General features: G+C 61.5%; 49 protein-coding genes and 1 pseudogene (1 of these 50 running past the window's edge). 18 read left to right on the top strand and 32 right to left on the bottom strand.

Annotated features, from left to right (window positions below; genetic code table 11):
* Positions 1 to 235 precede the first annotated feature (235 nt).
* The 3 genes from AC07XZ_RS13615 to AC07XZ_RS13625 form a co-directional block, all read right to left on the bottom strand.
* Complete coding sequence (locus tag AC07XZ_RS13615; RefSeq protein WP_102687893.1) at positions 236 to 1,114, bottom strand: phasin family protein; 879 nt, start codon at positions 1,112 to 1,114, stop codon at positions 236 to 238.
* 10 nt (positions 1,115 to 1,124) lie between these two features.
* Positions 1,125 to 1,547: a phasin family protein gene (locus AC07XZ_RS13620; protein ID WP_007952416.1), complete on the bottom strand. Its 423-nt coding sequence runs from the start codon at positions 1,545 to 1,547 to the stop codon at positions 1,125 to 1,127.
* Between the two features lie 161 nt (positions 1,548 to 1,708).
* Entirely contained in the window at positions 1,709 to 1,984 is a 276-nt protein-coding gene (locus AC07XZ_RS13625) for a polyhydroxyalkanoic acid system family protein (RefSeq protein ID WP_007952417.1), read from the bottom strand.
* A gap of 165 nt (positions 1,985 to 2,149) precedes the next feature.
* Between AC07XZ_RS13625 and ubiE the strand changes: the two genes are divergently transcribed.
* From ubiE to AC07XZ_RS13680, 11 genes and pseudogenes are all read left to right on the top strand, one after another.
* The gene (gene ubiE, locus AC07XZ_RS13630; RefSeq protein ID WP_102687892.1) at positions 2,150 to 2,920 is read left to right on the top strand and encodes a bifunctional demethylmenaquinone methyltransferase/2-methoxy-6-polyprenyl-1,4-benzoquinol methylase UbiE; all 771 of its coding nucleotides are present in this window, start codon (positions 2,150 to 2,152) and stop codon (positions 2,918 to 2,920) included.
* On the top strand, positions 2,920 to 3,543 hold the full coding sequence (locus tag AC07XZ_RS13635; RefSeq protein WP_007952419.1) for a ubiquinone biosynthesis accessory factor UbiJ: 624 nt from the start codon (positions 2,920 to 2,922) through the stop codon (positions 3,541 to 3,543). The genes ubiE and AC07XZ_RS13635 overlap by 1 nt, the downstream gene beginning before the upstream one ends.
* Positions 3,540 to 5,144: a ubiquinone biosynthesis regulatory protein kinase UbiB gene (gene ubiB / locus AC07XZ_RS13640; protein WP_007952420.1), complete on the top strand. Its 1,605-nt coding sequence runs from the start codon at positions 3,540 to 3,542 to the stop codon at positions 5,142 to 5,144. The genes AC07XZ_RS13635 and ubiB overlap by 4 nt, the downstream gene beginning before the upstream one ends.
* 80 nt (positions 5,145 to 5,224) lie before the next feature.
* Positions 5,225 to 5,626, top strand: coding sequence for a phosphoribosyl-AMP cyclohydrolase (hisI, locus tag AC07XZ_RS13645; protein WP_007909357.1), 402 nt, complete (start codon positions 5,225 to 5,227; stop codon positions 5,624 to 5,626).
* Positions 5,619 to 5,951, top strand: a complete 333-nt coding sequence (locus AC07XZ_RS13650; RefSeq protein WP_007952422.1) for a phosphoribosyl-ATP diphosphatase — start codon at positions 5,619 to 5,621, stop codon at positions 5,949 to 5,951. The genes hisI and AC07XZ_RS13650 overlap by 8 nt, the downstream gene beginning before the upstream one ends.
* A 25-nt stretch (positions 5,952 to 5,976) precedes the next feature.
* Positions 5,977 to 6,255, top strand: coding sequence for a twin-arginine translocase TatA/TatE family subunit (locus tag AC07XZ_RS13655; protein WP_102687891.1), 279 nt, complete (start codon positions 5,977 to 5,979; stop codon positions 6,253 to 6,255).
* A gap of 10 nt (positions 6,256 to 6,265) precedes the next feature.
* Entirely contained in the window at positions 6,266 to 6,712 is a 447-nt protein-coding gene (gene tatB / locus AC07XZ_RS13660; RefSeq protein WP_102687890.1) for a Sec-independent protein translocase protein TatB, read from the top strand.
* On the top strand, positions 6,709 to 7,497 hold the full coding sequence (gene tatC, locus AC07XZ_RS13665) for a twin-arginine translocase subunit TatC (protein WP_085608402.1): 789 nt from the start codon (positions 6,709 to 6,711) through the stop codon (positions 7,495 to 7,497). The genes tatB and tatC overlap by 4 nt, the downstream gene beginning before the upstream one ends.
* Positions 7,494 to 8,201: a 16S rRNA (uracil(1498)-N(3))-methyltransferase gene (locus AC07XZ_RS13670; protein ID WP_102687889.1), complete on the top strand. Its 708-nt coding sequence runs from the start codon at positions 7,494 to 7,496 to the stop codon at positions 8,199 to 8,201. The genes tatC and AC07XZ_RS13670 overlap by 4 nt, the downstream gene beginning before the upstream one ends.
* 223 nt (positions 8,202 to 8,424) lie before the next feature.
* Positions 8,425 to 9,369 (top strand): annotated as a pseudogene (locus AC07XZ_RS13675) (methyl-accepting chemotaxis protein); the annotation flags it as partial.
* A 141-nt stretch (positions 9,370 to 9,510) separates the two neighbouring features.
* The gene (locus tag AC07XZ_RS13680; RefSeq protein ID WP_371857706.1) at positions 9,511 to 10,224 is read left to right on the top strand and encodes a methyl-accepting chemotaxis protein; all 714 of its coding nucleotides are present in this window, start codon (positions 9,511 to 9,513) and stop codon (positions 10,222 to 10,224) included.
* A gap of 156 nt (positions 10,225 to 10,380) precedes the next feature.
* On the opposite strand, the gene AC07XZ_RS13685 is transcribed toward AC07XZ_RS13680, so the two are convergent.
* The 20 genes from AC07XZ_RS13685 to hutC all read right to left on the bottom strand — a co-directional run bounded on the left by AC07XZ_RS13685 (position 10,381) and on the right by hutC (position 34,971).
* The gene (locus AC07XZ_RS13685) at positions 10,381 to 11,115 is read right to left on the bottom strand and encodes an amino acid ABC transporter ATP-binding protein (protein WP_064592877.1); all 735 of its coding nucleotides are present in this window, start codon (positions 11,113 to 11,115) and stop codon (positions 10,381 to 10,383) included.
* Complete coding sequence (locus tag AC07XZ_RS13690) at positions 11,108 to 12,067, bottom strand: amino acid ABC transporter permease (protein WP_007952431.1); 960 nt, start codon at positions 12,065 to 12,067, stop codon at positions 11,108 to 11,110. Before AC07XZ_RS13690 ends, AC07XZ_RS13685 begins: the two co-directional genes overlap by 8 nt.
* 141 nt (positions 12,068 to 12,208) lie before the next feature.
* On the bottom strand, positions 12,209 to 13,006 hold the full coding sequence (locus tag AC07XZ_RS13695; protein ID WP_039772466.1) for a transporter substrate-binding domain-containing protein: 798 nt from the start codon (positions 13,004 to 13,006) through the stop codon (positions 12,209 to 12,211).
* A 358-nt stretch (positions 13,007 to 13,364) separates the two neighbouring features.
* Positions 13,365 to 15,935, bottom strand: a complete 2,571-nt coding sequence (mdoH, locus tag AC07XZ_RS13700; protein WP_102687887.1) for a glucans biosynthesis glucosyltransferase MdoH — start codon at positions 15,933 to 15,935, stop codon at positions 13,365 to 13,367.
* Positions 15,928 to 17,742, bottom strand: a complete 1,815-nt coding sequence (locus AC07XZ_RS13705; RefSeq protein ID WP_102687895.1) for a glucan biosynthesis protein G — start codon at positions 17,740 to 17,742, stop codon at positions 15,928 to 15,930. Before AC07XZ_RS13705 ends, mdoH begins: the two co-directional genes overlap by 8 nt.
* A gap of 321 nt (positions 17,743 to 18,063) precedes the next feature.
* Positions 18,064 to 18,501, bottom strand: a complete 438-nt coding sequence (gene dtd / locus AC07XZ_RS13710; protein ID WP_102687886.1) for a D-aminoacyl-tRNA deacylase — start codon at positions 18,499 to 18,501, stop codon at positions 18,064 to 18,066.
* Complete coding sequence (pip, locus tag AC07XZ_RS13715) at positions 18,498 to 19,469, bottom strand: prolyl aminopeptidase (RefSeq protein WP_007952436.1); 972 nt, start codon at positions 19,467 to 19,469, stop codon at positions 18,498 to 18,500. Before pip ends, dtd begins: the two co-directional genes overlap by 4 nt.
* A 104-nt stretch (positions 19,470 to 19,573) precedes the next feature.
* Positions 19,574 to 20,491 carry an alpha/beta hydrolase gene (locus AC07XZ_RS13720; RefSeq protein ID WP_102687885.1) on the bottom strand — a complete coding sequence of 306 codons (918 nt, stop codon included), beginning with the start codon at positions 20,489 to 20,491 and terminating at the stop codon, positions 19,574 to 19,576.
* Positions 20,491 to 21,438, bottom strand: a complete 948-nt coding sequence (locus AC07XZ_RS13725; protein WP_102687884.1) for a choline ABC transporter substrate-binding protein — start codon at positions 21,436 to 21,438, stop codon at positions 20,491 to 20,493. The genes AC07XZ_RS13720 and AC07XZ_RS13725 overlap by 1 nt, the downstream gene beginning before the upstream one ends.
* A gap of 191 nt (positions 21,439 to 21,629) precedes the next feature.
* Complete coding sequence (gene hutG, locus AC07XZ_RS13730; protein WP_102687883.1) at positions 21,630 to 22,430, bottom strand: N-formylglutamate deformylase; 801 nt, start codon at positions 22,428 to 22,430, stop codon at positions 21,630 to 21,632.
* Between the two features lie 10 nt (positions 22,431 to 22,440).
* Entirely contained in the window at positions 22,441 to 23,646 is a 1,206-nt protein-coding gene (gene hutI / locus AC07XZ_RS13735) for an imidazolonepropionase (RefSeq protein WP_102687882.1), read from the bottom strand.
* Positions 23,647 to 23,894: 248 nt separating this feature from the next.
* On the bottom strand, positions 23,895 to 25,427 hold the full coding sequence (hutH, locus tag AC07XZ_RS13740; protein ID WP_102687881.1) for a histidine ammonia-lyase: 1,533 nt from the start codon (positions 25,425 to 25,427) through the stop codon (positions 23,895 to 23,897).
* A 116-nt stretch (positions 25,428 to 25,543) separates the two neighbouring features.
* The gene (gene hutH, locus AC07XZ_RS13745) at positions 25,544 to 27,067 is read right to left on the bottom strand and encodes a histidine ammonia-lyase (protein ID WP_102687880.1); all 1,524 of its coding nucleotides are present in this window, start codon (positions 27,065 to 27,067) and stop codon (positions 25,544 to 25,546) included.
* A 145-nt stretch (positions 27,068 to 27,212) separates the two neighbouring features.
* On the bottom strand, positions 27,213 to 28,043 hold the full coding sequence (locus AC07XZ_RS13750; protein WP_102687879.1) for a quaternary amine ABC transporter ATP-binding protein: 831 nt from the start codon (positions 28,041 to 28,043) through the stop codon (positions 27,213 to 27,215).
* Positions 28,040 to 28,891 (bottom strand): ABC transporter permease, encoded by an 852-nt coding sequence (locus AC07XZ_RS13755; RefSeq protein ID WP_007952475.1) that lies wholly within the window; start codon positions 28,889 to 28,891, stop codon positions 28,040 to 28,042. The genes AC07XZ_RS13750 and AC07XZ_RS13755 overlap by 4 nt, the downstream gene beginning before the upstream one ends.
* Before the next feature lie 84 nt (positions 28,892 to 28,975).
* Positions 28,976 to 29,944 (bottom strand): ABC transporter substrate-binding protein, encoded by a 969-nt coding sequence (locus AC07XZ_RS13760; protein WP_085746394.1) that lies wholly within the window; start codon positions 29,942 to 29,944, stop codon positions 28,976 to 28,978.
* Positions 29,945 to 30,014: 70 nt separating this feature from the next.
* A complete protein-coding gene (locus AC07XZ_RS13765) occupies positions 30,015 to 31,487 on the bottom strand; it encodes a purine-cytosine permease family protein (protein WP_102687878.1) in 1,473 nt (490 codons plus the stop codon).
* A 77-nt stretch (positions 31,488 to 31,564) separates the two neighbouring features.
* The gene (hutU, locus tag AC07XZ_RS13770; RefSeq protein WP_039764719.1) at positions 31,565 to 33,247 is read right to left on the bottom strand and encodes a urocanate hydratase; all 1,683 of its coding nucleotides are present in this window, start codon (positions 33,245 to 33,247) and stop codon (positions 31,565 to 31,567) included.
* 447 nt (positions 33,248 to 33,694) lie between these two features.
* A complete protein-coding gene (locus AC07XZ_RS13775; RefSeq protein ID WP_102687877.1) occupies positions 33,695 to 34,264 on the bottom strand; it encodes a HutD/Ves family protein in 570 nt (189 codons plus the stop codon).
* Positions 34,261 to 34,971, bottom strand: coding sequence for a histidine utilization transcriptional repressor HutC (hutC, locus tag AC07XZ_RS13780; RefSeq protein ID WP_170844914.1), 711 nt, complete (start codon positions 34,969 to 34,971; stop codon positions 34,261 to 34,263). The genes AC07XZ_RS13775 and hutC overlap by 4 nt, the downstream gene beginning before the upstream one ends.
* A gap of 146 nt (positions 34,972 to 35,117) precedes the next feature.
* Between hutC and AC07XZ_RS13785 the strand changes: the two genes are divergently transcribed.
* Positions 35,118 to 36,482 (top strand): formimidoylglutamate deiminase, encoded by a 1,365-nt coding sequence (locus AC07XZ_RS13785; protein WP_102687876.1) that lies wholly within the window; start codon positions 35,118 to 35,120, stop codon positions 36,480 to 36,482.
* Between the two features lie 137 nt (positions 36,483 to 36,619).
* Here the strand turns inward: AC07XZ_RS13785 and AC07XZ_RS13790 are convergent, their stop codons facing one another.
* Positions 36,620 to 37,189 carry a lipocalin family protein gene (locus tag AC07XZ_RS13790; RefSeq protein WP_102687875.1) on the bottom strand — a complete coding sequence of 190 codons (570 nt, stop codon included), beginning with the start codon at positions 37,187 to 37,189 and terminating at the stop codon, positions 36,620 to 36,622.
* Between the two features lie 31 nt (positions 37,190 to 37,220).
* Complete coding sequence (locus AC07XZ_RS13795; protein ID WP_007952486.1) at positions 37,221 to 37,475, bottom strand: hypothetical protein; 255 nt, start codon at positions 37,473 to 37,475, stop codon at positions 37,221 to 37,223.
* A gap of 282 nt (positions 37,476 to 37,757) precedes the next feature.
* Between AC07XZ_RS13795 and AC07XZ_RS13800 the strand changes: the two genes are divergently transcribed.
* A complete protein-coding gene (locus tag AC07XZ_RS13800) occupies positions 37,758 to 39,650 on the top strand; it encodes a methyl-accepting chemotaxis protein (protein WP_207252705.1) in 1,893 nt (630 codons plus the stop codon).
* A 180-nt stretch (positions 39,651 to 39,830) separates the two neighbouring features.
* On the opposite strand, the gene AC07XZ_RS13805 is transcribed toward AC07XZ_RS13800, so the two are convergent.
* The 5 genes from AC07XZ_RS13805 to AC07XZ_RS13825 all read right to left on the bottom strand — a co-directional run bounded on the left by AC07XZ_RS13805 (position 39,831) and on the right by AC07XZ_RS13825 (position 49,147).
* Entirely contained in the window at positions 39,831 to 40,433 is a 603-nt protein-coding gene (locus AC07XZ_RS13805) for a DUF924 family protein (RefSeq protein ID WP_102687874.1), read from the bottom strand.
* 3 nt (positions 40,434 to 40,436) lie between these two features.
* Positions 40,437 to 41,447: a class 1 fructose-bisphosphatase gene (locus tag AC07XZ_RS13810; protein ID WP_007952492.1), complete on the bottom strand. Its 1,011-nt coding sequence runs from the start codon at positions 41,445 to 41,447 to the stop codon at positions 40,437 to 40,439.
* A gap of 195 nt (positions 41,448 to 41,642) precedes the next feature.
* On the bottom strand, positions 41,643 to 43,007 hold the full coding sequence (locus AC07XZ_RS13815) for a DUF3999 domain-containing protein (RefSeq protein WP_102687873.1): 1,365 nt from the start codon (positions 43,005 to 43,007) through the stop codon (positions 41,643 to 41,645).
* Positions 43,004 to 46,594, bottom strand: coding sequence for a DUF2339 domain-containing protein (locus AC07XZ_RS13820; protein WP_102687872.1), 3,591 nt, complete (start codon positions 46,592 to 46,594; stop codon positions 43,004 to 43,006). Before AC07XZ_RS13820 ends, AC07XZ_RS13815 begins: the two co-directional genes overlap by 4 nt.
* 102 nt (positions 46,595 to 46,696) lie before the next feature.
* Positions 46,697 to 49,147 carry a glycogen/starch/alpha-glucan phosphorylase gene (locus AC07XZ_RS13825; RefSeq protein WP_102687871.1) on the bottom strand — a complete coding sequence of 817 codons (2,451 nt, stop codon included), beginning with the start codon at positions 49,145 to 49,147 and terminating at the stop codon, positions 46,697 to 46,699.
* Between the two features lie 258 nt (positions 49,148 to 49,405).
* Between AC07XZ_RS13825 and AC07XZ_RS13830 the strand changes: the two genes are divergently transcribed.
* Positions 49,406 to 49,843, top strand: a complete 438-nt coding sequence (locus AC07XZ_RS13830; RefSeq protein ID WP_007952500.1) for a YkgJ family cysteine cluster protein — start codon at positions 49,406 to 49,408, stop codon at positions 49,841 to 49,843.
* A gap of 298 nt (positions 49,844 to 50,141) precedes the next feature.
* Here the strand turns inward: AC07XZ_RS13830 and typA are convergent, their stop codons facing one another.
* Entirely contained in the window at positions 50,142 to 51,962 is a 1,821-nt protein-coding gene (gene typA / locus AC07XZ_RS13835) for a translational GTPase TypA (protein ID WP_007952502.1), read from the bottom strand.
* A 139-nt stretch (positions 51,963 to 52,101) separates the two neighbouring features.
* Positions 52,102 to 53,556: a tRNA uracil 4-sulfurtransferase ThiI gene (gene thiI / locus AC07XZ_RS13840; protein ID WP_085746385.1), complete on the bottom strand. Its 1,455-nt coding sequence runs from the start codon at positions 53,554 to 53,556 to the stop codon at positions 52,102 to 52,104.
* 327 nt (positions 53,557 to 53,883) lie between these two features.
* Here thiI and glnA point away from each other — a divergent pair, with 327 nt between their 5' ends.
* The 4 genes from glnA to glnL all read left to right on the top strand — a co-directional run.
* Positions 53,884 to 55,290: a glutamate--ammonia ligase gene (glnA, locus tag AC07XZ_RS13845; protein ID WP_011332032.1), complete on the top strand. Its 1,407-nt coding sequence runs from the start codon at positions 53,884 to 53,886 to the stop codon at positions 55,288 to 55,290.
* A 142-nt stretch (positions 55,291 to 55,432) separates the two neighbouring features.
* The gene (locus AC07XZ_RS13850) at positions 55,433 to 55,942 is read left to right on the top strand and encodes a DUF4124 domain-containing protein (protein ID WP_102687869.1); all 510 of its coding nucleotides are present in this window, start codon (positions 55,433 to 55,435) and stop codon (positions 55,940 to 55,942) included.
* Complete coding sequence (locus AC07XZ_RS13855) at positions 55,939 to 56,562, top strand: DUF4124 domain-containing protein (RefSeq protein WP_102687868.1); 624 nt, start codon at positions 55,939 to 55,941, stop codon at positions 56,560 to 56,562. The genes AC07XZ_RS13850 and AC07XZ_RS13855 overlap by 4 nt, the downstream gene beginning before the upstream one ends.
* A gap of 230 nt (positions 56,563 to 56,792) precedes the next feature.
* Positions 56,793 to 57,671, top strand: the 5' portion of a protein-coding gene (glnL, locus tag AC07XZ_RS13860; protein ID WP_007952516.1) for a nitrogen regulation protein NR(II). 207 nt of this gene lie beyond the right edge of the window; 879 of the gene's 1,086 nt are visible here — the first part of the coding sequence; it begins with the start codon at positions 56,793 to 56,795; its stop codon lies off the right edge, out of view.

Raw genomic sequence — 57,671 nt, forward strand, 5'->3', positions numbered from 1 at the left:
AGGACATCGCGCTGAAGGAAGTGGCTGATGACGTGTGGGAGCTGTACCTTTGCAACTTCTGTTTAGGCAGGCTTGAGCGCGGTGCCAACCGCGTATCAAGCCTGTAAAAGGTGTAAACGATGTCCCCGGTCTAATGTGTAAAGGATGTACCGGTCTCTACAGTGAGGGGCTCTTGGATCAGACATAAAAAACGCCCGACCTTCACAGGCCGGGCGTTTTTTTGAGCCCTGAAAAATCAGGACTGACTGGTTGGCGTCGACGGCGTCGATGCAGCAGTCGGAGCAGGCGCCGGGGTTGGAGCCGAGGCGGAGTTCGACGTGCTTGCCAGTGCTTGCGGTGTGGTTACCGGTTTTGGTGCTGCAGCTTTCGGTGCAGCGGCTTTCGGCGCGGCCGGTTTTTTCACTGCAGGCTTTTTCGCCGCAGCCGGTTTGGCGGCAGGCTTGGCAGCGGGTTTGGCGGCAGCCGTTTTCGCTGCAGGCTTGGCCGCCGGTTTGGCAGCTGGTTTTGCTGCCGTTTTTGCAGCCGGCTTGGCGGCGGCCTTGGCGGCAACCGGTTTGGCCGCGGCTTTCGCTGCAGGCTTGGCGGCAGCAGTTTTGGCTGCTGGTTTTGCGGCCGGTTTGGCGGCGGCTTTAGCCAGTGGCTTGGCAGCGGTTTTGGCCGCAGGCTTGGCTGCTGCGGTTTTCGCCGCGACAGGCTGAGCTTTCAGGCCGGTGAGTTTTTCGATCTGCTTGGTCAGGGTATCGACCTTCTTGTGCAGATCCTTCACCTCGTTGCGGCTCGGTACGCCCAGGCGCGAAATCGCACTGTTCAGGCGCTTGTCGAAAGCCCCTTCCAGCTGATCCCAGGTGCCCAGTGCGCGATCTTTCACGCCGCTGATGCGCGATTTTGCCGAGCTTGCAGAATCCTTGGCAGCATCGACTTTCTTGCCGACTGCAGCCTTGGTGAGCTTCTCGGCTTTCTCGCCGTCTTTGACCAATGTATCGAAGAGCTTGCTGCCGTCAGTGTCGATCTTCGAGTACACGCCTAAACCAGCCAGCCAGATCTTGCGGGAATAGTCTTCGACTTTTCCGATCCACGAGCTGCCTTCTTTATCGGTGTTCTTTTTACCAGCCATCCCGTTCTCCTTAAGATTTACGCGCGACGCGTTCGAGCAATGCCGTCAGCTCATCGAGCTTAGCAGAGAGTGCCTCAACGTCATGTTTAGACGGAATGCCGATACGATTCAAGGCACTGGCGACACGCGTGTCGAACGCCTTCTCGACCTTGTCGAGCTGAACTTCGACCCGGCCTTTGAAAGAGCTGACTTCGCTCTTGGCTTCATCGATCTCGGCGTTGGCCGCTTCGAGTTTTTCGGTGACGGCTTTTTTGCCTTTCTTTTCAACAGTTTGACCAGCCTTGATCAACTCCTGAAAGTACTCGCTGCCCTCCTGACCGACCTTGGTGTAGGCACCCAGGCCTGCCAGCCAGATCTTGCGGGCATAGGATTTGACGTCGCTCAGAGCGGAAGTCGAAGCGTCGATTTTTTTCTTCAAAATGACTTTGGCCATGGTGCACCTCACGCGCAGAAGGTTTGAGGAACTGCCCTGACGAGTGTCGGGCTCAGGCACAAAGTAGGGAGAAAAATTAGAAACGGCACCCTAACAACTGACATAAAAGGCAGGTGCTCAGGAAAAAAACGGGGAGCCCGAAGCTCCCCGTTTTGTCCTGATCAGACCAGCGCTTTATCCAGCGCCTTTTCGATCTCGGCTTTGATCATGCCGCTCATGGCCGACATCATCAGGCCCAGTTCCACGTCGACCCGGATCGAATCCTCGGCCACATGCACCGCGCCCTTCACGCCCGAACGCTTGAGGTTCAGGACATCGCCCGACCACTGCGGCTCCAGGCCATATTGATCGGAGAGTTTTTGCGCCAGTTTGTCGGCTTTCTCGCGGGCCGCTTCCTTGCCCAGGCTGTGGGCACGCTCAACACTGATATGGGCCATTGAATGACTCCTGCTTTTTGAATGGGGCTATGAATGCCTGCAACGAATCTTGACCGCCACTGCGGCAAATCGTCCCGAAGGTTGCCCATCTTACCTTTAGCCATTCCAAGACAAAGCATGGCTTGGGGATTAGAATGTCGCGCATTCTCTTTTGGTGACAGCGATATGACTGATCAGCACAAAGGCAGCGATGCCGAACCCACCACTCACTTCGGCTTCAAAAACGTTCCGGAAAGCCAGAAAGCGGAAAAAGTCGCTGAGGTGTTCCACTCCGTGGCCGCCAAGTACGACCTGATGAACGACCTTCTGTCGGGCGGCATGCACCGTCTGTGGAAGCGCTTCGCGATCGAACTGTCGGGCGTGCGCTCCGGCAACCGCGTACTGGACATCGCCGGCGGCACGGGCGACCTGACCAAAAAATTCTCGCACCTGGTCGGCCCGACCGGTCAGGTGGTGCTGGCCGATATCAACGAATCCATGCTCAAGGTCGGTCGTGACCGCCTGCTGGATGTCGGCGTGTCGGGCAACGTCGAGTTCGTCCAGGCCGACGCTGAAAAGCTGCCGTTCCCGGACAACCATTTCGACTGCGTGACCATCGCCTTCGGCCTGCGCAACGTGACGCACAAGGAAGACGCCCTGCGTTCGATGCTGCGCGTACTCAAGCCGGGCGGCCGCCTGCTGGTGCTGGAATTCTCCAAGCCGACCAACGCGCTGATGTCCAAGGCCTACGACGCCTACTCGTTCGCCTTCATGCCGCTGATGGGCAAGCTGATCACCAACGACTCGGAAAGCTATCGCTACCTGGCCGAATCGATCCGCATGCACCCGAATCAGGAAACTTTGAAGTCGATGATGGTCGACGCCGGTTTCGACCGCGTGACCTATCACAACATGACCGCAGGCATCGTCGCCCTGCACCGCGGCATCAAACCCTGATGCTGCTGACCGGGCTGCTCGCCAGCGTCGAACTCGGCCTGAACCGCGTGCTGCGTCTCGACAGCACGGCGCTGCCGCGACTGGCGCATCTGACCGGCAAAGTGATTGCCGTGGATTGCCGCAGCCCGGCGCTGCAACTGTTCATCCTGCCGAGCGACGAAGGCCTGATGCTGGCGTCCCACTGGGAAACCGGCGTCGACTGCACCCTGCGTGCCCCCGCTTCGAGTCTGGTGAAACTGGCCCTGAGCAAGGACAAGACCGCGGTGCTGCACGCACCGGAAGTCGAACTCGACGGTGACAGCGGCGTGCTGCTGGAACTGGCGGGCGTGCTGCAGGATCTGGAGCTGGACTGGGAGTACGAACTCTCGCGCTGGCTGGGACCTGTCGCCACGCAACTGGTCGGCGGTCACCTGCGCAGCCGCGCCCGCTGGTATCAACAAGGATTTGCCAGCCTCAACCAGAACCTCGCCGAATACCTGGCCGAAGAATCGCGCACCCTCGTCGGGCAGCGCGAAGCCGAAGCCCGCTTCAGCGAACTGGACCGGATCAAACTCGATCTGGAACGTCTCGAGGCGCGCTTCGAGCGCCTTTCCCGATCCCTCGACCCAAGCGATAACGCATGAAGCTGCTCGCCGTCCGCCGTCTGTTGCGCATCCAGCGCGTCGTGATCCGCTACCGCCTCGATGACCTGCTGTTCGATCTGCCTTTGCCGTGGTTCCTGCTGGCGCTGCGCTACGTCTTGCCGTGGCGCTGGTTCCCGCGCAAGCCGCTGGACCTGAGCCGTGGCGCACGCCTGCGCCTGGCCTTGCAGGACCTGGGGCCGATCTTCATCAAGTTCGGGCAGATCCTTTCGACCCGCCGCGACCTGCTGCCAGAAGACATCGCCGATGAGCTGATGCGGTTGCAGGACCGCGTGCCGCCGTTCGATTCGCAGCTGTCGGTCAAGCTGATCGAAGAGCAACTGGGCAAGAAGATCAGCGAAGTGTTCAGCCGTTTCGACGTCGAACCGCTGGCCTCGGCCTCGGTGGCGCAGGTGCATGCCGCGCAGTTGAAGACCGGTGAAGAAGTAGTGGTCAAGGTGATCCGCCCGGGCCTGAAACCGATCATTGCCCAGGATCTGGCGTGGCTGTTCATCCTCGCCCGCGCCGCCGAAAAGGTCTCCGCCGACGCTCGTCTGCTGCACCCGGTGGACGTGGTCAGCGACTATGAAAAAACCATCTACGACGAACTCGACCTGTTGCGCGAGGCAGCCAACGCCAGCCAGTTGAAACGCAACTTCGAAGGCTCGCCGCTGCTGTACGTGCCGCAAGTCTATTGGGACTGGTGCCGGCCGAAAGTGCTGGTGATGGAGCGCATCTACGGGATTCAGGTGACGGATCTGGCGACCCTCGCCGACCAGCGCACCGACATGAAAATGCTCGCCGAGCGCGGCGTGGAGATCTTCTTCACCCAGGTATTCCGCGACAGTTTCTTCCACGCCGACATGCACCCGGGCAACATCTTCGTCAGCACCGTCAACCCGTGGAGCCCGCAGTACATCGCTATCGACTGCGGCATCGTCGGCAGCCTGACCCCGGAAGACCAGGACTATCTGGCGCGCAACCTGTTCGCCTTCTTCAAACGCGACTACCGCCGCGTGGCGCAATTGCACATCGATTCGGGCTGGGTGCCGGCGGAAACCAAGCTCAACGAATTCGAAGCGGCGATCCGTACCGTGTGCGAGCCGATCTTCGAAAAACCATTAAAAGATATTTCATTTGGCCAGGTGCTGATGCGCCTGTTCCAGACCGCGCGCCGCTTCAACATGGAAGTGCAGCCGCAACTCGTATTGCTGCAAAAGACCCTGCTGAACATCGAAGGCCTGGGCCGTCAGCTGTATCCGGATCTGGATCTGTGGAACACCGCGCAGCCGTTCCTCGAACGCTGGATGCGCGAGCGCGTCAGCCCGAAAGCCTTGATCGGCAACGTCCAGAGCCAGTTCGAACAACTGCCGCACCTGGCCAACATGGCCCGTGACCTGCTCGAACGCATGTCCCAACCTCACGCCAACGACCCGCCACCGCCGTGGAAAAAGCGCAAGGACGACTGGTTCCTGCGCCTGCTCGGCAGCGCCCATCTGGCGGGCGGTACGATCCTCGCCGCCGGTGGCCCGATGCACGAACTGGGGCATTGGCCCGCCGGGATCATGGTGGCCGTCGGCTTGTATCTGGTCGTTCGCCGATAGCCAGTTCCGTGATCGGCTGGCACACTGTTTCAACGCCTGAGCCCGACTATTGAAGTGTGGGTTCGCTGTCGGAGTCGAAGATGAAAAACTGGCTGGACGAGATCAAGTGGGACGCCGATGGCCTGGTGCCGGCGATTGCCCAGGATCACAAGACCGGACGCGTATTGATGATGGCCTGGATGAACCGCGAAGCCCTGGAGCTGACCGCGGCGGAAAACCGTGCCATCTATTGGTCACGTTCCCGTGGCAAGCTGTGGCGCAAGGGCGAAGAGTCCGGCCACGTACAGACGCTGCATGAAATGCGTCTGGACTGCGACGCCGACGTCATCATCCTGATGGTCGAACAGATCGGCGACATCGCTTGCCATACCGGCCGTCAAAGCTGCTTCTACCGCGTCTTCGAAAACGGCGACTGGAAAACGGTCGACCCGGTCCTGAAAGACCCGCACGCCATCTATTCCGCAGGACACAAACATGAGTGACACTCTGACCCGCCTTGCTCAGGTGCTGGAAGAGCGCAAAGGCGCAGCCGCCGACAGCTCGTATGTCGCCAGTCTGTACCACAAGGGTCTGAACAAGATTCTGGAGAAGGTCGGCGAAGAGTCGGTTGAAACGATCATTGCCGCCAAGGACGCCGCCGTCAGCGGCGACTGCAGCGACGTGATCTACGAGACCGCCGACCTGTGGTTCCACAGCATGGTCATGCTTGCCCAGCTGGGGCAGCATCCGCAGGCGGTGCTGGATGAACTGGATCGCCGTTTCGGCCTGTCCGGACACGTCGAGAAAGCCTCGCGCCCGTCCGCCTGAACAACTATTAGAGAGGAACAGCAACATGGGCATTTTTGACTGGAAACACTGGATCGTCATCCTGGTGGTCGTGGTACTGGTGTTCGGTACCAAGAAACTGAAAAACCTCGGCACCGACGTCGGCGAGTCGATCAAGGGCTTCCGTAAAGCCATGAACGACGACGAGAAACCGGCCGATCCGACCGTCACGCCTGCGCAACCGGTACCGCCGGTCCAGCCGCAACCCACCGCTCAGGCCAACCCGCCGCACACCATCGACGTGCAGGCGCAGAAAGTCGAAGAGCCGATCCGCAAAGACGTGTGAGCACTGACTAATGTTTGGTATCAGCTTCTCTGAACTGCTGCTCGTCGGCCTCGTCGCCCTGCTGGTGCTGGGCCCCGAGCGTCTGCCGGGCGCTGCACGCACCGCCGGCCTGTGGGTCGGACGGCTGAAGCGCAGCTTCAACGCGATCAAACAGGAAGTTGAGCGTGAAATCGGTGCCGACGAAATCCGTCGGCAACTGCACAACGAGCACATCCTGTCGCTGGAACAGGAGGCGCGGAAGATTTTCACGCCGGTTCAGCAGGAGCCGACGCCGGTCGAGCACGTGGGTGAGCAGACGATTCACAGCCCTGCCGCTCCAACGCCAGCGGCACCTGCTGTAGCGCCAACCGAACCAGCGCCTGTCGTCGCGCCAGCCTCGGTTGAACACGTAGCCCCAACCGCCGCGCCGACCACACCAGCGCCTCACGACACCACTCTGCCGCCGCGAGCCCCATGAGCGATCTCCCCGAAAACGACCAGCACATGCCGCTGGTTTCGCACCTCACCGAGTTGCGCACCCGCCTGCTGCGTTGCGTGGCGGCGATCTTCATCATCTTCGCCGGGTTGTTTGCCTTCACCCAGCAGATCTACACCTTCGTCTCGACGCCGCTGCGCGAATACCTGCCGGCCGGCGCGACGATGATCGCCACCGACGTGTCGTCGCCGTTCCTGACGCCGCTGAAACTGACGATGATGGTCTCGCTGTTCCTGGCGATCCCGGTGATCCTGCATCAGATCTGGGGCTTCATCGCGCCGGGCCTGTACAAGCACGAGAAGCGCGTCGCAGTGCCGTTGCTGATCTCCAGCATCCTGCTGTTCTACACCGGCATGGCGTTCGCCTACTTCTTCGTGTTCCCGCTGATCTTCAAGTTCTTCGCCTCGGCCACCCCGGCCGGCGTGGAAATGATGACCGACATCACCAGTTACCTCGATTTCGTCATGACGCTGTTCTTCGCTTTCGGCGTGGCGTTCGAAATCCCGGTGGCCGTGGTGCTGCTGGTGTGGATCGGCGTGGTCGACGTCAAATACCTGAAGAAGATTCGTCCGTATGTGATCATCGGCTGCTTCGTGGTCGGCATGATCCTGACACCGCCGGACATCTTCTCCCAGACCCTGCTGGCCGTGCCGATGTGGATGCTGTTCGAAGTCGGCATCCTGTTCGGCAGTCTGGTCAGCAAACGCGAGCGCCCGGAAGAAACCGTAGACGATCACAACGACCAGCCGCCAGCGACTCAGCCATGAACCTGCTGCTGCTCGAAGAGGCCGACTTCATTGCGGCCGACCGCGTCGTGCTGCGTGATCGGCGCCTGACCCACATGCAGGAAGTCCACCGTTCGGAAGTCGGCGACAGCCTGCGGGTCGGGCGGATCGGCGGGTTGATGGGCTCGGCCGAGCTGCTGCGCCTGGACGCGGGTGAAGCCGAGCTTCGGGTCACCCTCGATCAACCGCCACCGGCCAAACTGCCGCTGACCCTGGTGCTCGCCCTGCCCCGCCCGAAAATGCTGCGCCGGGTGTTCCAGACCGTGGCGACCATGGGCGTGTCGAAGGTGATCCTGGTCAACAGCTACCGGGTCGAGAAAAGCTTCTGGCAAACGCCGTTCCTCGAGCCGGAAGCGATTCGCGAACAGCTGATCCTCGGCCTCGAACAGGCCCGCGATACCGTGCTGCCGGAAATCATCATCGAGAAGCGCTTCAAGCCGTTCGTCGAAGACCGCCTGCCAGCCGTCACCGACGGCACCCTCGGCTTGGTCGGTCATCCGGGCAACTTCCCGCCCTGCCCCCGCGCCCTGAACGAACCGGTAACCCTGGCCATCGGCCCCGAGGGTGGCTGGATTCCCTACGAAATCGATCTGCTGACCAAGGCCGGGCTGCAACCGGTGCAACTGGGCGAGCGAATCTTGCGGGTCGAAACCGCCGTCACCGCACTGCTTGCCCGGTTGTTCTGAGCGCTTCTGTTCTAAGCACTTCGCCGGACAAAAGGCGTTACAGATTGCCATCATCCGGCCGATACCCTCTCCATAAGTCCAATTAGTGGTCCGAGGGAGTCGTCGCATGTACCGTTGGTTAGCCGAGAGTCTTGGAAACGTCAGCGTCAAACGTAAGCTTGGAATCGGTTTCGGCCTGGTGCTGCTGCTGACCCTGTTGATCACCTTCACCGGCTGGACCGGCATGAGCGGAATCATCAGCCGGGGCGACAAGCTCGGGTTCATCTCCGGCCTCAACGAGCTGACCAAAGACCTGCGCCTTGCGCGCCTGGACTATGAAGCGCGCCGTGGCGAACAGGGTCCTGGCGCGGTCAACGACCTGCTCGGCAAACTCGACAGCGGCCTGCAAAGCGCCCGCAACATGATCGAGCAACCGTCCGACGTGGCCATGATCGATCAGCAACTGGCGGCGGTCGCCGAGTACAAACGCGCCTTTGGTGACATGACTCAGGCCACCGTGCAGCGTGAAGACGCCCGCAGCAAACTCGGCGCCAGCGCCGACAATGCAGTGGCCAAGGTCAGTGAAGTCGAGAAATCCCTGCTGCAAGGCGACAGCGTCGCGCAATTCAACAGCGTGATCGAACTGAGCAAACTGCTGCAGCAGGCGCGCTATCAGGTGCGCGGCTACACTTACAGCGGCAAGGCCGAGGCCGAACAGCCGGCGCTGGATGCCATCGCCGCCGCCCTGAACAATCTGGAAAGCCTGCCGAGCAAACTGCCCGAGCAACACATCGCCAACCTGCAACAGGCCACCGAATCGCTGAAGGCTTACCGCGCTGCCGTCAGCCAGTTCCGCGACTCCCAGGTGAACAACGCCAAGGCGCTGGCTCGCATGTCGGCCCAAGGCGACATCCTGCTCGACGTCAGTAAGAAACTCACCGAATCCCAGACCATCGTCCGCGACACCGATGCCGCGCACGCCAAAAACATGCTGATGATCGCCACCCTGCTGGCCCTGGCCTTCGGTCTGCTCGCGGCTTGGGCGATCACCCGCCAGATCATCATCCCGCTGGAGCAGACCCTGAAAGTTGCCGAGCGTGTGGCCGCCGGTGACCTGACCCACAACCTGGTATCCCTGCGCCGTGACGAACTTGGCCAACTGCAACGCTCGATGCAGAGCATGACTCAAGGCCTGCGCGAACTGATCGGTGGCATCAGCGACGGCGTGACCCAGATCGCCAGCGCCGCCGAGGAGTTGTCCGCCGTGACCGAGCAGACCAGCGCCGGGGTGAACAATCAGAAAGTCGAAACCGACCAGGTCGCCACCGCCATGAACGAAATGGCCGCCACCGTGCAGGAAGTCGCGCGCAACGCCGAGGAAGCTTCGGAAGCAGCGGTCGCCGCCGACCAGCAGGCCCGCGAAGGCGACAAGGTGGTTGGCGAGGCCATCGCCCAGATCGAACGCCTGGCCGCCGAAGTCGGCCACTCCACCGAGGCCATGGGTGAGCTCAAACGCGAAAGCGACAAGATCGGCAGCGTGCTCGACGTGATCAAGTCCGTGGCCCAGCAAACCAACCTGCTGGCCCTCAACGCCGCCATCGAGGCCGCCCGTGCCGGTGAAGCCGGACGTGGTTTTGCGGTGGTCGCCGACGAAGTCCGCAGCCTCGCCCAGCGCACCCAGAAGTCCACCGAAGAGATCGAAGAGCTGATCGTCGGTCTGCAGAACGGCACCCAGCAAGTGGCGACGATCATGGACAACAGCCGCACCCTGACCGACAGCAGTGTCGAGCTGACCCGGCGTGCCGGTGGCTCGCTGGAAAGCATCACCCGCACCGTCTCGGCGATTCAGGCGATGAACCAGCAGATCGCTGCAGCGGCCGAGCAGCAGAGCGCCGTGGCCGAAGAGATCAACCGCAGTGTGCTGAACGTGCGGGATGTCTCGGACCAGACCTCGGCGGCCAGTGAAGAGACGGCGGCCTCCAGCGTCGAGCTGGCGCGTTTGGGCACTCACCTGCAAACGCTGGTGGGCCGGTTCAAGGTTTGAGGTGATTCACCCACCTCGGTTCGCTTGGGACCGAGGTGATGCTATCGCTGGCAAGCCAGCTCCCACAGGGTTTGTAGTCGACCACGAAGTTTGTGTTCAGCCCCATTAACTGTGGGAGCTGGCTTGCCAGCGATGACGTCCGAGCGGACGCCGCAGTTACAGAACCTGTCGAAGGAACGCCTGAGCTCGCGGATCCTTCGGTGCATCGAAGAACTCCGCCGGCGAGGCGTCTTCCAGCAGTTTGCCGTGATCGAAGAACAGCACCCGATCCGCCACTTCCCGGGCGAAGCCCATTTCGTGGGTCACGCAGACCATGGTCATGCCTTCCACGGCCAGGTTCTTCATCACGTCCAGCACTTCGCCGACCATTTCCGGGTCGAGGGCCGAGGTCGGTTCGTCGAACAGCATGACCTTCGGATCCATCGCCAGCGCCCGGGCAATCGCCACGCGCTGCTGCTGACCGCCGGACAGGCGCGACGGATATTCGCGGGCCTTCTGGGCGATGCCGACCTTCTCCAGCAATGCCAGAGCCTTGGCCTCGCTTTCTTTCTGGCCGCGTTTGCGCACGACTTTCTGCGCCAGGCACAGGTTTTCCAGCACGGTCATGTGCGGAAACAGATTGAAATGCTGGAACACCATGCCGACTTCGCGGCGGTAGGCGTTGACGTCGGTTTTCGGGTCGGCCAGTTGCAGGCCGTCGATGCTTACCGAGCCGGAATCGAATTCTTCCAGACCATTGAGGCAACGCAGGAAGGTCGACTTGCCTGAACCGGACGGGCCGATCACCACCAGCACTTCGCCCTTGGCCACGGAAGTGCTGACGTTATCCACCGCGCGCACCACCTGCCCACGGGTGTCGAAGACTTTTACCAGATCGCGGACTTCAATCACTTTGCGCGAGCCTCCGCTCAAGCCGGCTGGCGATTTTCGACAGCGGCAGGTTGATCAACAGGTACAGGCCGGCGACGCAGAACAGGATCTCGAACGGCGAGAACGACGTGGTGATGACTTCACGACCGCTTTTCAGCAGCTCGGTGATGGCGATCACCGACACCAGCGAGGTGTCTTTGACCAGACTGATGAACTGCCCGGCCAGCGGCGGTAGCACGCGTTTGAACGCTTGCGGCAGCACCACATGACGCATCGACTGGCCAGCGCTCAGACCCAGCGAACGCGCCGCTTCGTTCTGGCCGCGGGCAATCGACTGCACGCCGGAACGGATGATTTCCGCCACGTAGGCGCCGGTGAACAGCGACAGCGCGGCGATCCCGGCGAATTCCCGGGACAGGTTCATCACCGTGCCGATGAAGAAATAGAAAATGAAGATCTGCACCAGCAGCGGCGTGCCGCGCACCAGTTCGACATAGATCGTCGACAGGTCGCGCAGGGTCGGGTTGCTCGACAGCCGGCACAGCCCGGTCGCCAGACCGATCAGCAGGCCCAGCACGCCGGACACCACCGACAGCCAAAGCGTGGTCCACAGGCCCCACAACAGCGGACCCGCCGCCCAATGCCGCGTCACACCCACGACGTCGCCTTCGGCCACATCGTCGCCCTGAGCGAATTGCAGGCTGTTTTCGTCGACGGTCAGGTGCTGCTCGTCACCGGCATCGTTGCGCAGGGTGACCTGCGCGCTGCCGCCCTTGCGCACCAGTTCGCTGACGGTGGAAATGTCGGTCGCGCGCTGGGTTTCCTCGGCCTGATAGGCGAAGTACTGCGGCACACGGTTCCAGCGCCATTCGTAGGACATCAGCGACGTGGCGTAATACAACGCGCCAGCCAGGCCGACCAGCACCAGCACAGTCAGGACGTGCCAGGGCCATTGGGCTTTTTTCTGTTTCATTGAATGTTTCTCTGATTCGCTCGTTCCCACGCTCTGCGTGGGAATGCATCCTGTGACGCTCTGCGTCACGCTTGCTAAGGGACGCGGAGCGTCCCGGGCGGCGTTCCCACGCAAAGCGTGGGAACGATCAGCGGGCGGGCCTTATTCCATGTCCTTGAGCCACTCGGTGCTCTTGAACCACTTGTCATGGATGCGATCGTAGGTGCCGTCTTCGTGGATCTGGTGCAGGAAGTTGTTGATGAAGTTGATGCTGTCGTAGTCACCCTTCTTCAGACCGAAGGCCAGTGGCTCGTAGGTGAACGGCTTGTCGAGGAACACCAGCTTGCCGGCGCCGACCTTGTTCACCGCGACCACATTGTACGGGGCGTCGTAGATGAAGGCGTCAGCCTTGCCGTTGACCACGTCGAGCACGGCTTCCTGCTCGTTGTCGTAACCGTGGTACTTGGCCTTGGAGATCAGCTTCTTGGCGACCATCTCGCCGGTGGTGCCGAGCTTGGAAGTGATGCGGTAGTCGGCGGTGTTCAGGTCTTTGTAGGACTTGATGGTGCCTTCCAGCTCTTTACGGATCAGCAGGGTCTGGCCGACCACGATGAACGGTTCGCTGAAGTTCAGGCGCAGGTTGCGCTCCTGGGTCAGGGTCATGCCGCTGCCGATCATGTCGAACTTGTCGGTCATCAGCGCCGGGATGATCCCGTCGTAGCCGGTGGAGACCAGCTCCAGCTTGACGCCCATCGCCTTGGTCATGGCTTTGAGGATGTCGACTTCGAAACCGATGATTTCGCCGCGCTTGTTGGTCATTTCGAACGGCATGTAGGTCGGATCCATGCCGACTTTCAACGAGCCACGCTTGACCGCGTCGTCGATGGCGCCGGCCTGCGCCGCATTGACTGCAACCAGTGCCGTGACGCCGACCAGCAGCATCGACAGATACTTCTTCATCTTCAAGTCCCCAAAACCATTGCGTTTGCGGCGCGAAAACCGACAGAAATGGACAAGATTGTCCGGGTGCGCCAATTCGGGGACGGATGCTAACGCACTCGATTTTTTGCACAAGGTTTAATGGACGATTTGTTTAACATTCAAGAACCACCCCTCACCCCAGCCCTCTCCCCAGAGGGGAGAGGGGGAAAGGGAGCCGATCTTCGTTGTCTTCCAGACCGGAGTTCAACTCGGTATCTCACGTCGGCGTAACTCGAGCATTCAACTCGGTCAGTCCCCTCTCCCTCCGGGAGAGGGTTAGGGTGAGGGGGGCTCTTTTTCTGGACATAAAAAACCCCGCTTTCGCGGGGTTTCTTCATCAGGCCGGTTGCGCCTGCAAGCTCACCGGCTTGAGCGGCAGCAGCGGCGCGTGGGGATCGGCTTTCACCGAAGCCCGCCAGGCGTCCAGCCACTCGGCATGGCCTTCGGCCCACACCTGCTCGTGCAGACGGGCCAGGGCCACCGGATCGCTCAGCAGTTGCAGACGATCATGGTTGTTCAGCCCGGCCGGGCCGACCTTGATCGCGTGACGCACACGTTCCTGGCGCAGCCATTCGATCGGCTCGGCCTGACCGTGACGCGAGGTCGCCAGCGAGCACGCCAGGGCGTTCTGCTGTGGATCGACCACGGCGCGGACGAAGCCGTCGTTCAGCGCGTGCCAGCGGTTTTCGTGGGTGTACTGATCGGTGGCCAGCAGCTCCTGTGGCGGATTGTATTCCTCGGGGATGAGGAACAGGCTTTCGTCACGGGATTTGAGGCCCAGACCGACGCGGCTGGAAATCACCGACACCGGAATCGACAGCATCAGCGAACCGACGATCGGCACCAGCCACCACAGGAAGCTCGGGTTCAGCCAGATCACCAGCAGCGCCCAGAAGAAGCCCAGCAGGGTCTGCGGACCGTGACGCTTGACCGCTTCGCTCCATGGCGTGGAATCGTCGTCACGCTGCGGCGAGTTCCAGGTCGCGGCCCAGCCGAGGAACGCGGCCAGAACGAAACGGGTGTGGAAAATCATCCGCACCGGCGCCAGCAGCATGGAGAACAGCATCTCCAGCAGCATCGACAGGGTCACCTTGAACTTGCCGCCGAACTCTTTCGCGCCCTTGGCCCAGATCAGGATGATGCTCAACAGCTTCGGCAGGAACAGCAGCACGATGGTCGTCGAGAACAGCGCGATCGCCTTGTCCGGGTGCCATTGTGGCCACAGCGGATAGAGCTGACGCGGTTCGAGGAAGTACTGCGGCTCCATCAGCGTGTTCACCGCCAGCAGCGCGGTCGACAACACCAGGAAGAAGAACCACAGCGGCGCCGACAGGTAAGACATCACGCCAGTCAGAAACACCGCGCGGTGCACCGGGTGCATGCCTTTTACCAGGAACAGACGGAAGTTCATCAGGTTGCCGTGGCACCAGCGACGGTCACGCTTGAGTTCATCGAGCAGGTTCGGCGGCAGTTCTTCGTAGCTGCCCGGCAGATCGTAGGCAATCCACACGCCCCAGCCGGCACGGCGCATCAGCGCCGCTTCAACGAAGTCGTGAGAGAGGATCGCACCGGAGAACGCACCCTTGCCCGGCAACGGCGCCAGAGCGCAGTGGTCGATGAACGGCTTCATGCGGATGATCGCGTTGTGACCCCAGTAGTGGGATTCACCCAGCTGCCAGAAGTGCAGGCCGGCGGTGAACAGCGGACCGTACACGCGAGTGGCGAACTGCTGCATGCGTGCATACAGCGTGTCCATGCCCGAAGCGCGCGGCGCGGTCTGGATGATGCCGGCGTCCGGAGTGGCCTCCATCAGGCGCACCAGACTGGTCAGGCACTCGCCGCTCATGACCGAGTCGGCGTCGAGTACGACCATGTACTTATAGTCACCGCCCCAGCGACGGCAGAAGTCGTCGAGGTTACCGCTCTTGCGTTTGACGCGACGGCGACGGCGGCGATAGAAGATCTTGCCGAAGCCCTTCGCTTCACGGCAGACGTCCAGCCAGGCCTGCTGCTCGGCAACGCAGATGTCGGTGTCGTTACTGTCACTGAGGACGAAGAAGTCGAAACGGTCCAGGTCGCCGGTAGCGGCGACCGACTCGAAGGTCGCGCGCAGACCGGCGAACACCCGAGGCACGTCTTCGTTGCAGATCGGCATCACTAGTGCGGTGCGCGCGTCTTTCGGAATCGGCTCGTTGCCGGCACTTTTACCGGAGATCCGGTATTTATCGTGGCCGGTAAGCAATTCGAGGAAGCCCATCAGCGCGGTCCAGAAACCGGCCGACACCCAGCAGAACAGAATCCCGAACATGATCAGGATGCTGGTCTGCAGCGCATATGGCAGCACTTGCGTGGCGGTTTGCAGCAGCGGTTGATGCAGGACTTCTTCCAGATCGACGAACGACCAGCCCTGGTACGGCATGATGCCTTTCATGTACCAGCCGGCGACGATGGTCTGACCCAGCATCAGCACCAGCAGAATGTAGCGACGGATCGAACCGACCGTGCGCCACCGCGCCGCCGGCAGCACATTGGCGTCCTTCGGCGGTTGCGGCGGGTTGGTCCGGCCGGTCAGGCGGCGCCAGCCACGCACCAGAATGTTGGTGCGCCACGGCTCCGGCACGACCTTGGTCCGACGGATCGGCGGCGTGGCCTTCATGCTGACCCGGCCGCTGGCGTCGAGCACCAGCATTTCCGCGTCTTCCAGCTCTTCGGCGGTGCTCAGGGTCAGGCGCTTGCCCACCGAAGCCTGGGCGGCTTCGGTCGGCGCGTCAAAGGTCTTGGACGACAGGCGTTCATGCAATTCGCTGAAGGACTGGCAGCCCGCGAGTTCCGCGCGCTGCTCGTCGGTCATCGGCAGATGCGCCAGGTACTCGGACAGAGTCTCTGGCTGTACTTGAGAGTTACTCATCGGCAGGCAACTGATAGCTCCAGGTCTCGGTCAGGACTTCTTCAGTCGGTGCCGATTCCGGTGTGGCTGGGGCCGCGTCCGCAGCGGCTGGCTGCTTGGCGTCTTTGTTGGCCTTGTCCTTGGCATCTGCAACCGGCTTGGCGTCGGCCTGTTTGGCCTCGGCGGCCTTGGCTTCCTTGTCGGCTTTCTCTTGTTGCTTGGCGGCAACCTTGTCGGCCTTGGCTACCGACGAGTTGGACGTCGGCACCGAAGACTTGGCCAGATCAGCGGTGACCACTGGCTGCACCAGGGCTGCGCGCATCTCGGTGGACTTGCTCGCGTCCTTGATCTTCATCCGCAGGGTCAGGCGCCAGCCCTTGGTTTCCGGGTTGTAGCGCACGCTGTTCTCGACCAGTTCGGCGTTGTCGCCGACGCTGACCTGGCTGCGAACGTCTGCATCCGGGGCCAAGGCGGCCAGGGACGGGCCCTCGAAGTCGACCAGGTAGGCAACGCTGCCATCCGGCTGACGGATCAGGTTCGATTGCTTGACGTCACCGGTCGAACGCAGGGTCTGGTTGACCCAGGCGCTGTCCGGCGCGTGCAGCGCGGCTTCGTCGATGGTCCAGTGCATGCGGTAGGCGAAGTCCAGCGGCTGGCCTGGCTCCGGCAGTTTTTCCGGGCTCCAGAACGCAACGATGTTGTCGTTGGTTTCGTCGGCGGTCGGGATCTCGACCAGATCGACGGTGCCTTTGCCCCAGTCGCCCTTCGGCTCGATCCAGGCGCTTGGGCGCTTGTCGTAGCGGTCGTCGAGGTCTTCGTAGTGGCTGAAGTCACGGCCACGTTGCAGCAGACCGAAACCACGCGGGTTTTCGACGCTGAACTGGCTGACAGCCAAATGTTTCGGGTTGTTCAGTGGGCGCCAGATCCACTCGCCGTTGCCGGCATGGATCGACAGACCGCTGGAGTCGTGCAGTTCACGACGGTAGTTGAGCACTTTCGACGGCTGGTTGGCGCCGAACAGGAACATGCTGGTCAGCGGCGCGATGCCGAGCTTGCCGACCTTGTCACGCAGGTACATCTGGCCCTTGACGTCGACGATGGTGTCGCTGCCCGGACGCAGGATCAGACGGTAGGCGCCGGTCGCACGTGGCGAATCCAGCAGGGCGAAGATCACCAGGTGCTTGTCGCCCGGCTTCGGCTGCTGAATCCAGAACTCGCGAAAACGCGGGAATTCTTCGCCGGACGGCAAAGCGGTATCGATCGCCAGACCACGGGCCGACAGACCGTAGGTGTGACCCTTGCCGACAACGCGGAAGTAGCTCGCGCCCAGCATGGTCATGATTTCGTCTTGCTTGTCAGCCTTGTTGATCGGGTACAGGACACGGAAACCGGCGTAGCCCAGTTGTTCGGTGGCCTTAGGATCGAACTGCAGGTCGCCGAAATCGAAACGGCTAGGATCGTATTTGATCTCTTCGACGGTGTTCGCGGTGATTTCGTTGATTTTCACCGGCGTATCGAAGTGCATGCCCTGATGATAGAAGGACAGCTTGAACGGGGTCTTCTGGTCGGCCCATTCGGCTTTTTCGGTGCGGAAACGAATCTTCTGATAGTCCGCGAATTTCATTTCACGGAATTCGTTTGGCAGGTTGCTGCGCGGGGCTTCGAACTTCTGCCCGGCCAGCTCTTTGGCCTTGGCCGACACATCGTCAAGATTGAATGCCCAAAGCTGGCCGGCGCTGAGCAGGCAGAGTACTGCCGAGCCCGCTACCAGAGCGCTGCGCAAGCGTTTGGCAGACAATTTTGCTGCATTACAGGGACTAACAATCACGAGCAACCCTCGCCGAAAACAGATCAATAAACCAACGGCCAGATGAAGTGCCTGTGAGGGATTCGGTACAAAAAAACCGACCTTTCAGGGCACCCTTGCCAAGTTGGCGAGCATTGTTCCGACTCCGCTGGGTCAAAATGATTCCCCAATCGGATCCGGACAAGTCTCTACCTAAGTCAAAATGGACCAACGAACGCTGATCCCCGTAGCGCGCGATTATCTAGTAGCCCGCGTGACAACGCATCAGGGGTAACAAAGTATTTATCGCGAAAATTCCCTGTTTTCAGTCGAAAAGCCCTTAAAAAGATGTTTCAAGCGCTTTCATGTCTGTAACAGGAAGGTTACCGGGCCATCGTTGACCAGGTGCACCTGCATATCCGCGCCGAATCTACCTGATGCCACTGTGCCATGCATCTGTTTCGCTTTGCTTAATAGATAGTCGAATAATTCTTCGCCCAGCGTCGGAGGGGCGGCGGTCGAGAAACTCGGGCGCAACCCGCTTTTGGTGTCGGCAGCGAGGGTGAACTGAGAGACCAGCAGCAACCCGCCGCCCACATCCGCCAGGGACAGATTCATCTTGCCCTCGGCGTCACTGAACACTCGATAGTTAAGCAGCTTATGCAGAAGTTTGTCGGCGCTGGCCGGCGTGTCGTCGGGTTCGACCGCCACCAGCACCAGCAAACCCTGATCGACACTGCCAACCACCTCGCCCGCCACTTCGACCCGCGCGCCTTTCACGCGCTGCAAAAGACCCTTCATGCTTCTTCGGGCGGCAGGTCGAGCAGGCGACGGGCCATTTTGCTGGCGGCGCGCACCAGTGCATCGGTGATGCCCGGTTCGGACGCGGCGTGGCCGGCATCGCGGATCACCTGCAGCTCGCTGTTCGGCCAGGCCTGATGCAGTTCCCAGGCGTTGTCGAGCGGGCAGATCACGTCGTAGCGGCCATGGATGATCACGCCCGGCAGATGGGCGATCTTGCCCATGTCGCGGATCAGCTGGTTTGGCTCAAGGAACGCGTTGTTGGTGAAGTAGTGGCATTCGATCCGCGCAATCGACAAGGCGCGCTGCGGCTCGGAGAAGCGGTCGACCACCAGCGGATTCGGACGCAGGGTCGCGGTGCGCCCTTCCCAGGTCGACCAGGCCTTGGCCGCGTGCATCTGGGCGATCTGGTCGTTGCCGGTCAGGCGTTTGTGGAACGCGCTGAGCAGGTCGTCGCGCTCGTCCAGCGGAATTGGCGCGAGGTAGTCCTGCCAGTAATCGGGGAACAGACGGCTGGCGCCGGCCTGGTAGAACCATTCGATTTCCTGCGGACGGCACAGAAAGATCCCGCGCAGGATCAGCCCATGCACGCGTTCCGGGTGGGTCTGCGCGTAGGCCAGCGCCAGGGTCGAACCCCAGGAGCCGCCGAACAGCACCCATTTGTCGATGCCCAGGTGTTTACGAATACGCTCGAGGTCTTCGACCAGATCCCAGGTGGTGTTGTTTTCCAGACTGGCGTGGGGCGTGGAGCGACCGCAACCGCGCTGGTCGAAGGTGACAATGCGATACAGGTTCGGATCAAAATAGCGGCGACTCTGGGCGTCGCACCCGGCGCCGGGACCTCCGTGGATGAACACCACCGGCAAACCTTCCGGTGAACCGCTTTCGTCGACGTACAGCGTGTGGGTGTCATCGACGGCCAGATCGTGCCGTGCGTGAGGTTTGATCTGCGGAAACAAAGTCTGCATTGCGCGCTCCGTAAGGGGTCGAGGTCATCCCTGGGGGGACTTCTATTATTCTGCCGTCCGGCATCATAAACCCGATTTACGTCAATGAGCATGCCCGCACGCTGTCACAATTTGTCAGCCATGAACCCCAGCAGGTTCTCAAAGAGACGATCGACCTCGGCGACCTGATGCCGCGCCCGCATGCAACCGTGAACCAGCCCTTCGCCGTAGTAAAGCGCCGCGTCGACGCCCGCTGCTTTAAGCCGTTCGGCGTAGCACACGCCGTCGTCACGCAGCGGATCGAACTGCGCCACGGCGATCCAGGCCGGTGGCAAACCGCTGAAGTCCCCGGCCAGCAATGGCATCGCATAGGCGTTCGGCTTCGCGGTGCCGCGCAAGTACAAGGCGTGATAGCAATCGACATCGCTGCTGGCGAGCAACGGCGCATCGGCGCATTCGCTGCGCGACGCTAACTGTGCGTCGCCACCCAGCCCCGGATAGATCAAGACCTGCGCGCCCGGCAGCGGCTCGCCGGCATCGCGTAGCGCCAGGCACAGCGCCGCCGCCAGATTGCCGCCGGCGCTGTCGCCAGCCACCAGCATCCGTCCGGGATCGAACCAGAACGGTCCGCTGCGCAACGCGCGCCAGACGCTCAGGCAATCCTCGAAACCGGCCGGGAACGGATGCTCCGGCGCCAGCCGGTAATCCACCGCCACCACCATCGCCCCGAGGGCCATGGCCAGCTCGCAGCAGATGAAGTCATGGGAATCCAGCCCGCCGACCACCCAACCGCCGCCGTGCAGATACAACACGCACGGCCAGCCACTGGCCGATGGCCGGACAGGCGGGCGATACGAACGCACCGCCACCCCGCTCAACTGGAAATCCACCACCTCCAGACCCGCCGGCCGTTCGGGCGTGAAGGCGCGGCACATGTCGTCATAGGATTTGCGCAATCCGCCGAGGCTGCTGTCATCGCTGGCAAAGCTTTCGGTTCTGGCGACGAACGCCGCCATCGACGGCGAGAGTGGATAAGTGCCCATCAGTTTTTCAGACTGGCCTGAACCGTGGCCACGCCGTCCTTGCCGTCGAAGCTGCTGACACCCGCCAGCCAGCGTTGCAGGTCTTCGGGATGTTCACGCAGCCAGGTCTTCGCCACTTCCTGCGGCGTCTTGCGCTCCATGATCGGCACCATCAACTGGCTTTCCTGGGCGGCGGTGAAGGTCAGGTTTTCCAGCAGTCGATGGACGTTCGGGCAGCGCTCGGCGTAGTCCGGCGCGGTGACCGTGGAAACGGTGGCGGCGCCTTCGTTCGGGCCGTAGACGTCTTCGCTGCCGGTCAGGTAGGTGATTTTCATGTTGATGTTCATCGGGTGCGGCGTCCAGCCGACGAATACCACGAATTCCTTGCGGTTCACCGCTCGCTGCACGGCGGCGAGCATGCCGGCCTCACCGGATTCGATGATCTTGAAATCCTTCAGGCCGAAGTGGTTGGTTTCGATCATGGTCTTGATCGTGGTGTTGGCGCCGCTGCCGGGCTCGATGCCGTAGATTTTGGCGCCGAGTTGATCCTTGAATTTCGCGATGTCGCCAAAGGTCTTCAGCCCCGCCGCCGCCACGTAATCCGGAACCGCCAGCGTCGCCTGGGCGTCGGCCAGGCTTGGTTTGTCCATGACTTTGACCTGATTGGCAGCGAGGAACGGCGCGATGTTCTTGTCCATCGCCGGTTTCCAGTAGCCGAGGAAGATATCCAGACGTTTGTCGCGGATGCCGGCGAAGATGATTTGCTGCACGGCGCTGGTTTGCTTGCTTTCATAACCGAGGCCGTTGAGCAGCACGTCGGCCATGCCGCTGGTGGCGATCACGTCGGTCCAGTTGACCACGCCCATGCGCACGGTTTTGCAGGAAGCATCGTCGGAAGCCATGGCGCCGGCGCTGAGCAGCGCACTGCCGGTCAGGATTAACGCACAACGAGTGAACAGTTTTTTCATGTGGGATCGTCTCGTGCGGCAGCGGGTTATTGTTCGGATCGGTGTCTTCTTGCACCGTGGCCGAAACATTACGCAGCAGACGAGCGGGAAAAGCGAACTGTGGCGACCGGGATTTGCACGGTGGCGACTGTTTGTTTCCACCACCCAGCTAGATCGTTCCCACGCTCCGCGTGGGAACGATCAGAGCAGACTCAGCTGTAGTGCTTTGTGCCCCAGGCGAGCAGCCCTTGCAGCAACTCCTTCAACACCACCCGCGTCGGCTCCGCCAGATCGGCGCGGTAGCGGAACGGTTCGAACTCTTCCATATACGTGCACTGGCCCAGCTCCAGTTGCACGGCGTGGATGTTCTCGGCCGGGTTGCCGTAGTGACGGGTGATGTGGCCGCCCTTGAAGCGTCCGTTCAGCACATGGCTGTAAGCGTCGTGGCGGGCGCAGATCGCTTCCAGTTGTGTGGCCAGTTGTGGATCGCAACTGGCGCCATTGAAGGTGCCAAGGTTGAAATCCGGCAGCTTGCCGTCGAACAGGTGCGGGATGATCGAACGGATCGAGTGTGCATCGAACAGCAGCGCGTAACCGAACTCGGCCTTCAGCCGCGCCAGCTCTTCCTGCAAGGTGCGGTGGTACGGCGTCCAGATCTGCTTCAGGTACGTCGTACGTTCTTCTTTCGACGGCTCCTGCCCTTCCTTGAACAACGGAATGCCATCGAACAGCGTCGCCGGGTACAGCCCGGTGGTGGCGCCCGCGTACAAAGGTTTGTCGTCGGACGGCCGGTTGAGGTCGATGACGAATCGCGAGTACTCGGCCGCCAGGGTGCTGGCGCCCAGTTCGGCGGCGAAGTCGTAGAGCTGCGGAATGTGCCAGTCGGTGTCCGGCAGACTTTTCGCGTCCGCGATCAACCCGGCCTCGACCGCCGGGGTCAGGCGTACGCCGGCGTGGGGCATGCTGATCAGCAGCGGCACGCGACCTTGTTTGAAGTTCAGAACCTTATCCACAACCGCTCTCCTACAGACTTGATTCAACGCCGTGACGCACGACGCGTTTATCCAGTTCACCACCCAGCCAGTACGCCAGATCCGCCGGGCAGTCGATCTGCCAGGCGACAAAATCCGCGACCTTGCCGACTTCCAGCGAACCGTGGGTATCGGCCATGCCCAAGGCTTGCGCCGCGTGAATCGTGGCGCCGGCCAGGGCTTCTTCCGGGGTCATGCGAAAACAGGTGCAGGCCATGTTCAGCATCAGGCGCAACGACAACGATGGCGAGGTGCCAGGGTTGAGGTCGCTGGCGATGGCGATTTTCACTTTGTGTTTGCGCAGGGCTTCCATCGGCGGCAACTGGGTTTCGCGCAGGAAGTAGAACGCGCCCGGCAACAGCACCGCGACGGTGTCGGATTCGGCCATGGCGATGGCGTCGGCTTCGTCCATGAACTCCAGGTGATCGGCGGACAATGCGTGGTAGCGCGCAGCCAGGCTGGAGCCGTGCAGCGACGACAATTGTTCGGCGTGCAGCTTCACCGGCAGACCGAGTTCTTGCGCGGCGATGAACACCCGCTCGACCTGCTCAGGGGAGAACGCCAGGTATTCGCAGAACGCATCCACCGCATCGACCAGGCCTTCGGCAGCCAGCGCTGGCAGCATTTCGGCGCAGATGTGATCGATGTAATCGTCGGCGCGATCTTTATATTCCGGCGGCAATGCGTGAGCAGCCAGACAAGTGCTGCGCACGCTGATCGGCAGTTCGTCGGCGAGGCGACGGATGACCCGCAGGATCTTGCGCTCGCTGGCCAGATCGAGGCCGTAGCCGGACTTCATTTCGACCGTGGTCACGCCGTCGCGCATCAGGCTTTTCAGACGTTTGGCGGCGCTGGCGAACAGCTCGTCTTCCGAGGCCTCACGCGTGGCACGCACGGTGCTGGCGATGCCGCCGCCGGCCGCTGCGATTTCGGCATAGCTGACGCCTTGCAGGCGCTTCTCGAACTCGCCGCTGCGGTTGCCGCCGAACACGGTGTGAGTGTGGCAATCGATCAGGCCGGGGGTGACCCACGCGCCTTGCAGGTCATTGACCGCCGGGTATTCGCCTGACGGCAATTGGCTGCGCGGGCCAATCCACTCGATGAGTGCACCGGACGTCACGATGGCCGCATCCTCGATGATCGAGTAGACGCCTTGCGCCATGGTTGCGACGTGGCAGTGTTGCCAGAGGGTTTTCACTGTGAGCCTCCGTTGGATTCTGTTTGGTGGGCAGCCTTCAAAAGCCCCCTCACCCTAACCCTCTCCCGGAGGGAGAGGGGACTGACCGGGTTGCTCTTTCGAGGTACATCGACCTGAAATTCTTGAGTCGAACTCAGGTTCTGAAAACGATGAAGATCTGCTCCCTTTCCCCCTCTCCCCCTTGGGGGAGAGGGCTGGGGTGAGGGGGATCGGTTTCCCGGACGACAAAAATCCCCCTGAAAAAACGCTTACAAACTAGGCAGCAACTTCGCCGGAACCAGTTCAGTCAGGACCCGCGAAGCCAACAGTTCGGTCGCCGCGTTGATATCCGGCGCGAAGAAGCGGTCCTTCTCGTAGAACGGCACTTCGCGACGCAGAATCCCTCGGGCCAGTTCCAGTTTGGCCGAAGTTTTCAGGCCGTTGCGCAGATCAAGCCCCTGCACCGCCGCCAGCCACTCCACCGCAAGAATCCCGCGGGTATTCTCAGCCATTTCCCACAGGCGCTTGCCAGCGGCCGGGGCCATCGACACGTGGTCTTCCTGGTTGGCAGAAGTCGGCAGGCTGTCCACCGAATGCGGATGGGACAGCGCCTTGTTTTCGCTGGCCAGGGCCGCAGCGGTCACCTGGGCGATCATGAAGCCGGAATTTACGCCGCCATTGGCCACCAGGAACGGCGGCAGCTGCGACATGTGCTTGTCCATCATCAACGAGATGCGACGCTCACTCAGGGAACCGATTTCGGCAATGGCCAACGCCATGTTGTCAGCGGCCATGGCCACTGGCTCGGCGTGGAAGTTGCCGCCGGAAATCACGTCGCCTTCGGCCGCGAACACCAGCGGGTTGTCGGATACGGCGTTGGCCTCGACAGCCAGCACTTCGGCGGCCTGACGGAACTGGGTCAGGCACGCGCCCATGACTTGCGGCTGGCAACGCAGCGAGTACGGATCCTGCACCTTTTCGCAGTTCTGGTGCGAGTCGGAGACTTCGCTACGCTCGCCCAGCAGATCGCGGTAAGCGGCAGCGGCGTCGATCTGGCCTTTCTGGCCACGGGCGGCGTGGATGCGCGCATCGAACGGCGAACGCGAGCCGAGCACCGCTTCGACCGTCAGACCGCCCAGCGCCAAAGCGCCAGCAAACAGGTCTTCACCTTCGAACAGACCGCGCAAAGCGAAAGCGGTGGAAACCTGAGTGCCATTGAGCAGCGCCAGACCTTCTTTCGCCGCCAGAGTCAGCGGGGTCAGACCGGCGACTTTCAGCGCTTCGGTCGCTTCCATCCACTCGCCCTTGTAACGCGCCTTGCCCTCGCCCAGCAGCACCAGCGACATGTGCGCCAATGGCGCGAGGTCGCCGGAGGCACCGACCGAACCTTTCAATGGAATGTGCGGATAGACCTCGGCGTTGATCAGGGTGATCAGCGCATCGATCACCACCCGACGGATGCCGGAGAAACCACGGCTGAGGCTGTTGACCTTGAGCACCATGATCAGGCGCACCAGCTCATCGCTGATCGGCTGGCCGACACCGGCGGCGTGGGACAGCACCAGCGAACGCTGGAGGTTTTCCAGGTCTTCGCTGGCAATGCGGGTCGAGGCCAGCAGGCCGAAACCGGTGTTGATGCCGTAGGCGGTGCGGTTTTCCGCGAGTATCTGCTCGACGCAGGCCACACTGGCCTCGATCTGCGCGCTGGCGCTGTTGTCGAGGGTCAGCTTGACCGGATTCTGATAAACGTCACGCAGTTGGGCCAGGCTCAGTTGGCCGGGGATCAGGTTCAGCGCAGTCATTTTGTGCTCCTTTTGAGAGTTTATTGTTAACTCGCCAGACGCTCCGGAGATGTCCGTTGTCCGTCGCGTCTGCCCTTTTGGGGAGCCGCGCCTTGGCACGCTGGCGTGGGTAGTTGTCAGTGCAAATTCGGTAATGCGTTGTGCAGCAGATCCGTGTCTTTCAGAACGCTTGCAGCTGCGGCGATGTCCGGCGCCAGCCAGCGGTCCTGATCGTAGGCCGGGACTTTTTCGCGCAGCAGTCGCCAGGCGGTATCGGTGCCGGCGCCGAATCGCTGTTCCTTGAGAAATTCAAACGCCTGGGCCGCCAGCAGGTACTCGATCGCGAGGATCTGCGTGCAGTTTTCCAGCGCGCGATGCAGCTTCAGCGCGGCGTTGGTGCCCATGCTCAGATGGTCTTCCTGCAGGCCCGAGGTGACGTAGTTGTCGAGCACCGCCGGTTGCGCCAACTGGCGGTTTTCCGCGCACAGCGACGCGGCGACGTATTGCACGATCATCATCCCGGAGTTCACCCCCGGATTGGCCACCAGAAACGCCGGCAGACCGCTGACGTGCGGGTTGATCAGGCGATCCAGACGCCGCTCGGCAATCGAGCCGATTTCAGCCATCGCAATCGCCAGCAGATCCGCCGCCAGCGCCACCGATTGTCCGTGCGGGTTGGCCTGGGACATCACCCGGAAGTCATCCGGCGTGCCCAGCAGCAACGGGTTGTCGGTGCAGCCGTTGAGTTCGGTTTCGATCTGCTTGATCGCGTGTTCCAGTTGATCGCGGGCGGCGCCGTGCACCTGCGGGATCGAACGGATGCTCAGTGCATCCTGAGTGCGAATGCCTTTGCTCGACGCAATCACTTCACTGCCATCGAGCAAGGCGCGCAAATTGACGCCGACCTGCTGCATGCCCGGATGCGGCTTGAGCGCAATGATCTCGGCATCGAACGCGGCGATCTGGCCGCGCTGGGCCTCGAAGCTCATGGCGCCGATCACGTCGGCCCATTGCAGCAGACGCGTGGAGTCGGCGATCGCCAGGCAACCGAGGCCGGTCATGCACGGCGTACCGTTGACCAGACACAGACCGTCCTTCGCCCCGAGCTGAACCGGTTGCAGGCCCTCTTCGGCCAGCGCCTGCTGTGCAGACACGATCTGCCCGCGATAGCTGACATTGCCCACGCCCAGCAGCGCGATTCCGATGTGCGCCATGTGGGTCAGGTAACCCACCGAACCCTGCGACGGCACTTGCGGGGTGATGCCGCGATTGAGCAGCGCCAGCAGCGCTTCGACCACCCGACGATGAATGCCGGATTTGCCGTGGCTGTAGTTGCGGATCGCAGCGCACATGATTGCGCGGGTCTGCTCATCGGCCAGTACCGGACCGACGCCGCAGGCATGGCTGAGCAAGGTGTTGCGCGACAGCTGACTGAGCTGCTCGTCTTTCAGCGAAACGTTGCACAGCGCACCGAGACCGGTGTTCACACCATAGGCGCGCTCGCCGCTGGCAACGATACGCTGGACGATGCCCTGCGCGTTTTCAATGCGCGCCCAGGTCTGCGCCGACAGCTCGAGCTGCGCTCCGTGACGGGCGACTGCGACCACATCCTGCCAACGCATCGTAGCGTCGGCGATAACGACTTTTTCAGCCTGGGACATCACTTACCTCAACCATAATTTTGATGCAGCTTCACCGGCCTCATCGCTGGCAAGCCAGCTCCCACAGAATCTCCGCTGCTCACACAATCCCTGTGGGAGCGGGCTTGCCCGCGATGAGGCCAGTCTGTGCACTGCAAAACTCAGATCAGACCACCGCCGCCCGCCGCTGCACGAAACGGTCGACATACTCGTCCGCCGGCGAATGCAGGATCTCTTTCGGCGTGCCGACCTGGATCAGGCGGCCGTCCTTGAGGATCGCGATGCGGTTGCCGATGCGCACGGCCTCGTCGAGGTCGTGGGTGATGAAGACGATGGTCTTGTGCAGGGTCTTTTGCAGCTCCAGCAACTGGTCCTGCATCTCGGCGCGGATCAGCGGATCCAGCGCACTGAACGCTTCGTCCATCAGGATGATGTCGGTGTCCGCCGCCAATGCCCGGGCCAGACCCACACGCTGGCGCATGCCGCCGGAGAGCTGGTGCGGGTATTTGTTTTCGTAGCCCTTGAGACCCACGGTGTTGATCCAGTGCAGCGCGCGTTCGGCGCACAGCTGCTTGGTCTCGCCACGCACTTTCAGGCCGTAGGCGACGTTGTCGAGCACGGTCTTGTGCGGCAGCAGGCCGAAGCTCTGGAACACCATGCTGATCTTGTGCCGACGAAATTCGCGCAAGGCGTCCATGTCGTATTGCAGGATATCCACGCCGTCCACCAGGATCGCGCCGCTGGTCGGGTCGATCAGGCGGTTGAAGTGGCGCACCAGCGTCGATTTTCCGGAGCCGGACAGGCCCATGATCACGAAGATTTCGCCGGTGCCGATGCTCAGGGACAAGTCGTTGACCCCGACCACGCAACCGGTTTCGTTCAGCACCTGATCCTTGGTCTTGCCCTGGCCGACCATCGCCAGGGCGTCCTTGGCGCGGCTGCCGAAAATCTTGAAGACGTTTTTGACTTCGATCTTGCTCACGGTTGCGTTGCTCATTTGCTCACCTCATGCCGTGGCCGACCATACGCCTGGGTAATGCGGTCGATGACCACTGCGAGAATCACGATCGCCAGACCGGCTTCCAGGCCACGTCCGACGTTGAGGGTCTGAATGCCCACCAGCACATCTTCACCCAGGCCACGGGCGCCGATCATCGAGGCGATCACCACCATCGACAGGGCCATCATGGTGGTCTGGTTGATCCCGGCCATGATGCTCGGCAGGGCCAGCGGCAGTTGCACGCCGAACAGTTGCTGCCAGCGGTTGGCGCCGAAGGCGTTGATCGCTTCCATCACTTCGCCGTCGACCTGGCGGATGCCCAAATCGGTCAGGCGGATCAGCGGCGGCGCGGCGTAGATCACGGTGGCGAAAATCGCCGGCACCTTGCCCAGGCCGAACAGCATCAGCACCGGAATCAGGTACACGAAGCTCGGCATGGTCTGCATGATGTCGAGCAGCGGCATCAGCACCGAACGCAGGCGATTGCTGCGCGCCGAGAGAATCCCCAGCGGTACGCCGATCAGCACCGAAATGACCGTCGCCACCATCATCAGCGCGAGGGTCTGCATCAACTTGTCCCACAGACCGACAGCGCCGACCAGGAACAACAGACCGACGATCACGGCGGTGGTCACGACTTTGCGCGTCGCATGCCAGGCCACGACGCCGACGATGGCCAGCATCAACCACCACGGCGCGGCGCGCAGCAGGCCTTCAAGATTGACGATGGCCCACAGCAGGGTGTCGGAGATATGGCGGAACACATCGCCGTAGTTGGTGACCAGCGCATCGACCCAACCGTTGACCCAGTCGGCGATGGAAAAGGTAAAGCTTTCGGGAAACATAAGCGGCTCTCAATCAGGAAACTCAATCAAGCGATTGCGGCGAACACCCCGGCCAGCCTCTCGGTTGGCCGGGAGGAATTCGACCTACAGCGCCGCGTCGATTTTCTTGGCAGCGTCTTCACTCACCCACGCATGCCAGACCTCAGGATGTTCCTTGAGGAAGATTTTCGCCAGTTTTGGCGACTCGATACGTTCCTTCGCCATGCGGCCCAGGTTCTGGTTCAGCAGGTCGATCGGCAGGTTGACCTTTTCCAGCACGGCCACCAGTTCCGGCGCTTGCTCGTGGAAGGTCTTGGACAGACCGACCTTGATGGTCACGGTCTTGTCGACGCCCGCTTTTTCTTCCAGTTTGACTGCGTCGATCTGGCCCATCAGCGGGGTTGGCGACCAGTAGTAGAACAGGATAGGCTCGCCACGCTTGTAGCTCGACAGCACCGCCGCATCCAGCGCCGGACCGGTGCCCGGGCGGAAGTTGGTGTAGCTGTTTTCCAGACCGTAGCTTTTCAGCATTTCGCTGTTGTCCAGCTCGCAGGTCCAGCCGGCCGGGCAGTTGTAGAAGCGGCCCTTGGAAGGCTCTTCGGCGTCTTTGAAGATGGCGGCGTATTTGCCCAGGTCGGCGATGTTTTTCAGGTCCGGCGCCTTGGCTTCGAGTTTGCGTTTGGCGTCGCCTTCGATCACGTAACGCGGCACGTACCAGCCTTCGATCGCCCCCACCACCGGGGCGCCGACACCGACGACCTTGCCGGCCTTCTCGGCCTTGTTCCAGACCTCGCTGCGGCCAACCCATTCTTCGGCGAAGATCTGGATGTCGTTGCTGCTCAGGGCGTTTTCCATGGTGATGGAGTTGCCCGGCAGGCTGTCGGTCTTGCAGTCGTAACCTTTTTCCAGCACCACTTGCAGAACGTCGGTCAGCAGCATGCCGCTTTCCCAGTTCAGGCCGGCGAATTTCACCGGTTTGCCGGACTCGCACCAGCCGGCGGCCTGGGTCGCGCCGGCGCTGGCCAGCAGGCCCATGGAAAGCAAGGTGGTCAGCAGGGTCTTGTTCGATTTCATTGTTGTGACGCTCCTAATCATGAATTGGCTTACGGCAGTCAAGAGGCATCCAGCCCTGTCCACGTCCAAATCAGGCCTGCGCCGCAGCGCGACCGGCCCCGCTTGTTTTAGGTTGTACAACGCTGTCCTGCTCGACGGGCAGAATCAGTCGATCGGGTACGGTGCCGTGCCATTTTTTCGCGCAGACGTAGTACAGCGCTGCGGGCAGCACGAGACCGATGATCCAGGAAATATCCACATCCCCCAGGGCCGCTACCAATGGACCGGTATAGAACTTGGTGGAAATGAACGGCAGTTGCACCAGCACCCCGAACACATAAACGCTGATACCGAGGAGGTTCCAGCGGCCGTAGCGACCGTTCGGATCCGCCAGTGCCGGTACGTCATAGCGCTCGCGGGTGATGCAGTAGTAGTCCACCAGGTTGATCGCGCTCCAGGGCGTGAAGAACGCCAGCAGGAACAGGATGAAGGACTTGAACGCACCGAGGAACGAATGCTGGCCGAGCAGCGCGATCAGGGTCGCCGCGCCGACGATCACCAGTACGAACACCAGACGCTGCATCCGCGAAACCTGCAAGTTGCCACGGAAGCCGCTGATGATGGTCGCGATGCACATGAAGCTGCCGTAGGAGTTCAGGGTGGAGATGGTGACCTTGCCGAACGCGATGCTGAAATACAGCAGCGCGGCGGTGGCACCGGTCCCGCCCAGACCGACGATGTAAGCGACTTCATGACCGGCGAATTGCCCGTTGGCCGAAGCGGCCGCGAAGACACCGAGGATCATCGCCACCTGCGCACCAATTACCGAACCGGCACCGGCGGCGAAGAAGGTTTTCACCGAAGACACCTTGCTCGGCAGGTAACGCGAGTAGTCCGCCACGTACGGGCCGAAAGCGATCTGCCAGGAGGCCGCGAGCGACACCGCCAGCAGGAAACTGCTCCAGCTGAAGTGACGGATTTCCAGAAGTGCGCCGACGTCCACCTGACTCATCAGACGGCTGAACAGGTAAACGAAAGCAATCACGCCAATGGCGCTGGCGATCCGGCCGATCCAGTGAATCACCCGATAGCCGAGCACCGTGACCACCACGATGACGCTGGCGAAAAGCAGGATGCCGACGGTGTCGCTGACCCCGAACAACTGGCCCAGCGCCTGACCCGACAACACGGTCCCGGTGGCGGTGAAGCCGAGGTACATCAGGCACACCAGCACGATCGGAATCGCCGCGCCGTAAACGCCGAACTGCACCCGGCTGGAAATCATCTGCGGCAGGCCAAGCTTAGGCCCTTGCGCCGCATGCAGCGCCATCACCCCGCCGCCCAGCAGTTGACCGATCAGCAGACCGATCAACGACCAGAACACATCGCCGCCCAGCACCACGGCCAGGGCCCCGGTGACAATCGCGGTGATTTGCAGGTTGGCACCCATCCACAGGGTGAACTGACTGAACAGACGACCGTGTCTTTCCGCTTCCGGGATGTAGTCGATCGAACGCCTTTCGATCAACGGTTTACTGCCTGCACGATCGGTGTTGCCCGCCATGATTCAACCTCTGTGGATTGTTCTGGTTATTGTTGTTGTGGCCCTGCGGGAGCGAGGGTGCCCGCTCCCGCAGATGTTCACTTGCCGGTGATCATCGGCAGGTTCAGCCCTTGTTCCTTGGCGCAGTCGATGGCGATCTGGTAACCGGCATCGGCGTGACGCATGACCCCGGTGCCCGGGTCGTTGTGCAGCACGCGAGCGATACGCTCGGCCGCTTCGTCAGTACCGTCGCAGACAATCACCATGCCCGAGTGCTGGGAGAAGCCCATGCCGACGCCGCCGCCGTGGTGCAGGGACACCCAGGTCGCACCGCTCGCGGTGTTCAGCAGCGCGTTGAGCAGCGGCCAGTCGGAGACTGCATCGGAGCCGTCCTGCATCGATTCGGTTTCGCGGTTCGGGCTGGAGACCGAGCCGGAGTCGAGGTGGTCGCGACCGATCACGATCGGAGCCGACAGCTCGCCGCTGCGGACCATTTCGTTGAACGCCAGACCGAGCTTGGCGCGCAGGCCCAGGCCGACCCAGCAGATACGCGCCGGCAGACCCTGGAAGCTGATGCGCTCGCGGGCCATGTCCAGCCAGTTGTGCAGGTGGGCGTCGTCCGGGATCAGTTCTTTGACTTTCGCGTCGGTCTTGTAGATGTCCTGCGGGTCACCGGACAGCGCAGCCCAGCGGAACGGGCCGATGCCACGGCAGAACAGCGGACGGATGTAGGCCGGTACGAAGCCCGGGAAATCGAATGCGTTTTCGACGCCCTCTTCCTGAGCCATCTGACGGATGTTGTTGCCGTAGTCGAAGGTCGGCACGCCCATTTTCTGGAAGTCGAGCATGGCTTTGACGTGAACGGCCATCGATTGCTTGGCGGCCTTGACCACAGCGGCTGGCTCGGTCTTGGCGCGGGCGCGGTATTCGTCCCAGGTCCAGCCGGCCGGCAGGTAACCGTTGAGCGGATCGTGGGCGCTGGTCTGGTCGGTGACCATGTCCGGGCGCACGCCGCGCTTGACCAGTTCCGGAAGGATTTCAGCGGCGTTACCGCACAGGGCGATGGAAACGGCCTTGCCTTCGGAGGTGTATTTGGCGATGCGGGCCAGCGCGTCGTCGAGGTCTTTGGCCTGCTCGTCGACGTAACGGGTCTTGAGGCGGAAATCGATGCTGATCTGCTGGCATTCGATGTTCAGCGAGCAGGCACCGGCGAGGGTCGCTGCCAGTGGCTGGGCGCCGCCCATGCCACCGAGGCCGGCGGTCAGGACCCACTTGCCGGTGAGGTTGTCGTTGTAGTGCTGGCGACCGGCTTCAACGAAGGTTTCGTAGGTGCCCTGGACGATGCCCTGGCTGCCGATGTAGATCCAGCTGCCGGCGGTCATCTGGCCGTACATGGCCAGGCCTTTGGCGTCGAGTTCGTTGAAGTGTTCCCAGGTCGCCCAGTGTGGCACCAGGTTGGAGTTGGCGATCAGTACGCGCGGGGCGTTGCTGTGGGTCTTGAACACGCCGACCGGCTTGCCCGATTGCACCAGCAGGGTTTCGTCTTCGTTGAGGTTGGTCAGGCTCTCGACGATCTTGTCGTAGCACTCCCAGTTACGCGCAGCGCGACCGATGCCACCGTAGACCACCAGCTCTTTCGGATTCTCGGCGACTTCCGGGTCGAGGTTGTTCATCAGCATGCGCAGCGGCGCTTCGGTCAGCCAGCTCTTGGCGGTCAGCTTGTTGCCGCGGGCGGCACGGATTTCGACGTCACGAAACTTAGTGGTTTTGTTGTCAGTCACGAAAAAGACTCCTCAGCGATCAATTCAAACCAACCCTGGCAGTGGGCAAGCAGCCTGTGCGCATCAGTGCGCGACAAGCGAATCAGTGGACGCTGCGGAGAGTCTCGGTCGACTCATACGCATACGTCTTTACTTGTACATACAAGCATATGCAATCAAGCGGCCAACTTGTTGGAGGGTCGTTCAACAAAAATCCCGCACAGGGCTGCAGAGCGCCTGATTCAAGGGTTCAGGCGCTCATGAAATTTTTCGCGGGGTGGATTGAGGGTGGCGAGAGGTTGTTACGAAAGCGTGGTTTTGCGCCACACTGGGGCGTTCGGTAACAAGTTGGTGCGCATTTCGGGAACGTCGGGACGAAAAAAAAACGCTGCTTTCAAAGCAGCGGTTTTTGATCGTTGATCGTTAGATCGTTCCCACGCTCTGCGTGGGAACGATCAGGGGAGAGAATCAGCGCAGAGACAGCTCGATCACGCAGCAGCCGGCATTGACGGCAATCTCGGTCAGCCCGGTATTACCGTCCATTTGCAGGCAGTCATGACGGCCGAGTTGCGACGCACTGTCACCGACCGTGACCTCCAGCAGTTCGCTGACGCTGAAGACCAGCACGGTGCTTGCCGAACTGAAAAACCGCTGCTCGCCGTCCAGCCATTGCAGGCGTGCGCTGTAACGCTGGGGTGAGTAGATCAGGTTGAAGTCGCGGATTGCGCCACCGAGCAAGGTGCAGGACACCTGGCTCTCGCCGCTGAAGGCAAACGGGTCGAGGGGTAACAACGGCCGGGTATCGTCGCCGTCGACACACAGGGTCATGCCGTCGCCCTGCAATACCGTGATGACCCGCTGGTAACCGGCGAAGGTCGAGAAACCGCCAGATTCAGCGATGTCGGCAATCGACAGACGCCAGCCAAAACCGTCGAGGCCGGCGCCGGCGTCACGGGTGATTTCCTCGGTGCTGCCGCCGCCGTTTTTCCACGGCATGCGCGGGTAGCCTTCAGCGCGTAAAACCTTGAGTTGACTCATTTATGAAACCGACCTTCCAGACGATGACGAGAACCGGGGTGGATCAGGCGCGCCGCCGTCACCGGCTGACGACCCGACCACGTACGACGGCGGATCAGCAGGCACGGCTCGCCTTTTTCGATCTGCAGCAATTTGCATTCGGACGCTTCGGCAAGGATCGCTTCGACCACGTGCTCGCCTTCGGTCAACGGTGCGACCTGGTTCAGATAGGCGTAAGGCGTCTGCAGGGTGAAGTCCTGCTTGAGGTATTCCGGGGCGACCAGCGCGTTGACGAAGCGGTCTTCGATCTGCACCGGAATGTCGTTTTCGTAATGCACGATCAGCGAGTGAAAGACCTTCTGCCCTTCGCGCATGTCCAGCGCCAGCGCGCGCTCGGAACCGGCAGCCTCTTCTTCCAGGGTGATCACCTGGCAGGTGTGGCGATGGCCACGAGAAGCAATTTCGTCGGCGATGTTGTGCACTTCGAACAGCGCGGACTGGCTCTTCGGCTCAGCAACGAAAGTGCCGACGCCTTGCATGCGTACCAGCAGGCCGTCGGCGGTCATTTCCCGCAGCGCGCGGTTGATGGTCATGCGGCTGAAACCCAACTGGCTGACCAGCTCGCTTTCCGACGGCACGCGGTAATGCGGCGGCCAGTTACCGCTGTCGATCTGCTGGGTGATCATCTGTTTGACGCGGGCGTACAAGGGCGCCGGACTGTCGCCCATGTTCGCGGCCAACGGGGAGACTGGAGGCGGAGTCGGCACGGTGGATCCCTGTTCATTGGATGAAAGTTGCTAGCTTGCCGGAGTTTACCGGGCAGGCAAACGTCTGTATATGTATATACAAATAACACACGATGGGGTGCTGAACCATGTCCGCCTTCTTTGCCGAACGCGCGCTGCTGCCTAACGGATGGGCCAACAATGTACGTCTCGAGGTCAGCGCCGATGGCGTGTTGACCCGAATCCAGGCCGATTCCACTGCAGATGGCGCCGAACGGCTGAGCGGTCCGCTGCTGCCGGGGATGCCGAATCTGCACTCCCACGCGTTTCAGCGAGCGATGGCCGGACTTGCAGAAGTGGCCGGCAATCCCAACGACAGTTTCTGGACCTGGCGCGATCTGATGTACCGGCTCGTCGGAAAAATCAGCCCCGACCAGCTCGGTGTGATTGCCCGTCAGCTGTACATCGAAATGCTCAAGGCCGGTTACACCTCGGTCGCCGAATTCCATTATGTCCACCACGATCACAACGGCCAGCCTTACGCCGACCCGGCCGAACTGGCGTTACGCATCAGCCAGGCGGCCAGCTCCGCCGGTATCGGTCTGACATTGCTGCCCGTGCTCTACAGCCACAGCGGTTTCGGTGGCCAGACCCCGAACGAAGGCCAGCGCCGCTTCATCAACAGCACCGAAAATTACCTGAAGCTGCAATCGCGTCTGCAACCCCTGCTGGCGCAGCAAAAGGCGCAGTCGCTGGGCCTGTGCTTCCACTCGTTGCGCGCGGTCACGCCGCAGCAGATCAGCGAAGTGCTGGCGGCCAGCGACCAGCAATGCCCGGTGCACATCCACATCGCCGAGCAGCAGAAGGAAGTCGATGACTGCCTGAGCTGGAGCGGTCGTCGTCCGCTGCAATGGCTGTACGAAAACACCGAAGTCGATCAGCGCTGGTGCCTGGTGCACGCGACCCACGCCAATCCGGAAGAAGTCACGCTGATGGCCAAAAGTCGCGCCATCGCCGGCCTGTGCCTGACCACCGAGGCCAACCTCGGCGACGGGATTTTCCCGGCGGTGGATTTCATCGCTCAGGGCGGGCGCATGGGAATTGGTTCCGACAGCCATGTGTCGTTGAGCGTGGTAGAGGAATTGCGTTGGCTGGAATACGGCCAGCGTCTGCGCGATCAGCGACGCAATCGCTTGTATGGCGCGGATCAGCCGATGGTCGGCCGTACGCTGTATGACGCGGCGCTGGACGGTGGCGCTCAGGCGCTGGGCCAGCCGATCGGCGCGCTGGAAGTCGGCAAGCGTGCCGACTGGATTGTGCTCGATGGCAGCGATCCCTATCTGGCCACGGCCAGCGGTGACGGGATTCTCAATCGCTGGCTGTTTGCCGGTGGCGATCGTCAGGTGCGCGACGTGCTGGTCAACGGTCAGTGGGTCGTGCGCGAGGGGCGACATGCCGGGGAGGAGGACAGCAATCGCGCCTTTACCCAGGTCCTGCGAGAGCTTTTGGGCTGACACAAACTTCTGTTACTGATCGTTCCCACGCTCTGCGTGGGAATGCAGCCCGGGACGCTCCGCGTCCCAAAAGCGGACGCAGAGCGTCCATTGAGGCATTCCCACGCGGAGCGTGGGAACGATCAGAACAGGAGAAGTCAGTTGGACGTCTTGGCCATCTGCTGATCCGAAGTACGCCAGATCAGGCGCGTGGTGTCATAACCCTGCTGACGCGCCTTGCTCAGCAGTTCCTCACGCACCACACCGTTGACGGTCGGCGTGCGGGACAACAGCCACAGGTAGCGACGACTCGGGTCGCCCACGAGGGCGGTCTTGTAGTCATCGCTGACGTACAGCACCCAGTATTGACCCTTCGCCACACCCGGAATCAGACGCGAGAACCAGGTATCAAATTCGACCCACAGCTTGTCGGTCTTGCCCGGCACCTGTGGATAAGCCGTGCCTTTGACTTCTTCCCACTTCCAGTCTGCCGTCAGACAGCGGTTGTACACCGCGATATTACCGTCGGGCTTGAGCGAGTAACGGGCTTCTGATTGCGCGCAATTGCGCTGGAAATACATCGGCAGACGCGCCAGTTCGTACCAGGTGCCCTGGTAACGCTTGAGATTGACACTGTTGACCGTCTTCGGCGCCAGCGGATCTTCACCTGACGTGGCGCAGCCGGCCAATACCAGGCCGGCCAAAAGGACAAGCAATAACCGCTTCATTGTTTTTCTCCCGTGGGCGCGTAGCCCCGGTTTACTTCAGGCCTTGGCCGGAAAACATCAGCACTTTGTCACCGGCATACTGCACGCTGATAAAGCTGTTCTTGTCGCCCCAGGTGCAACTGGACATGCCGAGCGCGCCCGAGCAATCGGTGGGCTTGCCAAGCAGCGTCTCCACTTCGGCCTTGGCCATGCCGGCCGAGAGCTTCGAATAGTTTTCCTGATTGACCTTGCTGCATGCGGCCAACAGCACGCAAAACGACAGAAGGGCGATAGATCGCAGCGACATGGTGTAACTCCTGGAACGGAAGGGGGATGGCATGGCGCCAACCAGAAGCTTAGAAGAGAAAACCCCTGTCTGGTTCCCTGGAAGGCTGGCTATTTGTTAGCCCGCTCGTCCGGCTTTCCCCGGTAAATCAGACAGTTTGTAAGGCTATTAAGCATTTCGTCGTATTTCGCAAAAGGCGCCTAATCTTTGGCGCGCCGTGGTCGAAATAAGAGCAGCGCAAAGCCCGATAGTGTGGCAAATTGCCGCCCTTTCTTGACCAGCCCCTTCGCGGTAGCTCACTTAATGACCAGAAACATGAAATTCAGCCACAAGATCTTGTTGGCTGCCGCCCTCGTGGTGGCCGTTGCGTTCGCCTGTTTCATTTTGTTCAACGACTATCGCCAGCGCGAAGCCCTGCAAAGCAGCACCGAAGCGTCGATGCAGGAACTGGGCAGCCTGACCACCAGCAACATCCAGACCTGGCTGGAAAGCCGCATCCAGTTGCTGCAATCGATGGCGCAACAGGTTGTCGCCGACGGCAACGCCCCGGCCAGCCTGAAACGCATCATCGACCTGCCCGCCTACACCGGCAATTTCCAGCTCAGCTACTTCGGCGGCGCCGACGGCGTGATGTTCTCGGTCCCGGCCGGCAACCGCGCGCCGGATTACGATCCGCGCGCCCGTGGCTGGTACAAGGCAGCCAACGCTGCGCAACAGACCATCGTCACCGAACCGTACATCGCCGCCTCGTCGGGCAAACTGGTGATCACCGTCGCCACCCCGGTGCAGCGCCAGGGCCAGATGATCGGTGTGGCCGGCGCCGACATTGATCTGTCGAGTGTCAGCGCAATCATCAACTCGCTGAACTTCGGCGGCCATGGCCACGCGTTCATCGTCGGTGCCGACGGCAAGATCCTGATCCACCCGGACAGCAAACTGGTGCTCAAGACTCTGGCCGAGGCCTACCCCAACGGCGCACCGAAAGTCAGCCCGGGCCTGAAAGAAGTCGAGTTCGACGGCAAGACCCAGTTGATCTCCTTCACCCACGTCAACGGCGTGCCGTCGGCCGACTGGTACGTGGCGCTGGTGCTGGACAAGGACACCGCGTTCTCGATGCTCAGCGAATTCCGCACCTCGGCGCTGATCGCCATGGTCATCGCCGTGGTGATCATCATCGCCCTGCTCGGCATGCTGATCCGCGTCCTGATGCAGCCGCTGCTGACCATGGGCCGCGCCATGCACGACATCGCCGAAGGCGAAGGTGACCTGACCAAACGCCTGACCATCCACGGCCACGATGAATTCGGTGCGCTGGGGCTGTCGTTCAACCGTTTCGTCGAGCGCATTCACACTTCGATCCGCGAAGTGTCTTCGGCCACCGGGCAAGTCAACGAAGTCGCCCTGCGCGTGGTCGCGGCATCGAACTCATCGATGTTCAACTCCGACCAGCAGGCCTCGCGCACCAACAGCGTGGCCGCCGCGATCAACCAGCTCGGCGCCGCCGCCCAGGAAATCGCCCAGAACGCCGCCCTCGCCTCGCAACATTCCAGCGACGCGCGCAGCCTGGCCGAAGACGGCCAGCAGGTTGTGGATAAAACCATCCACGCGATGCAGCAGCTGTCGGCGAAGATCAGCGACTCCTGCGGCAACATCGAAACCCTGAACAGCAACACCGTGAACATCGGGCAGATTCTGGAAGTGATCACCAGCATCTCCCAGCAGACCAACCTGCTGGCGCTCAACGCCGCCATCGAAGCGGCCCGTGCCGGTGAAGCCGGTCGCGGATTCGCCGTGGTCGCCGACGAAGTGCGCAACCTGGCGCACCGCACCCAGGATTCGGCGCAGCAAGTGCAGAAGATGATTGAAGAGCTGCAAGTCGGCGCGCGTCAGGCGGTCGGCATCATGACCGAGAGCCAGCGTGAGAGCGAAAGCAGCGTCGGCATCGCCAACCAGGCCGGCGAACGTCTGGGCAGCGTGACCCAGCGCATCGGCGAGATCGACGGCATGAACCAGTCGGTGGCGACCGCGACGGAAGAGCAGACAGCGGTGGTCGAGTCGATCAACGTTGATATCAACGAGATCAACACGCTGAACCAGGAAGGTGTGGAGAACTTGCAGGCTACTTTGCGGGCTTGTGCGGATCTGGAGCAGCAGGCTGCTCGGCTGAAGCAGTTGGTGGGTAGCTTCAGAATCTGAAGATCAAGAGCTTACCCCCTCATCGGAACGCCGCCCGCCCATCCCTCTCCCCCAAGGGGGCGAGGGGAAAGGGAGCCGATCTCTGTCGCTTTCCAGACCTGAGTTCAACTCGGTCAGTCCCCTCTCCCTCCGGGAGAGGGTTAGGGTGAGGGCTGGTTTTTCAGGTTGCCGAAAATCGCCCTAAAACCGCGAACCCGGCTCTTTCAAAAACTTCAGTTCCTCAACCGTAGACTCCCGCCCCAACACCGCATTGCGATGCGGAAACCGTCCAAACCGCGCAATCACCTTCTGATGCCGCTCGGCATAATCCAGGTTGTCGGCAAACACCCCGCGCTCCGCTTCCGGCTGTTCCGCCACCAGTTCGATGAATCGCGAGACCGCTTCATTCTGCACCGCGAGGTTTTCGCAGTGTTCGAAGACGAGGTAGATGAAGAGTCGCTGGATCGGTTTCAACTGCCGATCGAAGTCTGCGGCAATCCCCTGAGCAACCAGTTTCTGTGCCCGTAGATCACCGGAAAAAGCCTTGGGCGTATCGCGAAAGATCATTCGCGGGAGTTGGTCGAGCAGCAGCACCACCGCCAGCCAGCCTTCAGGACGTTGCGTCCACTCGGTCAATTCGCCAGCGAGGGCCTGATCGACAAAGACCCCGAAACGCTCACGCGCTTCGAGGTCCTGGCTGTCTTTCTTGCCGAACCACAACTTGCCCTGTTGCGCCGAAACTTCAGTGGCTGATTCGGCATGACCGAACCACCAATCGAGCAACGGCTGCCAGGGCGCGTTCATGGTTTATTCCTTGTGGTAAGCCGTGGCGCGGGCGACTTCTTCTTTCGAGCCGAGGAACACCGCTACGCGCTGGTGCAGGCCTTCAGGCTTGATGTCGAGAATGCGCTGGTGACCGTCGGTGGAAGCGCCGCCCGCCTGTTCCACGAGGAACGACATCGGGTTGGCTTCGTACATCAGACGCAGTTTGCCCGGCTTGGACGGCTCGCGGCTGTCGCGCGGGTACATGAACAGACCGCCACGGGTCAGGATGCGGTGTACGTCGGCAACCATCGCCGCGACCCAACGCATGTTGTAGTTCTTCTTCAGCGGGCCCTCTTCACCGGCCAGCAGTTCCGAAACGTAGCGCTGTACCGGGGCTTCCCAGTGGCGCTGGTTGGACATGTTGATGGCGAATTCCTGGGTGGATTCAGGAATGGTGATGTCTTCGTGGGTCAGGACGAAGCTGCCCATTTCGCGGTCCAGGGTGAAGCCTTTGACGCCGTGGCCCAAGGTCAGCACCAGCATGGTTTGCGGGCCGTAGATCGCGTAACCGGCGGCAACCTGCTGAGTGCCTGGCTGCAGGAAGGCCTTTTCATCCAGCGCTTCGTTCTGGCTCAGGTATTCGTTCGGGCAACGCAGCACGGAGAAGATGGTGCCGACCGGGGCGTTGATGTCGATGTTCGACGAACCGTCCAGCGGGTCGAATACCAACAGGTAGGCGCCTTTCGGGTATTTGCCCGGGATCTGGTAGGCGTTGTCCATTTCTTCGGACGCCATGCCGGCCAGGTGACCGCCCCACTCGTTGGCTTCGAGCAGGATTTCGTTCGACAGCACGTCGAGCTTCTTCTGCACTTCGCCTTGCACGTTTTCCGTGCCCATGCTGCCCAGAACACCGCCCAGGGCGCCTTTGGACACGGCGTGGCTGATCTCTTTACAGGCACGCGCCACCACTTCGATCAGGAAGCGCAGATCGGCAGGAGTGTTGTTGCTGCGGGTCTGCTCAATCAAATAGCGACTCAGGGTAACGCGGGACATGGACGGCTCCGGTGGAATGGGGGGCTAAAAACCCGCGCAGTTTACAGGGAGTCTGAAACCGTAGCGAGCAATGACGCCCGGTAACATGCGTCGGGTGCAATTCCTGCTATCAGACGTGATCGAACCGAGAGAGTTCAGGCACCGGATTCAGCGTAGTTGGAAACCCGACGGGTGTAGAGGCCACACCCGTCATATTCACGATTTGGCCGGCGGCTTGCGCAGCAGACTGAAGGCCATCGCCGCCAGAAACAGCACACTGAGCAGCAACACCGCCCACAGGCCGAACTTCTTCCAGTTGGTATCCGCCGTGGCCGAGGTGGTGGCCGTCGAAGTCTGGGTCGCCAGCGCGTCGCCCTGCACCGTGGCCTTGCCCAATGTGGCCAGTTTCTCCGGTTTGAAATCGGGGATCAGCGTGGTCAGCGGCAGGTTCGCCGTCTTCACGGTCGGATTGCCCAGCGCCAGGCTGTACGGCCCGTCACCCCGGGCGAGGAAGATAACCTGAGTGGCGCGCACCGCGTATTTCACGCTCGGTGCCTGTTCGCCGAGACCGCCGCCGCGTTCGTCGACCGTCAGTTTCAACTGCTGCACGGTCTGCCCGTACAGCTGCAATTCGTTCTGCACCACGTCCTGGCCGTTCTGGGTCAGGCGATAGAGCAAGCCGCTGCTCAGCGGTTGCCACGGCAGACTGTTTTCGCGACGCCCCGACAACGTCACCGGTGCCAGGCTGTTGGCCTGTTTCAGTTCGACCTGCACCCGCTCGATGTTCAGCCCCATCGGCAACTGCCAGGTGTATTCGCCGGGCTTGCCGCTGCTGCCGGCCAGCGCCGGCGACCAGACCAATGGCAGCGGCAGGTTGCGCGGGTCGCTGCTTTTCAGTTGCGCCGACGTCAGGACCGGCGCCGAGGCCGGCGAATCCCAGAGCAGACGCAGATACCGCGCCGATTGCCCCGGCAGCGCCACTTCATGCTGCTCGACCCGTTCGTCGGCAAACGTCAGGCGCGCAACCTGGCCTTCGCCCCAGGCTTGCCAGTGCTGCAAGTCGTCGCTGGCCTCGATGCTGAAACGCTGGAAGCCGTCGCGCTCGCTGGTCCAGTCGAGGATCAATTGCTGCAACGGCGCCTTGATCGCGCTGGCATCGAGCAGCCAACCGCGCAGCACTTCTTCACCGGCTTCGAGCTGACTGGACGGCTGCACTTCCACCAGCGTACCGGTGGTGGTGGATTGCACGCGGACGCTCGGCGCGCGCTCGGTGGCATCCGCCGAGTTGTAAAGCGGAAACCACTTCACCTCATGCAACTGGCCGTCATCGCGGGTCTGCGCTGATTCCCGGGCCAGCGCATAGGCCTGCGGCTCTCCAGCAGCGTTGAACACTCGCAGATCGCTGAGATCAGTCTGGCGCGCCTGCAACTGCACGCTCAGCGGCAGTTCGAGGCGATACCACGGACCGGAACCACTGACCGACAACGGCACCTGCGCGGCGAAGTCCGCCGGTTTTTCCTGGGCGCCGGCCGCCATGGCCACGCCCAGCAACAGCCACCCGAGATTAAGCTTGCGACTCAAGACGACACTCCTTCGGTTTCCGGTGCCGGTTTGTCCGCCGCCGGTACAGCTTCGACGCGTTTAGGCGGCAGCGGCGCAAAATAGCCCACCACCAGCAGCAACACGCCGACGCCGATGAACGAGACAATCCGGGCCAGTCCGCCACGGTTGCTCAATTCGACAAAAATCAGTTTGGCCACCACCAGCGCAATCAGCGCCGCGCCGATCAACCACACTTCGCGGCGATGACGCAGGTGCCCGCCGATCATCAGACCCAGCGCCATCAGCGTCCAGACGATGGACAGACCGGCCTGCACCAGCATCGATTCGAGCAGCAGATCGAGCTCGAACGGAATCCCCGCCCAATGGTGCGCGGCGCGGGTGACCAGCGCAGTGCAGAACGCAAACAGCGAAACGCCGGCAATCAGTTGCGTCGCGTAAGCCGCGTAGTCCTGGCGGATCGACAGCTCGGCCACGGCGCTACGCGACCAGACGTAGACACCGAACAACGCAAACAGCAGACCCAATTCCAGCGGGTTGAGCAGCGGCACATAAGGCAGCGGCTCGGCATTGCCATCGCTGACGCCATTGGCCAGCCAGAACCAGACCAGCATCAGCACCGCCAGCGGCGCCGCCGCGTACAGGCGATATTCACGAGGGAACGCTGCCACCGGCCATGGCCATTGACGCGGTGCAGCCATCAGCAACAGATACACGCTCGGCAGAATCGCCCAGCCCAGCCAGCGCCAGGCGTTGTATTGCTCGGACAACAGCAGCAGGCCGTAGCGCAATTCCAGCGCCAGCACGCCGATCAGCAGCCAGCAACCGAGCACATGGGCCGTGCTCAAAGATCGCGCCGGCAACATCGGCGCCAGACGCCGCAGGCTGATGAAATGCACAACGAACACCGCCGCCCACGCCAGCCAGCCGAAATCCGCCGCCGGGTGATAACGCGAGTGCCACGCGCCGAGCAACACCAGCCCGGCTGCCGGAATCAGCACGGTGCAGAGCAACCCGAGCGACGGCCACTTCAGACGCAAGACCAACAACGTCCACAACGCGACGCTCAGCGCGGCGACCAGCAGCAACAGCGTCGCTTGCAGATTCAGCGGCGCAAACCGCATCACTTCGCTGAACCACGCCAGCGCCCACCAACCGGCGCCCCACACCAGCAACACTTCGGACAGGCGATGCAGGCTCAGCACATCGAACGCCGAGGCGTGATTGCCCAGTTGCAGGCGCCACGCTCCGATCATCGCCGCCAGGCCCAGCACCAGTGGCGTCCAGAATCCGCCATGGGCCAGCGGTCGCAGACCTTCGCTGGACAGCGGCCCGAGCAACTCGGGGCCGGCCAGCAAAAACGCTGCGCCACCGATCAGTTGCAAGAGCAGACCGAAGACAAAACTCACGCGCTGCTTGAGGTACAGACTGAGCCAAATGATCAGCAAGCCACTGGCCGCCCACACCGCGCTCGCGGTCTGCCACGGCAGCACGAACAACACCGCCAGATTGATCAGCACCAGACCTGCCAGCAGCACCACCGACAACCCGCGCAGCAGACGAACATCGCTGTGCACCATCTCGTCGCGCGCCGCCAGCAGCATGCCGGCGATCAACGCCAGACCGATCAACGAGGCGCTGAGCAAACCGCTCCAGCCGGCGCTGAACACGGCCGCCGAATCCTCGCCCGCCCCTTGCAGGCGCAACAGGAATAACGCCCCGCCAAGCAACTGCACGGCAAACGCGGTGAACAAGAACGTGCGCGATTGCAGGCGCAAGCCGACGAACAAGGTCGCCAGCCCGGCCAATGCCCAACTGATCGCCGTGCCGTGGGTGAAGAAAAACAGCGGCGCCAGCAGATACAGGAAGGTCAGCCCCAGACTCGCCAGCACTGGCAGCCCTTGGCGCTCCCACGGCGAGGTTTGCTCCGGCAATGCCTTGCGCAATTGGTAGAAGCTGAATAGCAACGCCGCGCCGAGCATCAATGCGCCCAGAGGCGCTCCGTCGAGCAGGCTGCTTTCGCCGACACGTAACTGGCTGAGAAACGCCAGCGCCGAACCCAGTTGCAGCAGCAACGCGAAGGCCCGGGCCAACGGCCGTTGCTGACGCAAGCCCAGCCAGAAAATTCCCGCACCCTCCACCGCCCAGGCCGCGGACGTCCAGCGCGCATCCAGCCCCAGCGGAATCGCCAGGCTGGCGAAAATCACCCCGAGCGCCAGGCAAGTCTCGCCCAGCAACATCGCCCGACCGCCCATCAGCACTTTGGCCAGGGCCATGTAGATCATGCCCAGCGCCAGCGCACTGAACGCGGCAGCGAATTCAAGATGCTGGACCAGCGCGAATTGCAGGCCGAAACCCACCAGCGGCGGACCGAACAGCATCGTGCCGTCGACGTAATCGCCCTTGCGCGCCGACCAATGCAGCAGCGCCTGGCGATCGTCATCCGCCGGGGCGTCCGGCATGTCCAGCAACTTGCGCCGGGCGAACAGCAGGCCGATGGCCAGATACATCAGGAAGAACAGAATCAGGAACGGTTCGGTGCTCCACAGCAGTTCCGGCGTGTACGAACGCAGGCCCCAGGCGAAACCGATGCCGAAGGTGCCAACGAAGCCGATCAGGTTGAGCAGGCGCCAGGCCTTGAACCAGGCGATGGCCAGGATGCCGGCGTTGAGCAGCGCGAAATAACTGAATAGCGCGACGTGGTTGCCGGCGCCGGTGGAGGTCAGGATCGGCGCGGCGAAACCGCCCAGTGCGGCGACGCAGGCCAGGGCCAGGGAATCCTGGGTGATGGCCAGAATGGCCGAAAACACCGTCACCGCCACCAGCAAGCCCAGCGCAGCAGACGGATCGAGCAGCGGGTGCAGACGCATCGCCGCAAACACCGTCAGGTACAGCACCGCGATCCCGGTGCCTTGCAGCATCAAGGCGTAGCTGTTGTTGCGATGGCGCAACCACCAGCCCAGCGCCAGCAAGCCCAGCGCTGCCGCTGCGACCCCGGCGTAACGCAATTCGATCGGCACCACCATGCCTTCGGTGGCGTAGCGCAGCAGGAACGCCAGACCGAAGAACAACAGCACCACACCGACCCGCAGCACGGTATTGCCACCGAACAGCCAGTTGCGCGCAGCGCTGATGCCGCGTTCGATAAGGTTCGGGCCACGAGGTTCGGCGGGCGGTTGCGGTTCGCGGGTGACGGGCTCCGGGCGCCAGATATCGACCGGCAACGGCTGACCGGGTTCGCTGGCGGCGACGGCGACAGGTTCGAGTTCGGGTGGCAGTTCCCAGACCAGCTCGGGTTCTGCGGCAGCGGGTTGTTCAAATACCGTGACGGGTTCAACGATCGTTTCGCTGGCCGGCGCGACACTCGGCGGCGCTGGCGAATGCGCCGGAGCGCCCTCCAGCAGAAACAGACGCTGTTCGACGCCCTGCAACGCAATCTTCGCGTGATCCAGCTGACGCTGTTGCTCGACAGCCTGTGAACCGAGCCGCGCGATATGCATCGCCTGCCCGATGGCGAGCCCCAGCAACGCGCCCAACAGCGCATCGCTGAACGACTCGTCGAGCAGCCAGCCGAGCAGCAGCCCGATCAACATGAACATCCATTGCATGGTCGATATCCCTGAGCAGCCCCGTGGCGGGGCGGAACCAAGGCTCAGTATATCGGCCCGGCCCAACAATCGTGGGGCCGGGCGCACATTTGTCGCTAAAAGTTACTCGAGGGCCTTCCAGATATCCGTGGCGTACTCGCGGATTGTCCGGTCGGAGGAGAACCAGCCCATACGCGAGGTGTTCAGCACCGCCGAACGCCACCAGTTGTTGGCGTCGTGCCAATGCGCATCGACACGCATCTGCGCCTCCCAGTAGGAGTCGAAATCGGCGCAAACGAAGAACCGGTCGTAATCCACCAGCGAATCGATCAGCCCGGTGTAGCGCGACGTGTCGTCCGGCGAGAACACCCCGCTGCGGATCGCCTGCAACACATCGTTGAGGCGATGGGACGCGGCAATGTCCGGCACCGCGCTGAACTCGTGGTTCTGCTTGCGCGCCTCGACCTGCTGGGCGCTGAGACCGAAGATGAACATGTGCTCGGCGCCGATGTTTTCGCACATTTCCACGTTGGCACCGTCGAGGGTGCCGATGGTCAGCGCACCGTTCAGGCCGAACTTCATGTTGCTGGTGCCCGAGGCCTCGAAACCGGCGGTGGAGATCTGCTCCGACAGGTCCGCTGCTGGAATGATGCTCTCCGCCAGGCTGACGTTGTAGTTGGGCAGGAACACCACTTTGAGCAGGCCGCGCACGGTCGGGTCGTTGTTCACCACCCGGGCGATGTCGTTGGTCAGCTTGATGATCAGCTTGGCCTGGTGATAACTCGCCGCGGCTTTGCCGGCGAAGACTTTCACCCTCGGCACCCAGTCGATTTCCGGCTCGGCGCGGATCGCCTGATACAGCGCGACGGTGTGCATCAGGTTGAGCAGTTGGCGTTTGTATTCGTGGATCCGTTTGACCTGCACGTCGAACATCGCCGCCGGGTTGACCGCGATCCCCAGCCGTTCATGGATCAGATAGGCGAGGGCTTTTTTGCTGTGCAACCGTTGCTCGGCGAAGGCTTTACGGAAGGCGGGTTTCTCGGCGAACGGCTCAAGATCGAGCAGACGCTGTTCGGGGTTATCCAGAACATCCGCGCCGAGGGAATCGACCAGCATCGACGTCAATTCCGGGTTGGCTTGGTACAGCCAGCGGCGGAAGGTGATGCCGTTGGTTTTGTTGTTGATCCGCTCCGGATACAGCTTGTGCAGTTCGGCGAACACGGTTTTGCGCATCAGCTGCGTGTGCAGCCCGGACACGCCGTTGACGCTGTGGGATCCGAGGAACGCGAGGTTGCCCATGCGCACCCGGCGACCGTTGTCCTCCTCGATCAGCGACACCGCGCGCAGCACGTCGAAATCGTGGATGCCCTTGGCCCGCAGCGAATCGATGTGCTGGGCGTTGATCAGATAAATGATCTGCATGTGCCGCGGCAGCATGCGTTCCATCAGCCCCACCGGCCAGGTTTCCAGCGCTTCGGGCAGCAGCGTGTGGTTGGTGTACGACAGCGTGTCGACGGTGACTTGCCACGCCGCGTCCCAGGCCACGTCGTAGACGTCGACCAGTTGGCGCATCAGTTCGGCGACAGCGATCGAAGGGTGGGTGTCGTTGAGCTGGATCGCCGCGTGATCGCCGAGGGTCAGCACCGAGGTGTGCATGTTGCGATGACGGCGCAGCAAATCCTGAAGCGACGCGGCGACGAAGAAGTATTCCTGACGCAGGCGCAGTTCCTGCCCGGCTTCAGTGCTGTCCGCCGGGTAGAGGACGCGGGAGATACTTTCGGCCCGGGCCACTTCAGCGACGGCGCCCAGGTGGTCGCCGGCGTTGAAGCGCTCCAGGTGCAAGTCTTCCATGGCCCTCGCCCGCCACAGGCGCAAGGTGTTGACGCTCGCCCCGCGCCAGCCGACCACCGGGGTGTCGTAGGCAATCGCCCGGACGGTTTCCGCCGGGTGCCAGACTTGCCGGGACTTGCCGCTGGCGTCGGTGACGGTCTCGACGCTGCCGCCAAAGCCGATCGGATAGACCACCTCTGGCCGCTCGAACTCCCAGGGGTTGCCGAAATCCAGCCAGTGCTCGGTCTGTTCCTGTTGCCAACCGTCGACAATCGCCTGACGGAACAACCCGTGCTCATAACGAATGCCGTAGCCGTGGCCAGCGATGCCGAGGGTCGACATGCTTTCCATGAAGCACGCCGCCAATCGTCCGAGGCCACCGTTGCCCAGCGCCGCATCCGGCTCCAGGATGCGGATGCGCTCCAGATCGACGCCCAGCTCGGTCAAGGCTTCACGGGCGACGTCCAGCAAACCGAGGTTGCTCAGGCTGTCGTAGAGCAAACGGCCGATGAGAAATTCCAGCGAGAGGTAATACACCCGCTTCTGGCCTTTGCGGTAGATCTGCCGGGTATGGTCCATCCAGTGCTCGACCATGTGATCGCGCGCCGCCAGGGCAATAGCTTCGAACCAGTCATGGTCGAAGGCGTGATCCGGGTCTTTGCCTACCGCGTAGGTGAGTTTGGTCAGGACGGCGTCGCGGAATGCGGCCACCTCTGCTTCGCGAACTAGTGGTTCTTGAGTCATCGATAGGACCTCGAGCGAGCGGGGAGTTGTCAGAGCCTAGACGGTCTGACCGACGGTAAGGGCTCTGGTTCGGCAGTTTTTACCGAGAGTGTGAGATCGACCGGCAATACTCTGGCGAATGCCTCAATGAATGCAGGGGCCGTGCCGAATTGTCGGACGATGCGGGTGCATGAAGAAAAAATCTGGCGAAAGGTTGTTCAAAAATCCACCAGTCCCGGTATGATCGCGCGCCCTGATGCACACGCCTGGTAACCACCGATGATGAAGCCCAACCTGATCGCCGCAGCCGAGATCGACCGTCTCGATACCTGGGCCAAATATTCGGCCCCGATGTGCGGCTCGTGCGTTTCCAGCTGCTGCACGCTGCCGGTCGAGGTCAAGATCAAGGATCTGGTGCGCATCGGTGTGGTCGACGAGTTCGAACTGGGCGACCCGCCGAAGAACATCGCCAAGCGTCTGCAAAAGGAAGGTCTGGTCGAGCGCTTCAATCAGAAGTCGGGGATCTTCACGCTCCAGCGCATGAGCAACAACGATTGCTACTACCTGGATCGTAAGAGCCGCCTGTGCACCATTTATGACAAGCGCCCTGACACCTGCCGCAACCACCCGAAGATCGGCCCGCGCCCGGGTTACTGCGCGTACAAGCCGAAGGAAGTGGAGCGGGTGCAGAATTCGCGGTCGATCGAGCGGTTCTAAAAGCCGACCCTCACTCCAACCCTCGAACCTCGCCCCCTCACCCCAGCCCTCTCCCGGAGGGAGAGGGAGCCGACCGAGGTCGTTTTGCGTCATACATCGACCTGAAACAACCAGTCGATTATGGATTCGGTAAATCCCGATCAGGTCGGCGTACTTCTTGAGCATCCCCCAATCGGTCCCCTCTCCCTCCGGGAGAGGGTTAGGGTGAGGGGGCTTTTGAGGTTCAGCACTTTTCCCCGGATAAACAAAAACGCCCCCGGTCTCTCGACCGGGGGCGTTTTTTCAAGCCTGGGCTAAATTACGCCTTGGCTTTCTTGGCAGCGCGGGTACGCTCGCTTTCGTCCAGGATCTTCTTGCGAAGACGGATGGACTTAGGAGTAACTTCGCACAGCTCGTCTTCCTGGATGTATTCCAGAGCCTGTTCCAGAGTGAAGCGAACAGGTGGGACCAGAGCGATGGTTTCGTCTTTACCCGAAGCACGCATGTTGTCGAGCTTCTTGCCTTTGGTCGGGTTCACACCCAGGTCGTTGTCGCGGGAGTTCTGACCAACGATCTGACCGTTGTAGATCTCCTGGCCGTGTTCTACGAACAGCTTGCCACGAGCCTGCAGGGTTTCCAGGGAGTAGGTCAGTGCCTTGCCGGTTTCAACCGAAACCAGAACGCCGTTCTGACGGCCGGACATGTGGCCCGACTTCACTGGAGCGTAACGGTCGAAGATCGAGGTCAGGATGCCAGCACCGTTGGTCAGGGTCAGGAACTGGTTACGGAAACCGATCAGACCGCGAGCAGGGATGTTGTATTCCAGACGAACACGGCCTTTGCCATCCGGCACCATGTTGCTCAGGTCGCCTTTACGCAGACCCATTTCTTCCATGACCTTGCCCTGGGATTCTTCAGGGATGTCGATGGTTACGTTTTCGAACGGTTCCTGCTTCACGCCGTCAACTTCACGGATGATCACTTCAGGACGGCCCAGGGCCAGCTCGAAGCCTTCGCGACGCATGGTTTCGATCAGTACCGAGAGGTGCAGCTCACCACGGCCGGATACCTTGAACTTGTCAGCCGAGTCGCCTTCTTCAACGCGCAGTGCAACGTTGTACAGCAGCTCTTTGTCCAGACGATCCTTGATGTTACGGGAGGTCACGAACTTGCCTTCTTTACCGCAGAATGGCGAGTCGTTTACCTGGAAGGTCATGGAAACGGTTGGCTCGTCAACGGTCAGAGGCTTCATCGCCTCGACGTTGTTGATGTCGCACAGGGTGTCGGAGATGAACAGCTCGTCGAAACCGCTGATGCAGACGATGTCGCCAGCTGCAGCTTCTTCAACGTCAACGCGGTGCAGACCGTGGTGACCCATCAGCTTCAGGATACGACCGTTGCGGCGCTTGCCGTCGGCGCTGATAGCGACAACCGGAGTGTTCGGCTTGACGCGACCACGAGCGATACGGCCAACACCGATAACACCCAGGAAGCTGTTGTAGTCCAGAGCGGAGATCTGCATCTGGAACGGACCGTCACGGTCAACAGCCGGAGGCGGAACGTGGTCGACTACCGCCTGGTACAGCGCGGTCATGTCTTCGCCCATGGCGGTGTGGTCCAGACCGGCGATGCCGTTCAGGGCCGAAGCGTAAACAACCTGGAAGTCCAGTTGTTCTTCGGTAGCGCCCAGGTTGTCGAACAGATCGAAGATCTGGTCCAGAACCCAGTCAGGACGCGCGCCCGGACGGTCAACCTTGTTGATGACCACGATTGGACGCAGGCCGGCTTCGAAAGCCTTCTTGGTCACGAAACGGGTTTGCGGCATAGGGCCGTCTTGGGCGTCGACCAGCAGCAGCACGGAGTCAACCATGGACATTACGCGCTCGACTTCGCCGCCGAAGTCGGCGTGGCCCGGGGTGTCCACGATGTTGATGTGGTAGCCGTTCCAGTTGATGGCGGTGTTTTTCGCCAGAATGGTAATGCCGCGCTCTTTTTCCTGGTCGTTGGAGTCCATCACGCGCTCGTCGTTGAGCTCGTTGCGCTCCAGGGTGCCGGATTGACGCAGGAGTTTGTCTACCAGGGTGGTCTTACCATGGTCAACGTGGGCAATGATGGCGATGTTGCGTAGATTTTCGATCACTTGTGTATCTCGATCAGAGGATTCGGTTTGCTGACAAGTCTTGGCAGCGATTGACAGTAGTGTCCGGCATGGCCGTTACAGCTTGACGGCGGTGTCGGGGGGCCGGTGACGCAGGCCACAGGCAAACAGCCCCGGGCACTTAGCTCGGTCGATAAACGCGCACATTGGCATGCCCCTCACTGAGCAAATGGTGGGCATGCAGGCGACTCATCACGCCTTTGTCGCAATACAGCAGGTACTGGCGAGTAGGGTCCAGTTCCTTGAAACGAGCGTTCACTGCGTAGAACGGCATCGTCTGTACCTCTATGCCGGCGAGTTCCAGCGGGTCATCCTCGGCGGCATCCGGGTGACGGATGTCGATGACGATCTGACCGGCCAGCGCTTCGCTGACTTCTTCGATCTGCAAATCCTGGCCCAATTCGTCGATCACCCGATCGATCGGCACCAGTCTGGCGTTTGCGAGCGCACGCTCGAGCACCGCCATGTCGAATTCCTGCTCTTCGTGCTCGACCCGGCCACGCTTGGCGGCGGTCTTCGGGTTGACCGAGATGACGCCGCAGTATTCCGGCATGTGCCGGGCGAAATCACCGGTACCGATCTGGTCGGCCGTGTCGATGATGTCCTGCTTGTGGGCGACGATCAGCGGTCGCAGCACCAGCTTGTCGGTGACGCAATCGATGACCGACAGGTTCGGCAGCGTCTGGCTCGACACCTGGGAAATCGCTTCACCGGTGACCAGCGCATCGATGTGCAGGCGTTCGGCAATGTTCGACGCCGCGCGCAACATCATACGCTTCAATACGACGCCCATATGACTGTCGTCGACCTTGCCGAGAATTTCGCCCAAGACTTCTTCGAACGGAACACTGACAAATAGCACGCGTTGCGAGCTGCCGTACTTCTTCCAGATGAAATGCGCGACTTCCATTACGCCCAATTCGTGGGCACGACCGCCCAGGTTGAAGAAGCAGAAGTGCGTCATCAGACCCCGACGAAGGATCTGGTACGCGGCAACCGTCGAGTCAAAACCGCCGGACATCAATACCAGCGTCTGCTCCAGCGCACCGAGCGGGTAGCCGCCGATGCCATTGTGCTGGCTGTGGATCACGAACAACCGTTTGTCGCGAACTTCGATGCGGACTTCGATTTCCGGCTGTTTCAGGTCGATTCCGGCAGCGCCGCACTCACGGCGCAGCTTGCTGCCGACGTATTTTTCGACGTCCATCGAGCTGAACGCATGCTTGCCCGCACGCTTGCAGCGCACCGAAAAAATCTTCCCGGCCAGCGCATCGCCGTAGTGCTGCTTGCACTTCTCGGTGATGTCGTCGAAGTCACCCAGCGGGTACTCGTCGATCTGCAGAAAGTGCGCGATGCCCGGCATGCAGGTCAGGCGTTCGCCCATCTCTTTCAGGGCCTTGGGGTCGGTGACGCGGGTTTCCAGCTCGAGATTGTCCCACACACCGTTCACCACCACGGCCGGGTCCAGGTCGCGGAGCACGGTGCGGATGTTCTTGGCCAGCTGGCGGATGAATTTCGTCCGGACAGGTCGGCTTTTGATGGTGATCTCGGGGAAGACTTTTACGATTAGTTTCATGAAAACAGCGCGCGCAGGGCCAGCCGAAAAAGGGGGGCGCGTATTATAGCGGAAATTGCTCAAGGTTTAACCAGTTAATGTGCAGAAGGTTTTGCGCGCACCAAAACGGGTCGTTTTTCGATTTGAGCGCTACATTAAAGGGCGAGATTTTCGCCTTTAAGGCGCTTTCGGCCTTTAGAAGCGTGAATTTGGGGCAAAAAACCCATGCTGGGGCACTGGCATGCAATTTGCTCCCTTGTGAGGCAGGTTGCCTTGGCAGAGTATTCGCGCCGGCATCACCACTATTAAGGGCATCCACTACCCGCCCTAATTCACCCGGAGGACACTATGTCGAAGTCGGTTCAACTCATCAAAGATCATGACGTCAAGTGGATTGATCTGCGCTTCACGGACACCAAAGGCACTCAGCACCACGTGACCATGCCGGCTCGCGATGCGCTGGAAGACGACTTCTTCGAAGTTGGCAAGATGTTCGACGGTTCCTCCATCGCTGGCTGGAAAGGCATCGAAGCCTCCGACATGATCCTGCTGCCGGACGACGAAACCGCCGTTCTGGACCCGTTCACCGAAGAGCCAACCCTGATCCTGGTCTGCGACATCATCGAACCTTCGACCATGCAAGGTTACGATCGCGACCCGCGCGCCATCGCCCGCCGCGCCGAGGAATACCTGAAGACCACCGGTATCGGTGACACCGTATTCGCCGGTCCAGAGCCTGAGTTCTTCATCTTCGACGAAGTGAAGTTCAAGTCCGACATCTCCGGCTCGATGTTCAAGATCTACTCCGAGCAAGGCTCGTGGATGTCCGACCAGGACGTGGAAGGCGGCAACAAAGGCCACCGTCCAGGCGTGAAAGGTGGCTACTTCCCGGTTCCGCCGTTCGACCACGACCACGAAATCCGTACCTCCATGTGCAACGCACTGGAAGAAATGGGCCTGACCGTTGAAGTTCACCACCACGAAGTGGCAACTGCCGGCCAGAACGAAATCGGCGTCAAGTTCAACACCCTGGTGAAGAAAGCCGACGAAACCCAGACCCTGAAATACGTTGTACACAACGTTGCCGACGCCTACGGCCGTACCGCGACCTTCATGCCGAAGCCGCTGTACGGCGACAACGGTTCGGGCATGCACGTTCACATGTCCATCTCCAAAGATGGCAAGAACACCTTCGCGGGTGAAGGCTATGCCGGCCTGTCCGACACCGCCCTGTACTTCATCGGCGGCATCATCAAGCACGGTAAGGCCCTGAACGGCTTCACCAACCCGGCCACCAACTCCTACAAGCGTCTGGTGCCAGGCTTCGAAGCTCCGGTAATGCTGGCCTACTCGGCTCGCAACCGTTCCGCCTCGATCCGTATTCCTTACGTCAACAGCCCTAAAGGCCGTCGTATCGAAGCCCGCTTCCCGGATCCGGCTGCCAACCCGTACCTGGCTTTCGCAGCGCTGCTGATGGCCGGTCTGGACGGTATCCAGAACAAGATCCACCCAGGCGATGCTGCCGACAAGAACCTGTACGACCTGCCGCCTGAAGAGGCGAAAGAGATCCCGCAAGTTTGCGGCAGCCTGAAAGAAGCCCTGGAAGAGCTGGACAAGGGCCGCGCGTTCCTGACCAAGGGCGGCGTGTTCTCCGACGACTTCATCGACGCTTACATCGCGCTGAAATCCGAAGAAGAAATCAAGGTCCGCACCTTCGTACACCCACTGGAATATGAGCTGTACTACAGCTGCTGATCCGGTAGCGCCGCGCTACGCGGCGTGACAAAAAGAGGCCTCCTTCGGGAGGCCTTTTTTATGGCCGGATGTTTTCCATCCGAGCCTTCGCCGTTCCACTGTCCTATGCTGCATCCCATCGTTTTCGTTTCCGGTCGATTTCATGGGTCGCACCCTTCTCTATATTCTGCTGCTGATCGCCCTGCCCGCCGCCGCGCAGATCTACAAGTACACCGACGCCAGCGGCAACACCGTGTACAGCGATCACGCGCCGGACGGCGTGCAAGCGCAGCCGGTGGAGTTGCCGCCGCTCAACAGCGTCCAGCCTCAGGCACCGAGCGCGCCATCGCCAGACACGGTTAACCAAGCGCCAGCGCGCAATGCCTATGAAGTGCTCGAGTTGACCGGCCTGCCCACCGAGGAGGCCCTGCGCGCCAACAACGGCACGTTCACGGTCAGCGTGCTGATCAAGCCGCGCCTGCAACCGCCGCATCAATTGCGTCTGCTGCTGGACGACGCGCCTTATGGCCAGCCGAGCAACGTGCCGATCCTGCAACTGGTAAACGTTGACCGGGGCGAGCATCGGCTGGCGGTGCAGGTGATCAATGGCGAGGCGATCATTCAGCAGAGTCCTGCGGTGGTGTTCACCGTGCAGCGGGTGCACAAGCCATGACGCGGGGATTGATTGCCCTGTGCCTGTTTCTGATGGCGTTTGGCGCATCGGCCGAGGTGTTCACTTACATCGACGCCCAGGGCAATCGTGTCTATACGGACCAACCGCACGGCAACGCCAAGCGTGTGCCGCTGGCCACCAGCAATCGCATGGCCTCGAATCCGACCGCCGCTGCACCGGTCACACCGTCGAAGCAATCAGCAGAGCCGTCACTGTTCCACTACGACATGCTGCGCGTGCTGATCCCCGAGCCGGACGCAACCATTCGCAGCAGCGCCGGTGAGCTGATCGTCAGCGTCACCAGCGAACCGGGCCTGCAAAGAGGTCACCTGTATCGCCTGCTGCTGGATGGCCAGGCCGTCGGCGAACCCGGCCTGAGTCCGGTGTTCCCGCTGAGCAATATCGATCGCGGCAGCCACAACCTGTCGGTGGAGATCCTCGATGCCCAGGGCCGAACCGTGGAGAAAACCGCCAACCAGCCATTCCACATGCAGCGCATTTCCCTGGCACAGAAACGTCAGGTCAAACCCTGCGTCAGCGCCGACTACGGCGTGCGCCCGGAATGCCCACTGAAAGACAAACCCGCCGAACCGAAAAATCCTTTCCTGCGTTTCTTCTGACGTCGTTCAGCTTTGCGCACTATATTGGTGCAATACGCTGCACCGTACTCACATTCCAACCCATTTTGGTTCGAAAGTACCCGCCAGAGCGGTTTGACTGCCACGCAAACGAGCGTCAAACGCCCGTTTCAGGGGTTGAACGCTTCGTTTCGGAGCCTTGGTTTGGTTTTTGCATTTTCCTCGCATCAGCGCTGTATCCCTGCGCGCGCCATGCTCCAAAAGAGGTCCTCATGACCATCAGTGACGCACTGCATCGCTTGCTACTCGACAACCTGACCACCGCCACCATCCTGCTCGACAGCGAATTGCGCCTCGAGTACATGAACCCGGCGGCGGAGATGCTGCTGGCCATCAGCGGCCAGCGCAGCCATGGGCAGTTCATCAGCGAGCTGTTCACCGAGTCAACCGAGGCGCTCAATTCGTTGCGCCAGGCGGTGGAGCAGGCGCACCCGTTCACCAAGCGCGAAGCGATGCTCACTGCCCTCACCGGCCAGACCCTGACCGTGGATTACGCGGTGACGCCGATCCTCAGCAACGGCGCGACCCTGCTTTTGCTGGAAGTCCATCCTCGTGACCGCCTGTTGCGGATCACCAAGGAAGAGGCCCAGTTGTCGAAGCAGGAAACCAGCAAGATGCTGGTGCGCGGCCTGGCCCACGAGATCAAGAATCCGCTGGGCGGCATCCGCGGTGCCGCGCAGTTGCTGGCCCGGGAACTGCCGGAAGACAGCCTGCGCGACTACACCAACGTGATCATCGAAGAGGCCGACCGCCTGCGCAATCTGGTCGACCGCATGCTCGGCTCGAACAAACTGCCGTCGCTGGCCCTGTGCAATGTCCACGAAGTGCTGGAGCGCGTCTGCCAATTGGTCGAAGCCGAAAGCCAGGGCTGCATCACGCTGGTGCGCGATTACGACCCGAGCATCCCCGACGTCCTGATCGACCGCGAACAAATGATTCAGGCGGTGCTGAACATTGTGCGCAACGCGATGCAGGCCATCAGCAGCCAGAACGAGCTGCGCCTGGGCCGCATCAGCTTGCGCACCCGCGCCATGCGACAGTTCACCATCGGCCACGTCCGCCATCGTCTGGTGACCAAGATCGAGATCATC

Source organism: Pseudomonas sp. GW458-11-26-14-LB4 (assembly GCF_059423925.1).

Coding starts and splice junctions, on each gene's coding strand:
- AC07XZ_RS13810 (WP_007952492.1), bottom strand. CDS start 41,447: ATGTCCCGCGTTACCCTGAGTCGCTATTTGATTGAGCAGACCCGCAGC.
- tatC (WP_085608402.1), top strand. CDS start 6,709: ATGAGCGATCTCCCCGAAAACGACCAGCACATGCCGCTGGTTTCGCAC.
- AC07XZ_RS13620 (WP_007952416.1), bottom strand. CDS start 1,547: ATGGCCAAAGTCATTTTGAAGAAAAAAATCGACGCTTCGACTTCCGCT.
- hutH (WP_102687880.1), bottom strand. CDS start 27,067: ATGTCCCAGGCTGAAAAAGTCGTTATCGCCGACGCTACGATGCGTTGG.
- pip (WP_007952436.1), bottom strand. CDS start 19,469: ATGCAGACTTTGTTTCCGCAGATCAAACCTCACGCACGGCACGATCTG.
- glnA (WP_011332032.1), top strand. CDS start 53,884: ATGTCGAAGTCGGTTCAACTCATCAAAGATCATGACGTCAAGTGGATT.
- ubiE (WP_102687892.1), top strand. CDS start 2,150: ATGACTGATCAGCACAAAGGCAGCGATGCCGAACCCACCACTCACTTC.
- AC07XZ_RS13790 (WP_102687875.1), bottom strand. CDS start 37,189: ATGAAGCGGTTATTGCTTGTCCTTTTGGCCGGCCTGGTATTGGCCGGC.
- AC07XZ_RS13830 (WP_007952500.1), top strand. CDS start 49,406: ATGATGAAGCCCAACCTGATCGCCGCAGCCGAGATCGACCGTCTCGAT.
- AC07XZ_RS13820 (WP_102687872.1), bottom strand. CDS start 46,594: ATGCAATGGATGTTCATGTTGATCGGGCTGCTGCTCGGCTGGCTGCTC.
- AC07XZ_RS13625 (WP_007952417.1), bottom strand. CDS start 1,984: ATGGCCCATATCAGTGTTGAGCGTGCCCACAGCCTGGGCAAGGAAGCG.
- AC07XZ_RS13680 (WP_371857706.1), top strand. CDS start 9,511: ATGAACGAAATGGCCGCCACCGTGCAGGAAGTCGCGCGCAACGCCGAG.
- AC07XZ_RS13655 (WP_102687891.1), top strand. CDS start 5,977: ATGGGCATTTTTGACTGGAAACACTGGATCGTCATCCTGGTGGTCGTG.
- AC07XZ_RS13720 (WP_102687885.1), bottom strand. CDS start 20,491: ATGGGCACTTATCCACTCTCGCCGTCGATGGCGGCGTTCGTCGCCAGA.
- hutH (WP_102687881.1), bottom strand. CDS start 25,427: ATGACTGCGCTGAACCTGATCCCCGGCCAACTGAGCCTGGCCCAACTG.
- AC07XZ_RS13615 (WP_102687893.1), bottom strand. CDS start 1,114: ATGGCTGGTAAAAAGAACACCGATAAAGAAGGCAGCTCGTGGATCGGA.
- AC07XZ_RS13855 (WP_102687868.1), top strand. CDS start 55,939: ATGACGCGGGGATTGATTGCCCTGTGCCTGTTTCTGATGGCGTTTGGC.
- hisI (WP_007909357.1), top strand. CDS start 5,225: ATGAAAAACTGGCTGGACGAGATCAAGTGGGACGCCGATGGCCTGGTG.
- AC07XZ_RS13695 (WP_039772466.1), bottom strand. CDS start 13,006: ATGAAGAAGTATCTGTCGATGCTGCTGGTCGGCGTCACGGCACTGGTT.
- AC07XZ_RS13750 (WP_102687879.1), bottom strand. CDS start 28,043: ATGAGCAACGCAACCGTGAGCAAGATCGAAGTCAAAAACGTCTTCAAG.
- mdoH (WP_102687887.1), bottom strand. CDS start 15,935: ATGAGTAACTCTCAAGTACAGCCAGAGACTCTGTCCGAGTACCTGGCG.
- thiI (WP_085746385.1), bottom strand. CDS start 53,556: ATGAAACTAATCGTAAAAGTCTTCCCCGAGATCACCATCAAAAGCCGA.
- AC07XZ_RS13800 (WP_207252705.1), top strand. CDS start 37,758: ATGACCAGAAACATGAAATTCAGCCACAAGATCTTGTTGGCTGCCGCC.
- AC07XZ_RS13785 (WP_102687876.1), top strand. CDS start 35,118: ATGTCCGCCTTCTTTGCCGAACGCGCGCTGCTGCCTAACGGATGGGCC.
- hutC (WP_170844914.1), bottom strand. CDS start 34,971: ATGGGCGACAGTCCGGCGCCCTTGTACGCCCGCGTCAAACAGATGATC.
- AC07XZ_RS13650 (WP_007952422.1), top strand. CDS start 5,619: ATGAGTGACACTCTGACCCGCCTTGCTCAGGTGCTGGAAGAGCGCAAA.
- AC07XZ_RS13765 (WP_102687878.1), bottom strand. CDS start 31,487: ATGGCGGGCAACACCGATCGTGCAGGCAGTAAACCGTTGATCGAAAGG.
- AC07XZ_RS13755 (WP_007952475.1), bottom strand. CDS start 28,891: ATGTTTCCCGAAAGCTTTACCTTTTCCATCGCCGACTGGGTCAACGGT.
- AC07XZ_RS13795 (WP_007952486.1), bottom strand. CDS start 37,475: ATGTCGCTGCGATCTATCGCCCTTCTGTCGTTTTGCGTGCTGTTGGCC.
- AC07XZ_RS13825 (WP_102687871.1), bottom strand. CDS start 49,147: ATGACTCAAGAACCACTAGTTCGCGAAGCAGAGGTGGCCGCATTCCGC.
- AC07XZ_RS13805 (WP_102687874.1), bottom strand. CDS start 40,433: ATGAACGCGCCCTGGCAGCCGTTGCTCGATTGGTGGTTCGGTCATGCC.
- AC07XZ_RS13760 (WP_085746394.1), bottom strand. CDS start 29,944: ATGAAATCGAACAAGACCCTGCTGACCACCTTGCTTTCCATGGGCCTG.
- AC07XZ_RS13690 (WP_007952431.1), bottom strand. CDS start 12,067: ATGAAACAGAAAAAAGCCCAATGGCCCTGGCACGTCCTGACTGTGCTG.
- AC07XZ_RS13670 (WP_102687889.1), top strand. CDS start 7,494: ATGAACCTGCTGCTGCTCGAAGAGGCCGACTTCATTGCGGCCGACCGC.
- ubiB (WP_007952420.1), top strand. CDS start 3,540: ATGAAGCTGCTCGCCGTCCGCCGTCTGTTGCGCATCCAGCGCGTCGTG.
- AC07XZ_RS13725 (WP_102687884.1), bottom strand. CDS start 21,438: ATGAAAAAACTGTTCACTCGTTGTGCGTTAATCCTGACCGGCAGTGCG.
- tatB (WP_102687890.1), top strand. CDS start 6,266: ATGTTTGGTATCAGCTTCTCTGAACTGCTGCTCGTCGGCCTCGTCGCC.
- dtd (WP_102687886.1), bottom strand. CDS start 18,501: ATGAAGGGTCTTTTGCAGCGCGTGAAAGGCGCGCGGGTCGAAGTGGCG.
- AC07XZ_RS13635 (WP_007952419.1), top strand. CDS start 2,920: ATGCTGCTGACCGGGCTGCTCGCCAGCGTCGAACTCGGCCTGAACCGC.
- AC07XZ_RS13850 (WP_102687869.1), top strand. CDS start 55,433: ATGGGTCGCACCCTTCTCTATATTCTGCTGCTGATCGCCCTGCCCGCC.
- AC07XZ_RS13775 (WP_102687877.1), bottom strand. CDS start 34,264: ATGAGTCAACTCAAGGTTTTACGCGCTGAAGGCTACCCGCGCATGCCG.